The 57,671-nt window shown below is 45.6% G+C and carries 41 protein-coding genes (1 of these 41 running past the window's edge); 20 read left to right on the top strand and 21 right to left on the bottom strand.

Going from position 1 to position 57,671, the window contains the following annotated elements; genetic code table 11:
• Positions 1 to 428, bottom strand: partial view of an ATP phosphoribosyltransferase gene (hisG, locus tag T538_RS0105940; protein WP_031532658.1) — the 5' portion only. Its footprint begins 424 nt before the window's first position; only the first 428 of its 852 coding nucleotides appear in the window; the start codon lies at positions 426 to 428; its stop codon lies off the left edge, out of view.
• A 438-nt stretch (positions 429 to 866) separates the two neighbouring features.
• On the opposite strand from hisG, the gene T538_RS0105930 reads away from it, so the two are divergent.
• Both T538_RS0105930 and T538_RS0105925 read left to right on the top strand, forming a co-directional pair.
• The gene (locus T538_RS0105930; RefSeq protein ID WP_051655909.1) at positions 867 to 1,967 is read left to right on the top strand and encodes an MltF family protein; all 1,101 of its coding nucleotides are present in this window, start codon (positions 867 to 869) and stop codon (positions 1,965 to 1,967) included.
• Between the two features lie 6 nt (positions 1,968 to 1,973).
• Positions 1,974 to 3,434 (top strand): MltF family protein, encoded by a 1,461-nt coding sequence (locus T538_RS0105925; RefSeq protein WP_155993021.1) that lies wholly within the window; start codon positions 1,974 to 1,976, stop codon positions 3,432 to 3,434.
• A gap of 69 nt (positions 3,435 to 3,503) precedes the next feature.
• Here T538_RS0105925 and T538_RS0105920 read toward each other — a convergent pair whose 3' ends face one another.
• The 9 genes from T538_RS0105920 to recR form a co-directional block, all read right to left on the bottom strand.
• A complete protein-coding gene (locus T538_RS0105920; protein WP_197025752.1) occupies positions 3,504 to 4,802 on the bottom strand; it encodes a DUF3078 domain-containing protein in 1,299 nt (432 codons plus the stop codon).
• A 260-nt stretch (positions 4,803 to 5,062) separates the two neighbouring features.
• On the bottom strand, positions 5,063 to 6,637 hold the full coding sequence (locus tag T538_RS0105915) for a leucine-rich repeat domain-containing protein (RefSeq protein ID WP_155993019.1): 1,575 nt from the start codon (positions 6,635 to 6,637) through the stop codon (positions 5,063 to 5,065).
• Positions 6,594 to 7,334: a hypothetical protein gene (locus tag T538_RS0105910; protein ID WP_031532653.1), complete on the bottom strand. Its 741-nt coding sequence runs from the start codon at positions 7,332 to 7,334 to the stop codon at positions 6,594 to 6,596. The genes T538_RS0105915 and T538_RS0105910 overlap by 44 nt, the downstream gene beginning before the upstream one ends.
• A 70-nt stretch (positions 7,335 to 7,404) precedes the next feature.
• The gene (gene aspS / locus T538_RS0105905) at positions 7,405 to 9,168 is read right to left on the bottom strand and encodes an aspartate--tRNA ligase (RefSeq protein ID WP_031532652.1); all 1,764 of its coding nucleotides are present in this window, start codon (positions 9,166 to 9,168) and stop codon (positions 7,405 to 7,407) included.
• 26 nt (positions 9,169 to 9,194) lie between these two features.
• The gene (locus T538_RS0105900) at positions 9,195 to 10,964 is read right to left on the bottom strand and encodes a hypothetical protein (RefSeq protein WP_031532651.1); all 1,770 of its coding nucleotides are present in this window, start codon (positions 10,962 to 10,964) and stop codon (positions 9,195 to 9,197) included.
• Positions 10,965 to 10,968: 4 nt separating this feature from the next.
• Entirely contained in the window at positions 10,969 to 11,157 is a 189-nt protein-coding gene (locus T538_RS0105895) for a hypothetical protein (RefSeq protein WP_031540900.1), read from the bottom strand.
• An 80-nt stretch (positions 11,158 to 11,237) separates the two neighbouring features.
• The gene (locus T538_RS17630) at positions 11,238 to 11,768 is read right to left on the bottom strand and encodes a GNAT family N-acetyltransferase (protein WP_031532650.1); all 531 of its coding nucleotides are present in this window, start codon (positions 11,766 to 11,768) and stop codon (positions 11,238 to 11,240) included.
• Between the two features lie 414 nt (positions 11,769 to 12,182).
• Positions 12,183 to 12,608, bottom strand: a complete 426-nt coding sequence (locus T538_RS0105880; protein WP_031532648.1) for a hypothetical protein — start codon at positions 12,606 to 12,608, stop codon at positions 12,183 to 12,185.
• 13 nt (positions 12,609 to 12,621) lie between these two features.
• Positions 12,622 to 13,239 carry a recombination mediator RecR gene (recR, locus tag T538_RS0105875; RefSeq protein ID WP_031532647.1) on the bottom strand — a complete coding sequence of 206 codons (618 nt, stop codon included), beginning with the start codon at positions 13,237 to 13,239 and terminating at the stop codon, positions 12,622 to 12,624.
• 486 nt (positions 13,240 to 13,725) lie between these two features.
• Here recR and T538_RS0105870 point away from each other — a divergent pair, with 486 nt between their 5' ends.
• The 8 genes from T538_RS0105870 to T538_RS0105835 are packed head-to-tail and all read left to right on the top strand — an operon-like array spanning position 13,726 to position 21,907.
• A complete protein-coding gene (locus T538_RS0105870; RefSeq protein ID WP_031532646.1) occupies positions 13,726 to 15,189 on the top strand; it encodes a sodium:solute symporter in 1,464 nt (487 codons plus the stop codon).
• Positions 15,190 to 15,236: 47 nt separating this feature from the next.
• Positions 15,237 to 15,845 carry a ribosome biogenesis GTP-binding protein YihA/YsxC gene (yihA, locus tag T538_RS0105865; RefSeq protein ID WP_031532645.1) on the top strand — a complete coding sequence of 203 codons (609 nt, stop codon included), beginning with the start codon at positions 15,237 to 15,239 and terminating at the stop codon, positions 15,843 to 15,845.
• A 5-nt stretch (positions 15,846 to 15,850) separates the two neighbouring features.
• Positions 15,851 to 16,270: a PaaI family thioesterase gene (locus T538_RS0105860; RefSeq protein WP_034538909.1), complete on the top strand. Its 420-nt coding sequence runs from the start codon at positions 15,851 to 15,853 to the stop codon at positions 16,268 to 16,270.
• A complete protein-coding gene (locus tag T538_RS0105855) occupies positions 16,267 to 17,301 on the top strand; it encodes an isochorismate synthase (RefSeq protein WP_051655907.1) in 1,035 nt (344 codons plus the stop codon). The genes T538_RS0105860 and T538_RS0105855 overlap by 4 nt, the downstream gene beginning before the upstream one ends.
• 2 nt (positions 17,302 to 17,303) lie before the next feature.
• Entirely contained in the window at positions 17,304 to 19,007 is a 1,704-nt protein-coding gene (gene menD, locus T538_RS0105850) for a 2-succinyl-5-enolpyruvyl-6-hydroxy-3-cyclohexene-1-carboxylic-acid synthase (protein ID WP_051655906.1), read from the top strand.
• A 4-nt stretch (positions 19,008 to 19,011) separates the two neighbouring features.
• A complete protein-coding gene (gene menB / locus T538_RS0105845) occupies positions 19,012 to 19,872 on the top strand; it encodes a 1,4-dihydroxy-2-naphthoyl-CoA synthase (protein ID WP_031532641.1) in 861 nt (286 codons plus the stop codon).
• Positions 19,872 to 20,930 carry an o-succinylbenzoate synthase gene (locus T538_RS0105840; protein WP_031532640.1) on the top strand — a complete coding sequence of 353 codons (1,059 nt, stop codon included), beginning with the start codon at positions 19,872 to 19,874 and terminating at the stop codon, positions 20,928 to 20,930. Before menB ends, T538_RS0105840 begins: the two co-directional genes overlap by 1 nt.
• Entirely contained in the window at positions 20,927 to 21,907 is a 981-nt protein-coding gene (locus tag T538_RS0105835; RefSeq protein ID WP_031532639.1) for an AMP-binding protein, read from the top strand. Before T538_RS0105840 ends, T538_RS0105835 begins: the two co-directional genes overlap by 4 nt.
• Here T538_RS0105835 and T538_RS0105830 read toward each other — a convergent pair.
• The 4 genes from T538_RS0105830 to T538_RS0105815 all read right to left on the bottom strand — a co-directional run bounded on the left by T538_RS0105830 (position 21,904) and on the right by T538_RS0105815 (position 27,475).
• The gene (locus tag T538_RS0105830) at positions 21,904 to 22,512 is read right to left on the bottom strand and encodes an SH3 domain-containing protein (protein WP_031532638.1); all 609 of its coding nucleotides are present in this window, start codon (positions 22,510 to 22,512) and stop codon (positions 21,904 to 21,906) included. The genes T538_RS0105835 and T538_RS0105830 overlap by 4 nt on opposite strands.
• 78 nt (positions 22,513 to 22,590) lie before the next feature.
• Positions 22,591 to 23,484: a 4-hydroxy-tetrahydrodipicolinate synthase gene (dapA, locus tag T538_RS0105825; protein ID WP_031532637.1), complete on the bottom strand. Its 894-nt coding sequence runs from the start codon at positions 23,482 to 23,484 to the stop codon at positions 22,591 to 22,593.
• Between the two features lie 70 nt (positions 23,485 to 23,554).
• Entirely contained in the window at positions 23,555 to 25,555 is a 2,001-nt protein-coding gene (ligA, locus tag T538_RS0105820) for an NAD-dependent DNA ligase LigA (RefSeq protein WP_031532636.1), read from the bottom strand.
• A 78-nt stretch (positions 25,556 to 25,633) separates the two neighbouring features.
• Positions 25,634 to 27,475 (bottom strand): right-handed parallel beta-helix repeat-containing protein, encoded by a 1,842-nt coding sequence (locus T538_RS0105815; protein ID WP_031532635.1) that lies wholly within the window; start codon positions 27,473 to 27,475, stop codon positions 25,634 to 25,636.
• A 125-nt stretch (positions 27,476 to 27,600) separates the two neighbouring features.
• Here T538_RS0105815 and T538_RS0105810 point away from each other — a divergent pair, with 125 nt between their 5' ends.
• The 3 genes from T538_RS0105810 to T538_RS0105800 all read left to right on the top strand — a co-directional run bounded on the left by T538_RS0105810 (position 27,601) and on the right by T538_RS0105800 (position 32,952).
• Positions 27,601 to 29,682, top strand: a complete 2,082-nt coding sequence (locus T538_RS0105810) for a putative porin (RefSeq protein ID WP_051655905.1) — start codon at positions 27,601 to 27,603, stop codon at positions 29,680 to 29,682.
• Positions 29,675 to 30,526 carry a transporter substrate-binding domain-containing protein gene (locus T538_RS0105805; RefSeq protein ID WP_031532633.1) on the top strand — a complete coding sequence of 284 codons (852 nt, stop codon included), beginning with the start codon at positions 29,675 to 29,677 and terminating at the stop codon, positions 30,524 to 30,526. Before T538_RS0105810 ends, T538_RS0105805 begins: the two co-directional genes overlap by 8 nt.
• 155 nt (positions 30,527 to 30,681) lie before the next feature.
• Positions 30,682 to 32,952, top strand: a complete 2,271-nt coding sequence (locus tag T538_RS0105800) for a TonB-dependent receptor (RefSeq protein WP_081834880.1) — start codon at positions 30,682 to 30,684, stop codon at positions 32,950 to 32,952.
• Between the two features lie 59 nt (positions 32,953 to 33,011).
• Here T538_RS0105800 and T538_RS0105795 read toward each other — a convergent pair whose 3' ends face one another.
• From T538_RS0105795 to gyrA, 4 genes are all read right to left on the bottom strand, one after another.
• Positions 33,012 to 36,107 (bottom strand): glucosidase family protein, encoded by a 3,096-nt coding sequence (locus T538_RS0105795; RefSeq protein WP_155993017.1) that lies wholly within the window; start codon positions 36,105 to 36,107, stop codon positions 33,012 to 33,014.
• A gap of 7 nt (positions 36,108 to 36,114) precedes the next feature.
• On the bottom strand, positions 36,115 to 37,011 hold the full coding sequence (locus tag T538_RS0105790; protein WP_031532630.1) for an AraC family transcriptional regulator: 897 nt from the start codon (positions 37,009 to 37,011) through the stop codon (positions 36,115 to 36,117).
• Positions 37,012 to 37,150: 139 nt separating this feature from the next.
• The gene (locus T538_RS0105785; protein ID WP_031532629.1) at positions 37,151 to 38,350 is read right to left on the bottom strand and encodes a tetratricopeptide repeat protein; all 1,200 of its coding nucleotides are present in this window, start codon (positions 38,348 to 38,350) and stop codon (positions 37,151 to 37,153) included.
• 85 nt (positions 38,351 to 38,435) lie between these two features.
• The gene (gene gyrA / locus T538_RS0105780; RefSeq protein WP_031532628.1) at positions 38,436 to 40,988 is read right to left on the bottom strand and encodes a DNA gyrase subunit A; all 2,553 of its coding nucleotides are present in this window, start codon (positions 40,986 to 40,988) and stop codon (positions 38,436 to 38,438) included.
• Between the two features lie 843 nt (positions 40,989 to 41,831).
• Between gyrA and T538_RS0105765 the strand changes: the two genes are divergently transcribed.
• The 3 genes from T538_RS0105765 to T538_RS0105750 all read left to right on the top strand — a co-directional run bounded on the left by T538_RS0105765 (position 41,832) and on the right by T538_RS0105750 (position 46,083).
• Positions 41,832 to 44,453: an ATP-dependent Clp protease ATP-binding subunit gene (locus T538_RS0105765; protein WP_081834877.1), complete on the top strand. Its 2,622-nt coding sequence runs from the start codon at positions 41,832 to 41,834 to the stop codon at positions 44,451 to 44,453.
• 386 nt (positions 44,454 to 44,839) lie between these two features.
• The gene (locus T538_RS0105755) at positions 44,840 to 45,553 is read left to right on the top strand and encodes a glycoside hydrolase family 25 protein (protein ID WP_031532626.1); all 714 of its coding nucleotides are present in this window, start codon (positions 44,840 to 44,842) and stop codon (positions 45,551 to 45,553) included.
• A 137-nt stretch (positions 45,554 to 45,690) separates the two neighbouring features.
• Positions 45,691 to 46,083: an energy transducer TonB gene (locus tag T538_RS0105750; RefSeq protein ID WP_031532625.1), complete on the top strand. Its 393-nt coding sequence runs from the start codon at positions 45,691 to 45,693 to the stop codon at positions 46,081 to 46,083.
• 70 nt (positions 46,084 to 46,153) lie between these two features.
• On the opposite strand, the gene T538_RS0105745 is transcribed toward T538_RS0105750, so the two are convergent.
• A complete protein-coding gene (locus T538_RS0105745) occupies positions 46,154 to 47,212 on the bottom strand; it encodes a diacylglycerol/lipid kinase family protein (protein WP_031532624.1) in 1,059 nt (352 codons plus the stop codon).
• Positions 47,213 to 47,421: 209 nt separating this feature from the next.
• Here T538_RS0105745 and T538_RS0105740 point away from each other — a divergent pair, with 209 nt between their 5' ends.
• Entirely contained in the window at positions 47,422 to 48,612 is a 1,191-nt protein-coding gene (locus T538_RS0105740) for a serine palmitoyltransferase (protein WP_031532623.1), read from the top strand.
• Between the two features lie 166 nt (positions 48,613 to 48,778).
• Here T538_RS0105740 and T538_RS0105735 read toward each other — a convergent pair whose 3' ends face one another.
• The gene (locus T538_RS0105735; protein ID WP_031532622.1) at positions 48,779 to 51,742 is read right to left on the bottom strand and encodes a PEP/pyruvate-binding domain-containing protein; all 2,964 of its coding nucleotides are present in this window, start codon (positions 51,740 to 51,742) and stop codon (positions 48,779 to 48,781) included.
• Positions 51,743 to 51,865: 123 nt separating this feature from the next.
• Here T538_RS0105735 and T538_RS0105730 point away from each other — a divergent pair, with 123 nt between their 5' ends.
• Genes T538_RS0105730 through T538_RS0105720 form a run of 3 tightly spaced genes read left to right on the top strand, consistent with a single transcriptional unit; the run spans position 51,866 to position 55,773 of the window.
• Positions 51,866 to 52,351: a DUF3237 domain-containing protein gene (locus T538_RS0105730; RefSeq protein WP_031532621.1), complete on the top strand. Its 486-nt coding sequence runs from the start codon at positions 51,866 to 51,868 to the stop codon at positions 52,349 to 52,351.
• 26 nt (positions 52,352 to 52,377) lie between these two features.
• The gene (locus tag T538_RS0105725; RefSeq protein ID WP_231497067.1) at positions 52,378 to 54,300 is read left to right on the top strand and encodes a family 43 glycosylhydrolase; all 1,923 of its coding nucleotides are present in this window, start codon (positions 52,378 to 52,380) and stop codon (positions 54,298 to 54,300) included.
• A gap of 6 nt (positions 54,301 to 54,306) precedes the next feature.
• The gene (locus T538_RS0105720; RefSeq protein WP_031532619.1) at positions 54,307 to 55,773 is read left to right on the top strand and encodes a family 43 glycosylhydrolase; all 1,467 of its coding nucleotides are present in this window, start codon (positions 54,307 to 54,309) and stop codon (positions 55,771 to 55,773) included.
• A 62-nt stretch (positions 55,774 to 55,835) separates the two neighbouring features.
• Here the strand turns inward: T538_RS0105720 and T538_RS0105715 are convergent, their stop codons facing one another.
• Positions 55,836 to 57,371, bottom strand: a complete 1,536-nt coding sequence (locus T538_RS0105715; RefSeq protein ID WP_031532618.1) for a TlpA family protein disulfide reductase — start codon at positions 57,369 to 57,371, stop codon at positions 55,836 to 55,838.
• Positions 57,372 to 57,671 lie beyond the last annotated feature (300 nt).

Here is a 57,671-nt window from a genome sequence, read left to right as displayed (position 1 = left end):
ATCTCTACCGAACCTGTTATTACGTGAACCTCGGCCTTTATGTTGTTCTTCTTCAGAAAATCGTTAAGGATTCCGGGATATGATGTGGCAATCTTCTTGCCGTTGAACCATTCAACGCCCTTGTAGTCGATTGCTTTAGGAATTGCAAGTGAGATGCGGCACTTGCTGAAGCCCAGACGACGGATGATTTCGGCATCCTCGGCACGTTCAACAAACTCGTTCTCGCCTACTATACCAAGGTCGGCAACGCCGCTTGCAACGCTCTGCGGAATATCATCGTCGCGCAGAAAGAGAACCTCTATTGGGAAGTTTGGCGACTGCACCAGAAGTGTGCGCTTAGACGAACTTACTTTGATGTCTGCTTCGGCAAGTAGTGCCATTGTGTCTTCATAAAGACGACCTTTTGATTGTACGGCTATTCTTAACATTTTGATATTTGTTTTTTGTTGTTTTACTTGGTTGATTTAACTATATAAAAAAAGACTCACCAATAAAAATCGGCAAGCCTTGATTCAAATCTCTCTGTATGTATACGACAAACAGCCCACCGATTACCCGTTGGTTCCATGATGGAAATGATGGTGTGCTGTAAATGTCATTTTTCTTTTATACTTTGTTTTAATTCGGTTGCAAAAGTAGTGATTATTTTTAAATCTGCAACAAAAAAGACTAAATATTTTTAAAAATCATAATCTTAGACATTGTTTTGTGCAATCAGATGATAAAAGAAATACCGAATCTTACAATCCGTAAGTTTGTCATTATCATTTTCTTCCGAAATTTACAAAATGACAAAATTGCTTGATATTCTGAAAAATCCAGTCTGTTTTAGACTGATTTTCTGCTTATTTATATATTTTTGCATCATGTATCACAAAATTGCAATAATAATTCTTGTGGCACTTTCTTGTTCATGCGCCAGAAACAGCGGAGACGAACAGCAGAAAAGTGCCTTTTTCGATAAAAAAGAAACTACGGATGATGTTCAGAACGAACATTTCGACCTTGACAAGATACAGGAAAGCGGCGAGTTGATTGTTGCCTCGCTCTACGGTCCTTACGATTATTTCAGTTTCCGCGGAATGGAGTTCGGTTATCAGTTCGAGATGGCTGCGCTTTATGCCAACAGCATTGGTGCACGAATCCGCGTTCAGGTGGCAGACACGATGCCCGAACTGAAGAAGATGCTCGAAAACGGCGAGGCTGACATGATAATCTCACATTCCTCGGGCGGAAAGCGCGATTCGCTGGTGTGGACGGTCGGTAAGAACGCTCCTCTGCTCCGCCAGTCGGTAAACGAGTGGTGCGCTCAGGCTGGCACGATGCCCGAGTCGAAGATGCTTCACCGCAAATATTTCGAGGGATTGCTGTTCCGCCCCGTTCATCGTGGCAAGCCGGCGGCTCAGATGCTTAACATGAAGGCTGGAATCATAAGCAAGTACGATGCGCTGTTCAAGCGGTATGCCGGAACGATAGACTGGGACTGGCGTCTTCTCGCCTCGCTCGCCTATCAGGAAAGCAGTTTCAACCCGAGTGCTGTGTCGTGGGCTGGAGCGCAGGGACTGATGCAGATGATGCCAGCAACGGCGGCTTCGGTTGGCATCTCCGAAGGCGACTTGATGAATCCAGAATCGAGCATCGCCGGGGCAACGCGCTACCTGCGCAAACTCGACAGAACGTTCAGCGACATTCACGACCGCAACGAGCGTCTGAATTTCGTTTTGGCTTCGTACAACGGCGGAAGTCATCATATCAGAGACGCTATGGCTCTGGCTCAGAAACATGGCAAAAATCCGCACGTCTGGCAGGGAAACGTAGACCAGTATGTTCTTCTGCTCAGCAAGCCGATGTATTATAATGATGCTTCAGTAAAATATGGTTATATGCGTGGAAGTGAGACATTTAATTATGTTAAGCAAATCCGAAGTCGACATAACTTCTACAGAATGCATGCAAAAAGAAACTAATTGTTTATGAAAAATATTTTTAGGCGCATAATCGAATTTCTGAAAAGGTTCGTAGCGATTGCAAAGACTCTCGACAAGCGGCTTCTTCCTGTGGCGGTGGCTGCCATCGCCGTGGTTACGGTGGTTTATTACTATCGCAAGGACGGCTCTCAGAACGAGAAGGTTGAACTGAAAAAAACGCTCGACCTGCCCGACATTCAAAAGCGTGGCGAGTTGAGGGTTCTGACTATGAGCGGTCCTGCAAGTTATTTCAACTATCGCGAGGAGATAATGGGTTTTCAGTACGAACTGGCTAAAAGTTTCGCCAAGTCGCTCAATCTGAAACTGAAAATTATTGTGGCGAGCAACGAGAACGAGATGGTTCAGAAACTGCTCGACAAGCAGGCTGATATCATCGTTTACAATCTGCCTGTTACGAAGCAATACCGCCGCTATCTCACCTATTGCGGACAGCGTAACGTAACGCATCAGGTGCTGGTTCAGCGCAAAGACAGCAACACGATTAAAGATGTTACTCAGCTTGTTGGAAAAAAGGTGTATGCCAAGAGCGAGAAGTATCTCACGCGCCTCTACAACCTTAATCAGGAGTTGGGCGGAAATGCCATCGATGTTCAGCCCGTCTACAACGAGGAAGTGAGCGTGGAGGATTTGTGTCAGCAGGTGGCAGAAGGCAAAATAGACTACACAATCTGCGACAACGACCTTGCGCGCATCAATGCTCAGTTCAACACTAAACTCGATGTGAATATGGAAATCAGCCTTAACCAGAATGCTGCGTGGGCAACCCGAAGGGATACTCCGTTGCTTGCCGAGGCTGCCGACAAGTGGCACAAGGCGAACATCAACACTAAGGAATATCAGATTAGCATACATAAATACTTTGAGTTTGCACAGATAAACCAAATGTATAATCCGATTATGGATATCACCACCGGTCATATCTCGAAATACGATATGTACTTCAAACTTTATGCTGAAGATATAAAATGGGACTGGCGAATGTTGGCGTCGCTCGCCTATCAGGAGTCTAAGTTTAATCCCGATGTGGTGTCGTGGGCTGGTGCTCGCGGAATTATGCAGTTAATGCCAAGAACGGCGCGCGCAATGGGCATTCCTGCGGATAAACTTAATGATGTTGAGTATAGCGTGAAGGGCGCGGTTCGCTACATCGCCACGCTTGACAAGACTTTCAAGGATGTGAAAAACCGAAAGGAGCGCATCAAGTTCATTCTGGCGGCATATAATGCCGGATACACGCACATCCGCGATGCTCAGGCTTTGGCAAAGAAGCACGGAAAAGACCCTCAGTTGTGGGAAGACGTTGGTCATTTCGTTCTGCTGAAATCGCAACGCAAATACTTCTCGGACCCTGTTTGCAAAGCCGGATATCTGCGAGGCGGCGAAACGTACAATTTCGTTAAGGAGATAAATCTGAGATACGAGTTTTATTGCAGAAGAATTCATTAGGCAGCAAACAAGAATCGGTCAAATCCACAGAATTGGACTTGACCGATTTTTTGTTATCTGAAAATATTTTTATAGCGTGTAGTTCAGACCGAAACTTAGCATTTCCTTCATCTGCCAGTAGTTGTAGCCCTCTACGCGCGTGCGATTGTCGTCGAATCGTGGATAGAAGTACAGTTTTGTAGAAAGCCATTTTCCGACTTGGAAGTTGAATGTGTGCTCCAACTCACCCTCGAGTTTGTGGTAGTTAGAGAATACGTAGAATCTTCCTTCCATCGAAATCTGCTTGCAGAATACGTACTTGTATGTTACCTGAACCTTGTAACCGAAGTCGTGCAGAATCTTGTTGCCTTCTTTCAGACCGTAACTTGTTTCGTCAACAAGCGAGTCGGTTACGCAAGTAAAGTTGTATGTAGCCGGTGACAAGAGGACGGAAACCTCGCCTTTCTTTCCAGTCTTCTTGTAGTCGATACCGAGAGAGAACGCCAGTTTTCCCGGAGACAGAAAACTTGAGTATCGTTTCAAATCGTTGGTCTTGTAACCCGAACAGAACTGAGAGTAAGCCTCGAGTTGGAGAGTGTAGTACCAATCGCTCTTTTCGGCTGTCTTGTAACCGAGTTTCGATGTCAGACGGAACTGGTCGGAATTTGTCTTGTACTTGTGAATCGTGTCACCTTCCTGCTGAATGAATCCGAGTTTAAGTTCGAGCGCGTTGTCGAATGAGATTCGCTGCTGGTCGTCGTAAACCGCCGTTGCCTTGAAGTTAGAGAGCATCGAGTTTGAACTTGTACCACCCTGATACCAGTTTCCCGAGATGTAACTCTGCGTGAACTGCAACGACACGTTGCCAGTATATTTCCAGAAGTTAGGCTTCTTTACCAGAGCATTGTCCTTGCCCACATCGCTCGAAGCATCGCTGTCGATAAGTTTGCTAACCTTTATGTTGCGTTTTTTTACCTCGCCCAAGTTCACCTTTACGTCCTTCAGTTCGTTTTCGGTTGTAGCGAAGTTGTCGGGAAAGTGCATGTATGTGTTAAGCAAATGCTTGTTGGCAAACGCCATAACCTGCGTGTGCTTCTCGTTGCCAGAATCGGAATTCAGCGACATTTGCTGAGTTACCGGCGACTTGTAGAAAGTGTATGGAACAAACATCTTGTATCCGTACGGATTCATTCGAGTGTTGAACGCATCGCTATCACTTCCAGTTCTGAACTTGTAGATTGTACTCGAAAGTGAATCTTGGTAGTTTTTCAGCACCGACTGAATTTGCTCTGAGGCAGAAACGCGTGTTTCCTGAACATTTTGTTCCTCCTGCTCTGTCTGCTGACCGACTTCGTTTTGTGCAAACATCGGCGCGCAAACTGTAAGCATTGCTGCTGAGATAAAAAACAATTTTCTTTTCATGAAAACAAATAAATTACTTTGTGGTGGCAAAGATAATATAAAACCATCGAATCACAAAAGACTTATCCTACGAAAATGAAAAGATTATTGTGCGGAATAGACAAGGATTACTTGCCGTTTTGCCATCCTACTATGCTGATTGTTTGTTAGTTTGTCGAAACTTTTATCTTGTTTTGAATGCAAGTGACTTCCTTCGGGTTTGTTTCGGGATTCCTTCGGGATTGTCATTATTTTTCAACAATAAGATAGTGGTATTTTCTTTCTATAAGTTTTTCAAACTTCTGCCGTGAACCTTTCGGAATTACGATTCTTTTCAGATTTTTGCACGAATACTTAAATTCGCAATCTATTTTTGTAACTTCGCGAGGTAAAAATATTGTTTCCAAACTATCGCAGTTCCTAAAAACAGAATGTATGATTTTTATTTTGCGAGGAAAACTGAACCCCTTCAGGTTTGTACATTCAGCGAAGGCATCAGATTCTATATCTTTTACATTGTCTGGAATCTCGATGTGTGTAAGCATTTTACATCCTTCGAATGCCGATGGCGCGATAGATTCAACATCGTTTGGGATAATTGTGTTTGCACAGCCGCTTATCAGACTGTTGTTTTTCTTACATATAATTGCATTACAGTTGTTCCTCGAATCGTAAAACGGATTTTTTTCGTCTACTGTTATCGATTTAAGCGCAACGCATCCAATAAAATGGTTTCCACAAATATCGACCAAACTGGCTGGTATGTTTATCGATTTCAAATTGGTTCGATTTTCAAATGCCAACATACCGAGCGACTTTATGCCTTCTGGAATTTTCGTTAGCCCGCCTCCAACTTCCAAACGGTTGTCTTTTGTTCGTATTATAGCATTGCAATTTTCTCGTGAGTCAAAAAACGGATTGGCTTTATCTACAGATATCGACGTTAGTGTGTTGCAACGCATAAAAGCATCTTCGTGTAGTTCTTCAACGCTGGCAGGAATAAATATGGATTGCAAGTTGCAACATCCGTCAAACGCTCTTGGGCCTATTTTTTTAAGATCTTCTGTCAATTCAATTTCCTTCAGATTTGTGCACTCGAAAAAAGCCGCTTCTTCAATATATAGAACGTTCTCCGGAATTTTTATGTTTTTCAGCTCCTTGCATGTAGAGAATGCGGCGACTCCTATGCCTTTTACGCTTTTGGGAATCGTTGAATTGCAGCATCCTTTTATCAGACAATTGTCTTTGGTTCTGATTATCGCATTACAATCCTCTCGCGAGTCGTATGTTGGATTGTTCTCATCGACAGATATGGATGTCAGAAAATCAGAATCGAAAGCCAAAACGCCAATGTACTTCACACCTGACGGAATGTATATTTGCTTTAGGCTTTTACAGCCATAAAATGCAAATTCGTCGATGTGCGTTATACTTTTGGGAATTTCGATGTCGGTAAGTGTTTTGCAATTTGAAAAAGCATGTGAATCTATAACTGTTGTTTTGTATACTGTTCCGTGATAGTTTAACGCAGAAATAAAACGTGCTTTTCCCTCAAATCTTTTATCGCATCCCGTAATTTCGAGATGATTATTATTTAGCGAATAGATTACATTGTCAATCTTAAATGTTTGGCTATCAATGAGCTCAAATGAGTTGCAACCGAAAGCCTTTTCATTGCTGTCGATTGTAACAACTCGTTCTGTGTCTTCTGTAAAAACGCACGAAGTGATAACAGCAAGAATCATCAATATGTATATCGGTTTTATCATGTCAGTCATGTTAGTTTTGAGGCTCTGGATATGCAATTCTTCTATATTCTTCAATTATTTCGTTTGTATCAGTCAGTTTGAATTTTAGATTTTTACTAAATGGAATGTCAATCCAATAGCAATAATCTTCTTCATCAAAAATAGAATAAGGAATTGGACGGATAAGGATTTTTCCAGAATCAATGCAGAATCCATATTCTATACTTTCTGCCCAATATCTTGCACGGCAGTTCTCATCAAAACGTAATACTGCTCTTTCTACAATTTTTTTAAGTTCTGGCGTAACAACCAGCGTAACTTCGTATACTTTATTGCCTAAAACAATATAAGTGTAACAAATCTCATCGTATTGTCGATGGAAACTCCATGATGTGCATGTATATAAGAAACTTATAAATTCGTTACGTTTGTAATAGTTTACAGATATTTCTTCGACATATTCCCAATCCTTGTAGTTGGAGCACGTCGCCGCTTTATGATTTGCTTCCGATACCAAGTTGAGTTTGTTAAGAAGAAAACTGCCGTCCTTTTTGAATGTCAAAAATTGTGATGTTTTGTAGGATATTGTGTCAAGTTTAATTTCGGAACTTTTGTGAGTTTTACTCCAGTCAACAAAGGCTTCTATCTTTGATGATAGGGATTCTGTCTTTTGGGGAGCAGAAACCGTTCTGTCAACATCTTTTATGCTTCTGTTTCTGCAACTTATCAGTAAAAGTGCAATCGTAAGAATGTATAAATAGTTTATTCTCATAAATGAATATTTTCGAAGAAATCAAAAGAATCTCCCAACAAAAGGATGTCGGGAGATTCCTGATATTTTATTACTCGTTCTTCAGATTTAGAGCAAGCTGAAGTTCGTCGAGTTGCTTCTGGTCGATGAAGCCCGGAGCATCGAGCATAACATCGCGTCCGCTGTTGTTCTTAGGGAATGCGATGCAGTCGCGGATGCTGTCGAGACCTGCGAAGATGCTCACCCAACGATCGAGACCGTAAGCCAGACCGCCGTGAGGAGGCGCACCAAACTTGAATGCGTTCATCAAGAAGCCAAACTGCTCCTGAGCCTTTTCTGGAGTGAAGCCGAGAATCTCGAACATCTTAGCCTGCAATTCTTGGTCGTGGATACGGATTGAGCCACCGCCAACCTCGATACCGTTGCAGACCATATCGTACGCATCGGCACGAACAGCAGCAGGGTCTGTGTCGAGCAACGGAATGTCCTCGTCCTTTGGATGAGTGAATGGGTGGTGCATAGCCATCAAGCGGTTTTCCTCCTCGCTCCACTCGAACATTGGGAAGTCAACAACCCAAAGAAGAGCAAACTTGTTCTTGTCGCGAAGACCAAGGCGCTCACCCATCTCAAGACGAAGTTCGCAGAGTTGCTTGCGTACCTTCATTGTATCGTCGCCCGAAAGGATGAGAATCAAGTCACCCGGCTGAGCGTTCATCTGCTCCTTCAGTCCAGCAAGAACCTCTGGAGTATAGAACTTGTCTACCGATGACTTAACGCTGCCGTCTTCCTGAACGCGAGCGTAAACCAGACCCTTTGCGCCAATCTGAGGACGCTTAACGAAGTCGGTAAGCTGGTCGAGTTGCTTACGTGTGTAAGAAGCGCAGCCTGTTGCACAGATACCACCGATGTAAGCAGCGTCGTTGAACACGGCAAAGTCGCCCTTTCCTGCGAAGAAATCCTTCAACTCGACAAATTCCATGCCAAAACGCATATCTGGCTTGTCGCTACCGAAACGCTTCATAGCCTCTGCCCAAGGCATGCGCAAGAACGGCTCTGTAAGCTCAACGCCTCTGATAGTCTTGAACAAGTGCTTTGCCATTCCCTCGAACAGGTTGATGATGTCGTCCTGCTCAACAAAGCTCATCTCGCAGTCAATCTGAGTAAACTCAGGCTGACGGTCGGCACGAAGGTCCTCATCGCGGAAGCACTTTACAATCTGGAAGTAGCGGTCCATACCAGCAACCATCAAAAGTTGCTTCAATGTCTGAGGGCTCTGTGGAAGTGCGTAGAACTGTCCCGGATTCATGCGTGAAGGCACTACGAAGTCGCGTGCGCCCTCTGGCGTGCTGCCGATAAGCATTGGAGTCTCAATCTCAAGGAAGCCCTTGCTGTCGAGATAACGGCGTACTTCCATCGTCATCTTGTGACGGAGTTCTATATTTGCGCGTACATTTGAGCGACGAAGGTCAAGATAGCGGTACTTCATTCTGATATCGTCGCCGCCGTCCGAGTTCTCCTCGATAGTGAATGGAGGAGTGAGCGACTCGTTCAGAACATTCAGCTCTGATGCGATAATCTCTATCTCGCCTGTTGGAATCTTTGTGTTCTTGCTCTCACGTTCGTTTACTGTTCCTGAAATCTGAATAACGTATTCGCGACCAAGCTTGTTAGCCTTTTCGCACAACTCGGCATTCTTCTCCTCGTTGAACACGAGCTGAGTGATGCCGTAGCGGTCGCGTAGGTCAACAAACGTCATTCCTCCCATCTTGCGGGTTCTCTGCACCCAGCCCGCCAAGGTTACTGTTTTACCTGCGTCAGAGAGACGAAGCTCTCCACAAGTATGTGTTCTATACATCTTTTATATATTTAGTTTTTTTATTCCTACTTTGATAGAATAGCGCGCGCATGATAACTTGGCGCCTGTCCGAACCACTTTAGGTTGCGGTATGCAAGCGTTGTGCTGTAATTGTTTGGGTTATAGAAGAACGCGCGTCCTTTGTTTGATGCTGTCGATGTCCAATAGTTGTAATACTCGTGCTTTGTTCCGTTTTCGCTATAGCCGAATAACGTTGCATCCGACAAAGCCTGAAGTGAGTACGAGAGGTCGGAGATTACATCCTTAGTCATGCAGCTCAACTCTCCCACCGATGGCAGATACCATTGTCCCTTATCCTGTGGACGGTCTTTCGGAGCGTAGTTGTGAGCCAAGCAAGCCTGCTCGTATATTGTGTAATCGCCCATCTGCTTGCAATAGTTAAACAGACTCTCGGTGTTGTCTCGTCCGCATATATCGGTTGTAGTACCTACAACATTATCGAGTTCTTCAGCCACGTCGTTTTCGCTTCCGCACCAAAGGAATTCTGTGTTGCCGCTGGCATTTGCAAGGTCTTCGAGCGCAATGATTCGGCAATGAGGACCGTATGTAAGCGTTGGGTCGATAGGACCGTCCTTAGTCATTGAAAGTGCATAGACGATGCCTACCGGATAGTGCGCCTCTTCGGATATTGAGCCGTCGCGGTTGTAGAAATATCCCACTTTGTAGCGAGGCTGCTGCTTCATTTTAACCTTTGCCCAGCCGTCGGATGTTCCGATAAACTTGCCCGCCAGGCGGATGTTTGAACTTTCGGCATAAGAGCCTTCGTAGAACTGTACATCCTCGGTTCCCGGATTGTTCATTAGCAGAAAGTCGATTGATTTTCTGTCCATATCTGGGAAGAAAACGATGTCTACGTCACCGTAGTTTGTGTTGGCATCATCGGCACCATTGGTTGTGAAAATCAAATCCTTCGTTTCGGTATATTCCATTTCAGGATTCGAAGCTCCCGACGATGGATTAACATCAATCGGATCTTCGTCCATGTTGTAGAGAGCCTTAACCTTCTGATTCAGAACCGTAACCTGTGCATTCTTTAGGTTGATGCGCTTATTGTTCGAATCGTAGAAACGGAATGTTCCGATAGATACCAGCGGATAGAAACGGTCGTCGGAATTGTTCGGGTCGAGTTTCTGCAACTTGCCCGTTATTTTGTTGTATCTTCCAAGATAATACTGGCCGTACCAATCATCGTAAACGACGCTGTATCTCAGCGAACGCATATACATCAGTTCGTTGGTGAACTTTCCGTCCTTGCTGAACGAACCGTTCTGTCCCGAAATATCGAGTTTCAGAATTGTCTGGTGAGCCGTGTTGATAGCCTCGTAGTCGTTTTCGCGGCCTGCGGCAAGCATGTCGCCATATTTGTTACGGCACTTGAAATCGTGAGGATAGAACATTCTCACCTCGTCGTTCACCTTGGCATGAACATATCCGCTGCAATGCGCATACTTGTCGTTCTGCGGATTGTTGTCGATTACGAGCGTATCGTGCGAATATCCGTAGTAGCGATGGTCGTACGACACATCCTTGACCATTATGCGGTTGCCTCTCTCCCAATAGAAGTCTGGCTTTTTCGCCTTGATTCCGTACATAAGTCCAATACGCGTGTCTTTCACATCCTCCTCTTCCGAGCCGCCGAAACTCATATCGAGGAAAATCTTGTCAAGACCATTCTGCTGGTTTTCGTTTTTCTGTTCGGTATCAATGTCGAGTTGCGAGCACGACTGAGTCATGATGCAACATGCAGCAAGGGCATAAACAAAAAATTTCTTCATGATTCTAAAAACCAATTCGTTTTGGAGTTGAGGGTTTTGAGTTAAAAATCTTATCGCCGGAAATGCCCGGAACATTTCCGTTAATAGGGTTGCTTGGTAGGTTTCCAGCATAGCCGTCGCTTGCAGCCATAAGCTTAGCCTCTGTTATAAGGCACAATGTGCAGCAAGTTGGTTTGGTATATTTTTTTTTCATTTGCAAATTCTTAGTACTTCTAACCTATAGATTCACTTAAATACTGATTGCAAAGGTAGTAAATGTTTAGTAATTGAGCACTATTTGTCAATAATTTTTTGCATCAGAATTACATTTTCGTAAGTTTTATCTACTCTGAACCAGTCTTTTAATAGTCCGCTCTGCTCAAAACCGCATCTACTGAACAGTCGTCTGCTCGCGTCGTTGCTCTCGAGGCAATAGGCATAAAGTTGATGAATGTTCAGGCGGACTTCTGCATATTCTGCGAGAAGCATAATTGATTTATATCCAAAGTTTTGAGCTCTGTTATCTGGAGAAACGAATATGCCTACTTCTGCCTTGTTGCTGTATCGGTCGTAACTCGAAAGACTGCACATTCCGATGATTTTTTTTGTCTGCAGATTCTCGATGGCGAGCTTCACTTCTCCGTCTGAATAGAAATCGCCGTTGTTGTTCATTATGTAGTCGATGATGCTCTGTCGCGATACAGGCACCGTCATGTCCGACGAATGCCACTCGGTGCTGTCGTTGCACCAGTTGTAGTACTCGTCGATGTCGGACAACTCGAGTGCTCTCAGTCTTATTGTATCGTCTTGGAGAAGTTTTTTCATTTAGTTGTTAATTGTTTGTTAAATGATTTTTCCGTAGGCCAAATCAGAAGATAAAGTAATACTGTAAATAAAACACATAAATGTATTGATTGCGAAAGAGATACGTAATAAACAAACGTGGCAATTGCAAAGGTAAAGTATAATATTAAGAATCGGCATCTCATGTATTTTTGCAGAGATTTCTCGTTCTTTATTTTGTTGCGGACAAACTTCAGACTGAAAAATCTATAGCAAATGTACAATGATACTATCGTGAGCACGACTGTAGCAATTTGCACAGCGTTCACAAATGCCGAATCTGAAACGTAAAGAGGTTTGGAAACAGCAATTGTGGCTATGCCGATTAGCAGAATAACGCTCCACGCAATTCGGAGTTTCCTCACGTTTTCTTTGCAATCAACCATAGCAGTATTTTTACTTTTCTACTTTGTCAAAATCCTTTTCTGTAGGCCAGATTGTCAGAGAGAACAAAAGTAAAATTCCGATGCAGAAAAGAGATGACTGCGAACGTGTCATTAAATAAAATTGTGTGTTCGTTAAGACTGCAAAGAACAGTATGCCCATACGAATTAGTAAATAGGCGTAAATTGTAGGAACTTTTACATCCTTTCTCTCCATTGCTTTACGTGCAAACTTCAAATCGAAAAATTTGTAGCAAATAGGAATTGCTGCAATAGTTACGACTACACCTATGACTTGTAGGACATATTCTGCAGTTGCATTGTCTAAATATAGACTTTTATTTCCGAATAGCAAAAGAATTGCAGGAACTATCCAAAATACGAGCCATTGTGTTCTCAACATTTTTAATGTTTTTTTTTTGTACTCTAAATCGTTCATATTATAATTATTTTTAAGTGTTTCCTGTAAATGTTGTTCGGTTTATGATAGAACGGCCGAGCGTAACTTCGTCGGTATATTCAAGCTCGTCGCCGATGCTTATTCCGCGTGCAAGAACGCTGATTTTCACTCCCGTGTCGGCAAGTTTGCGGAAGATATAGAAGTTTGTCGTGTCGCCCTCCATCGTTGAACTTAGGGCGAGAATCACCTCGCTCACTCCGCCAGCCTTTACGCGCTCAACAAGCGAGTCAATTTCAAGGTCGCTCGGTCCGATGCCGTCGATTGGCGAGATGACGCCTCCCAAAACGTGGTACAATCCGTGGAACTGCTGTGTGTTTTCGATACTCATTACGTTGCGTATATTTTCCACAACGCAGATGAGCGACTTGTCCCGACGGCTGTCTGAACAAATCTGGCACACATCGGTATCTGAAATGTTGTGGCACACTTTGCAGTATTTCACTTCGTGCTTCAGCGTTACGAGCGCGTTTGCAAAGTTGTCTACCGACTCGTTCTCTTGCCTTAGCATGTGCAAGACAAGTCGCAGAGCCGTTTTTCGGCCTATGCCGGGAAGACGCGAGAACTCGCCCACTGCCTTCTCCAAAAGTATTGACGGATATTGTTGTTCCACTTTGTTATTTGCTGTTTCGGTTTGCAAAAATAGTAATAAATATGTCAGTTCGGCATAAATTCAATAATATTCTTACTTTTGTAGCGGACTGCATGCTGATTTTAAGGATTCTATTCTGTCTGTTGATTTGTATGTGTGGCTTATTTGCGGCTTGGATGTTGCAATGCAGAAGCTACCTTCCGGCTTGCATTAGTATACGCATCTCGAACCTTTCTCGAACCTTTCCCGAACCTTTCGGCTTGCTTTCCCGTACCTTTCCCGTAGCTACTCCGTTCCTACCCCGTAGCTACCACGTACCTTGAACGTTGCTTTTGGGGCTATTCTTTGTATAATGATTCATTGTTTTGTATATTGTTGCAGAATGTTCTTTATGCCAAATTCGCATAAATAATTAAATGAATATTTTTTTGAGTTGCCAGAAAAGAAAGGCTTTTTCGGACGAAAATAAAATAAAAGAACTATCTTTGCACCTAAAAATGTAAAAAAATGAATGGCTTGTATATTCTACTTACAGTTTTGATTTATTTTGGCATCCTTCTTTTGATTTCGACATTCACCAAAGGAAAGTCGGGCAATGCCGATTTCTTCAGAGGCGGCAAGCAGTCGCCTTGGTATTTGGTTGCATTCGGAATGATTGGCGCATCGCTGTCGGGCGTGTCACTCGTGTCGTGCCCCGGATGGGTTCAGAGCATCGACATGACCTACATGCAGATGGTGTTTGGCTATTTTCCGGGCTATCTGATAGTTGCCTTCGTTCTTCTGCCAGTTTACTACAAGTTGAATCTGACAAGTATTTACACATACCTCGAACGGCGATTCGGTGCGGTTTCGTATGCTACGGGCTCGGTTTTCTTTCTGCTTTCGAAAATGCTTGGAGCTGCTGCCCGACTCTACCTCGTCTGCCTTATATTGCAGATGTACGTTTTCGAGCAGTTCGGTATTCCGTATGCTGCGACGGTGGTGGCAACGGTTCTGCTCATCTGGCTTTACACGCGGCACAGCGGCATCAAGACAATCGTCTGGACGGACACTTTGCAGACTTTTTGTCTGATTGCGGCAACGTGCATCATTATCTTTCAGACTATAAATCAACTTGATATGAGTCTTGGTGAGGCGATTACGGCTATTGCCGAAGATTCTCATAGCCGAATGTTCGAATTTTTCGACTGGAGCAGCAAACAGCATTTTGTGAAGCAGTTTCTGAGCGGAATTTTCATCGTAGTGGTGATGACAGGACTCGACCAAGACATGATGCAGAAAAACCTCACCTGCAAGAACTTGAGAGATGCGCAGAAGGATATGAGCGCGTACGGATTTTTCTTCATCCCGATGAATCTTTTGTTTCTTTCGCTCGGCGTTCTGCTCATCATTCTTGCACAGAAAAACGGCATCGACCTGCCCGAAAAAGGCGACCAACTTCTGCCGCAGTTTGTGGTGAATGGAATGTTGGGCACATCGGCAATCATATTCTTCTCTATCGGAATAATTTCGGCGGCATTCAGCAGCGCAGATTCTGCCCTTACCGCGCTGACGACGAGCTTCTGTGTGGACATTCTTGGAAAGGGCGACGACACTCCGCAGAACAATGTTGTTCGAAAGCGCGTGCACATGGTGATGATGGCCGTTTTCTGCGGTTTCGTCCTGCTCTTCAAGGTGATAGACAACGAAAGCGTTATCGACACGATTTATCTGCTTGCCTCGTACACATACGGTCCGCTTCTCGGAATGTTCTCGTTCGGACTTTTCACGAAGAGGAATCCGAAGGAGAATCTCGTGCCTTTCATTGCCGTGGCATCGCCCGTTCTGTGCTATATCATCGACATAACGGTAAATAATGCCTTCGGATATAAATTCGGCTACGAGATGCTGATGATAAACGGTTTGATTACATTCGCAGGGCTGTTTTTGGTATCGAAGACAGAAAAACAAGACAAATCGGAGGTGGCATAGGCAAAATCTGCTTTATTTTTGTTAGTTTTGCAATCTAAAATATTGACATGGAAATAAAATCTGCAGAATTTGTAATCAGTAATGCTGATGTGAAAAAATGTCCGGCCGACGGAAAGGTTGAATACGCCTTCATCGGACGCTCAAATGTTGGTAAGAGCAGTCTTATCAATATGCTTACGCGCAACAAGAAACTTGCAATGACATCGGCAACTCCGGGAAAGACATTGCTGATAAACCATTTCCTGATAAACAAAAGTTGGTATCTCGTCGACCTTCCGGGCTACGGATTTGCACAGCGCAACAAGAAAACTCAGGAGAAAATCACGAAGATAATAGAGGATTATATTCTCACGCGCGAGCAGATGGCAAACCTTTTTCTGCTCATCGACATCAGACTTGAACCGCAGAAAATCGACCTCGAATTTATGGAATGGCTCGGCGAGAACGGCATACCGTTTGCCATAGTATTTACTAAGGCTGACAAACTGACAAACGGCAAGAACAAGAGCAATGTTCAGAAATATCTGGCAAAGATAAAGCAGAGTTGGGAGGAACTGCCGCCTTACTTCATCACGTCGAGCGAATCTCGCCTTGGACGCGACGAACTGCTTGATTATATAGACCAGATAAACAAATCAATCTCAGAAGAAAAATAGAAAAGATGCTTACACAGGAATTTTGCGATGATGTAAACGAAAGGCTGAAAAATACGATGCTCGGGGCAATGGGCATCAGATTTCTGCCTACCGATGAGGATATAATTCTTGCAGAAATGCCGATTTGCGATGCCACCCGACAGTATTTTGGCATTCTGCACGGCGGAGCGTCGCTGGCGATGGCCGAATCTGTTGCCGGACTTGGCTCGCTCTATCTTGTAAACGACGAGAAAATTGTGTGTGGAGCGCAGGTTACGGGCAATCACATAGCAATGTCGGCAACCGAAGGAAAGGTTTACGCTCGCGCCACTTGTCTGCACGCTGGCAGAACGAGTCATGTGTGGAACGTGGACATCGTTGGCGAGGACGGCAAACTTATTTCTACCGAGCGTGTTACGAATTATATTCTGCCTAAAAAGCAATGACCAAAGAGCAAAGAAACATAGCCGAACTGTTTGTGGCAGAAGAGTCGATTGCGCTCTATCGGCTGCCGTTTTCCGATGAATTTACGGTAGTGATTCAAGACCGTCGTAAGGCTACTTCGGAAACAGACGGATTTGTGATGATGCCGTTTGCCGAATCCGAAGCGCATCCAACCGTCGTGATTTCGCCCGACAGAGTTATAAACTGCAAATTTCGCGTCGAAGACAATCTGTATCATACTGAAAAAGAGATAGAAAACGTGGTTCTACCAGACGAATGCTACAACTCAGCATTCGAAAAATTCAGCAAGGCTTTGAACGATGGAATTTTCGAGAAACTCGTTCTTTCGCGATGCGAGAAAATTCATTCTGAAAACATTGATGCTTTCGGCTCGTTTCTGAAAGTGTGCGTAGCCTATCCGCGGATGATGGTCTATCTTGCCAAGACTCCCGCTACGGGAATATGGCTCGGCTGCACTCCCGAGATTCTGCTTTCGGGCGAAAAATCGCACTATCGGACTGTGGCTCTTGCCGGAACGATGGCGGCAGATGGCAATGACATCCGCAACCTTGTTTGGAGCGAGAAAAACAAAGAAGAACAGGCAGTTGTTGCAAGTTATATCCGCTCGCGCTTGAATGTGCTGGCAACGGTCATCGAGGAAGAAGGACCGTACACATCTAAAGCTGGAAATCTGGTGCATCTGAAAAGCGAATTTCACTTCTCGCCAAAGCCATCGTGTTCTCTTGCCGACATAATCGGCAACCTCCATCCCACTCCGGCTGTGTGTGGATTGCCAAAGGACGAGGCTCTCGCCTTCATCTTGAAGAATGAGGGTTACGACCGTTCGTACTATTCTGGCATCGTTGGAATGCTCGATTCTTCGGGAACGACGAATCTTTACGTTAATCTTCGCTGCGCTAACCTCTCCGAAGGCATCGCCTACGCTGGCGGCGGATTGCTGCGCCAGTCTGATGTTCGGAGCGAGTGGAACGAGACCGAGGAAAAACTGAAAACGATAAAAAAAATACTTTAAATATGTATTGCAACAAGAGGAACACTCTGCAACTTACGGCTCTTATGCTTAAGGCTGGCATAACCGATGTTGTTATTTGCCCAGGAAGCCGAAATTCGCCGTTGGCAAACAACTTCAGCGTGGCTGGAATGAATTGCATTCCGGTTACCGACGAGCGATGCGCAGGTTTCGTAGCCATCGGGCTTGGCCAGGCTCTTCGTCGTGCCGTGGCTGTGTGTGTAACGTCGGGCAGCGCGGTGCTGAATCTTGCGCCTGCGGTTGCCGAGGCTTTCTATCAGAAACTGCCGTTGCTCGTCATCACGGCCGACCGCCCGGAACGATGGCTCGACCAGATGGATGGGCAGACTCTTCCACAGCCGGGAGCGTTTGACAGAATGGTTCACAAGTGCGTTCAACTTCCCGAACCTAATTGGGACGATTCGCCTGAGAATAACGAGATTGCGTGGGCTTGTAACCGTCTGATAAACGAGGCTTTCATCGAGATGAACCGCAAGAATGGCCCCGTTCAGATAAATGTTCCGATTACTGAACCTTTCTTCGATTTCAGCATCGAAAATTTGCCTGATGAAAGGCTGATTTCTTATTCCGAGACTGATTTTTCGTCTGTAAAAGTTGACTTTTCTGTCGGAAAATCGACTAAGGCGATGGTGATAATTGGTCAATTAAGTGCCGAGAAAGCAGACGGATGTCATTCTGCGCTCAAATCGCTTGTCGAAAAGCACAAAAATATCGTAGTCTGTGCCGAATATCTGTCGAATATCGGTTACGACTGCCCCAACGTTTTGCGCAATTTCGACGAGGTTCTGAGTGCCCATTCTGCCGACGATACGCTGATGCCTGATGTGGTCTTCGTTCTCGGCGGACATGTTGTTTCCAAGAGACTGAAGAATTTCATTCGCAACGCATCGCCTGAGCGCCTTGTTCAGTTTGTTCTCGACGATTATTCGCTGCCCGATACCTACAAATGTGTTACGCATTTTGTTAGAACATCTGCTGATAACGCTCTTAAAATCATTGAGCATCAGTTAATTGAAGCCGATAAAGATTTCTTTGAGTGCTGGAAAAATCTTTCAGAAAATCTGAAGAAAAAAGCTGATAAATATTCGTTCTCGTCGTTCTGCGACCTTTCTGCGCTGAAGTTTATTTCTGAAAATATCGACAGAAAATCTGCCGTTCATGTGGCAAACAGCAGTATGGTCAGAAACATTCAGATGTTCGATGCTTCGTATTCCGAAGTACTTTGCAATCGTGGTGTAAACGGCATTGAAGGCTGCGTTTCTGCTGCTCAAGGCTTCAGACTTGGCGGAAGAGACACGCTGCTTTTGGTTGGCGACCTCGCCTTCTTTTACGACAGCAATGCCCTTTGGATTGAGGACAGTATGAATATGCAAAAGTCGTGCAACAAATTGCGAATCGTTGTATTCAACAATCATCTCGGTCAGATTTTCAGAAATCTGAAAGGGCTTGATAAAGCTTCGTCTTATCAGGAATACATTGCAGGAAAACATTCTGCCGGCGCGGAGCATATTGCCAAGGCATTCAACGCCCGATATTTTTGTGCGGAGAATCTTTCGGAACTAAAAGATGTTTTCCGCAAGTTTATGGACGACGTAGATTCTCACACCTCGATTCTCGAACTTTTTATCGACAGCGAGGCGAGCAAAAACGAATTCAGCAAATATTTTGAACATATCTCTAAACAATAAAAATATGGAACGAAATTGGAAGACAATCAAACAATACGAAGAAATTCTTTTTGAGTTCTTCGAGGGAATTGCAAAGATAACTATCAACCGACCACGATACAGAAATGCTTTCACACCGCGAACAACGTGGGAAATTAGCGATGCGCTATATTATTGTCGCGAGGCGAAAGATGTCCGCGTAGTTGTTCTGACAGGTGCTCACAGTCCTCTGAAGGAAGGTCAGACCGAAGAAGAACGGCTGAAGACCGAGGCATTTTGCAGCGGCGGCGATATGCACGTTAAAGGTCGTGGCGGATACGTCGGCACAGACGGAATTCCGCGTCTGAACGTACTTGATGTGCAGAAGCAGATTCGCTCAATTCCAAAGCCGGTCATTGCAATGGTAAACGGTTTTGCGGTTGGTGGCGGACACGTTCTGCACGTTGTGTGCGACCTCACGATTGCAAGCGAGAATGCAAAATTCGGTCAGACAGGTCCAAAGGTCGGCAGTTTCGATGCCGGATTCGGTTCGTCATATCTTGCACGCATCGTAGGCCAGAAGAAGGCACGCGAAATTTGGTATCTCTGCAAACTCTACACCGCTCAAGAGGCTCTTGAAATGGGGCTTGTAAATAAAGTTGTTCCGTTCGACAAACTCGAGGACGAGGTTGTTGATTGGGCAAAGACAATAATGAAGCGCAGCCCTATCGCCATCAGAATGATAAAGGCTGGACTGAATGCTGAACTCGACGGGCAGGCTGGTATTCAAGAACTTGCAGGCGATGCAACCATGCTTTATTACTTCAGCGACGAGGCTCAGGAGGGCGGAAAAGCGTTCTTGGAGAAGCGCGACCCTGATTTCGACCAATATCCATACATTCCGTAATGAGAGTTACTGTCAGACCATATACGCTCAACTTCAAGCAGCCGGCTGGAACATCGCGAGGCATTTACACCGTCAGAAAGGTGTGGTATGTCGAGGTTCGCGATGGCGAAAGACTGCTTGGCATTGGCGAATGTGCACCGCTTCCAAAACTGAGTTGCGACGATATTGCTGATTATGAGGACGTTCTTCGTGCTTTTGCTCAAAGATTTGAATCGGAAATCAACACTCAAAATACAGATTTCAGTCTCAGCAATGAGTTGAAGGAAGAGATGCGTCCGTATCCGTCCATGCTTTTCGGCTTCGAATCTGCCGTGATGCAGATGAGCGCTGGCGGAAGCACAGCTCTTTCATCGACTGCTTTTTCGCGCGGCGAAAGAGGCATCACTATCAACGGCTTGATTTGGATGGGCACGTTCGACGAGATGAGGCATCGCATCGAAGAAAAAATGCGCCTCGGCTTCCGCTGCATCAAACTGAAAATTGGTGCGATAGATTTCGACAATGAACTCTCGCTAATCAGAATGATTCGCGAAAACTTCTCGGCCGAACAGATAGAGATTCGCGTCGATGCCAACGGTGCATTTGACGATGATGCCATGCTGAAACTTCAACTTCTTGCAGAAAACCATCTTCATTCAATAGAGCAACCTATTAGGGCTGGCCAATGGCAGAAAATGGCTGGACTTTGTGCCGCTACTCCCCTTCCGATTGCTCTCGACGAGGAACTTATCGGTATCAACACGCGGAGCGAGAAAATCGAACTTCTCGACACCATCAGACCGCAATATATCATTCTGAAACCGTCGCTTCACGGCGGATTTTGCGGTGCTGAAGAATGGATTCGCCTTGCCGAAGAACGAGACATCGGCTGGTGGGCAACATCGGCTCTCGAAAGCAACGTGGGACTGAACGCCATCGCCCATTGGTGCGCAGGCCTGCAAGAGTCGTGCCCTGATAAAACGCCTATGCCACAAGGACTTGGCACAGGAATGTTGTTTACAAATAATATTGACTATCCGTTACACATCGAGGGCGAAAGACTTTATTACAAACCATGACATTATCAGACTTTTACAGCGAATGGAACGACGACAATGCGTTTATTAAGGTGCGTACATCGGGCTCTACTGGCAAACCGAAAGAGATGCTTGTCGAAAAGAAACGAATGCTTGCAAGTGCCCGTATAACATGCGATTTTCTTGGATTGAAGTCGGGCGATTCGGCGTTGCTTTGTATGTCGCTCGATTACATCGCAGGGAAAATGGTCGTTGTGCGCAGCATAGAGCGCGGACTTCGCCTAATTGATGTCGAACCGTCGTCTCATCCGCTTCGCGATGTTGCTGAAATTCCGACGTTTGCAGCGATGGTTCCGATGCAAGTTATTAAAAGTCTGCAAGTTCCCGAGGAGGCTGAAAAACTTAGGCGGATAAAGCAGTTAATCATCGGCGGCGGAGCGATTGATTCAAATCTTGCTGAGACTCTGAAATCTTTTCCCAACAACGTTTGGAGCACTTACGGAATGACTGAAACGCTGTCGCACATCGCTCTCCGAAGATTGAACGGCGATTATTCCTCGCTTTGGTACACGCCGTTTCCGAGCGTAAAAATCAGCATCAGCAAGGAAGGAACGCTTGTGATTGATGCTCCGTCCGTCTGCTCCGAAGAGTTGATAACCAACGACATAGCCGAGATTAACGAGCGCGGTCAGTTCCGAATCATCGGACGAAGGGATAACACAATAAATACTGGTGGCGTAAAGGTTCAGATTGAGGAAGTTGAGCGACTTCTGACCGAAGAATCGGGTTTGAAAGATTGTTTCAGAATAAGTTGGCGCGAGCATCAAGTGCTTGGGCAAGAAGTCGTTATGCTTGTTGACGCGAGCGTGACAGAACAGAAAATGGCACTTTTGAAAAATGCCATTTCAACGTTGCCTAAATATTGGCAGCCAAAAGATATTGTTGCGGTCGATACCCTTCCGATGACTGAAACAGGAAAACCAGACAGAGCAAAGACTCGCCTTCTTCTTGAAAACTAAGGATTTACAGCCTTCAATGTGTACGAATGTCCGTTGTATAAAAGGCATCCCTGAACGTACCAGAAAAGTTTGTGCGTTTTTTGTGCAGAGCCGTTTGCTGTCAATTTCTCCTCGCAAAGTAAAACGCAGGAATTCAGCATCTTTCCTCTGAAAACGGCTTGGTCGGCAAGTCTACCGTTTGTTGTTTTCTTATAGTTTACAATCACGACGTTTGCGTTATTCGCTGTCGAATCGGCTTTCAGCGTCCACGCAATTTCGATTTTTGCGCGCCTTCTTCCAACGCCTTCAACAAGATTTTTTGTGTATGTTCCTTCGGGAATCTGAATGCTGTCGCCGCGTACATCGAGCGATGCAACTTGAGATTTGCTAACATAATATCGGCAGTTTGTGTAGAATTCTTCTACCAAATACCAGCCGTCAAGTTTTTCTTTTATTCTGAATGGTGTGTAGCGTGGTGCTCTTGTTATCAGTTCGCCATTTTCGCTCGGTGTCAGGCGAAGAGCCGCGTTGTCTTCCGTAACGAAGACCGATTCGATCTTCTGCGCCAGCATAGAGTTGCAGCCCAAAAGCATTGCCAAGGTTATTTTTATTGCATATTTAGTCATAATCAATCTTATTGACAAAAACTCCGATACCTTTGCTGATACCGGAGCCTACTCATAAAAATAAAAATGTTAAAAAAATCAGCACTTAATGTGCAATTCCCTTACTATTTTGCTTATTGCCGCCATTGTTGTGATTCTTGTCGGAACAAGTGGCAGACGCAAAACGTTTTCAATCATTCCCATGCTGTTAAGCATAGCCTTTACACCTGCCGGATTTCCGTCGACAAACAGAAGACTGAACAATTCTGTAAAGCGATGATGTATGGTTCGTGCGCTGTCGTAGTCGCCGTTGAGCGCAAGTCTCACCATTCGGCTGAACTCTTTTGGAAGAGCGTTTCCTATAACGCTTATCACGCCTGTTGCTCCGAGTGTAATGAGTGGGAATGTTATTCCGTCATCTCCAGAGAGAACGTCAAAGTCGGCAGGTTTGTTTTTTATAATATCGTCAATTTGGGTGAAGTTTCCTGAGGCTTCCTTTATCGCCACAATGTTCTCGCAGTCGCGTGCCAGTCTGAGTGTTGTTTCGGCTGCAAGATTGATGCCTGTGCGTCCCGGTACGTTGTAGAGAACAACTGGAAGGTTTGTGGCTGCCGCGATAGTCTTGAAGTGCTGGTACAAACCCTCTTGCGATGGCTTATTGTAGTATGGACAAACAGACAGAACTCCGTCTATGCCTTTGAAATCGCCGTTCTTCAGTTCCTCAACAACCGCCATTGTGTTGTTTCCGCCGCAGCCCATCAGAATAGGAATGCGTCCGGCAACCTTTTCAACAATCAGGTTCTTAACTTTTGACTTCTCTTCGGCAGAGAGACAAGGCGTTTCGCCTGTTGTTGCAAGGATGCACAAAAAATCTGCACCTTCGTTAATAAGATAGTCGAGCAAACGGTCAAGCGACTCATAATCAACACTAAAGTCTGCCTTAAAAGGAGTAATCAAGGCTACGCCCATACCCCTGAATATATTTTTAACCATACCTTGAAGTTACACTTTGTTATAAATTCGACGACAAAAGTAATATATTTTTTTGTTATAGCCTATATAACTACTCAATTAAATTCAAAAAATCGTCTTCCGACATCATTTGAATACCTAATTTCTTTGCTTTCTCGAGTTTCGAAGGTCCCATGTTTTCGCCGCACAGAATGAAACTTGTCTTAGACGAGATGCTTCCGACATTCTTTCCGCCGTGAAGTTCAATCATCTGTTTGTATTCGTCGCGCGAATGTTTTGCAAAAACGCCGCTGATTACGATGCTTTTGCCCTCGAGTTTGTTAGATGCGCCTTCCTGCGCCTGAGTTGAGATTTCCATCTGAACGCCGTACATTCTCAGACGCTCGATAATCTCGATATTGCGCTGGTCGCGGAAATATCTGATTACACTTTCGGCTATGGCAACGCCGATGCCTTCGATGTCTGTAAGTTCTTCGAGAGTGGCTTTCTGAAGTGCGTCGATGCTCTTGAAATGCCGTGCAAGAATCTTGGCTATGCTCTCTCCCACAAATCTGATGCCCAAGGCGAACAATACTCGTTCGAAAGGAACGTTGCAACTCTCGCGGATGCTTCTTACAATCTTGTTTGCACTTCGGATTTTGTTGCCGTCGAAGCCCATAATCTGCTTCACCTCTATTAGATACAGATCGGCAACATTGTGGATTAGTCCGCGCTTGTAGTAATCGTCCACGGTTTCAGGACCGAGACTGTCGATATTCATAGCCTTTCGGCTTATGTAATGCTCTATCCTACCCTTAATCTGAGGCGGACAAACCACGTCGTTTGGGCAATAGTGAGCCGCTTCGCCCTCGTATCTCACAAGTTCCGCGCCACATTCGGGGCATCGGGTTATGAATTTTATCGGGTTGCTTTCGGGTTCTCTTCGGGTTTCATCAACGCCAACGACCTTCGGAATAATCTCACCGCCCTTCTCAACATAGACATAGTCGTGCTCGTGCAATCCGAGTTCTGCTATGACGTCGGCATTGTGGAGCGATGCCCGCTGAACGGTCGTTCCTGCAAGTTGAACCGGTTCCATCACGGCAACCGGAGTTATCGCGCCTGTGCGTCCCACCTGATAGATGACATCTTTCAGCAGAGTACATTCGCGTTCGGCCTTGAATTTGTATGCTATTGCCCATCTTGGCGACTTTGCAGTCATGCCCAGATGACGTTGTTGTCTTGTTGAATTGACTTTCAGAACGATGCCGTCGGTTGCAACCGGAAGGTTCTTTCGCTCTTCGTCCCAATAGTTTATAAAGTCAAAAACCTCTTCGATGGTCTTTACTTTCTTCATTCCCTTCGAGATTTTGAATCCCCATTTTGCGGCTTCGGCCAGATTCTCGAAATGTCCGTCTGCCGGGATTTCTTCGCCGAGAAGATAATAGAGATAAGCATCGAGTCTGCGCGATGCCACGAGTGCCGAATTGAGCGATTTAAGCGTGCCCGAAGCGGCGTTTCGCGGATTAGCAAAGAGTTGTTCGCCGTTTTTCTCGCGCTCGGCATTAAGTTCGTCGAACACCTTCCACGGCATGAGAATCTCGCCCCTTATTTCAAACTCGTGCGGATAGCCGCCGTTTGTGAGTTGCAAAGGTATGCTCTTGATAGTCTTCACGTTGCTCGTAACATCATCGCCCTGCGTTCCGTCGCCTCGCGTAACGGCTCTTACAAGTCTGCCATCAACATAGGTAAGCGAGATTGAAAGTCCGTCGTACTTCATCTCGCAGCAGATTTCAAAGTCCTCGCCTTCGAGTCCGCTCTTTACTCGGGCAAACCATTCTGCCACCTCCTGCTGATTGTAGGTGTTGGCAAGCGAAAGCATCGGATATTTGTGAGTTACCTGAGTGAACTCGGTGTTGATGTCGCTTCCTACCCTTTGCGTAGGTGAGTTTGGGTCGAAAAATTCGGGATGAAGGTTCTCCAAATCCTGAAGTTCGCGCATCAGATGGTCAAATTCCTCATCGCCAATTACAGGTGCATTGAGCACATAATAGTTATAGTTATGCTGGTGCAACTCTCTTCGGAGTTGCTCAATTCTTTCTTTTGCTTCCATAGTGCAAAGATAATAAATATTGACAAACAGAAATGTTTTTTTTAAATATTTACTTTCTTGCCTCGTTGCTTTCTACAACTATTGCGCTTCTACCGGCAGAATGTCTTTCTTGCCGTTGTTGCGCCATTTCATGTTCTTGCCGTTCTGATTGGTGCCGAATTTCTCCTCAGGACAATAATTGTTTTCGATAACGAAGCCGTTTGTCGCCTCGTCGCAATAGATGTAGAAGACTCTGTCGTTTGTGGCATAAGGCGCAGCTCCGTAATCTTTTATTATATTGTTGCTGATGACCGAGTTTGGCTGATTACTAAGCGTGTAGATTCCGCCGGCATCGTGCAACTGTTCGGCAAACAGTTTTATGATGTTATTGGTGATGCGGTTGTTCTTCATGTCCGATTTCAGAGCCGTCCAGCCCCAGCCCACACAGATTCCGCTCCAGTTGCAATGGTTTATTGTGTTGCTGTCTATGCTGATGTCAGAAACGTAACCGGCATTTATCGCCGCGCATCCCCAATCCTCACCAGTTGCGCTGACTATCAGATTGTTTTTTATCGTTATTCCCGAGCAGATTTCACCGGTGTTTGCGGCTTTGTACGGAACGTGAGTTTCGAATCCGCCCGACGGAAATGCTCCGACCATGATTGCCGTTCCGCCGATGCTTTCGAAGATGCAATTTTGGACGGTGGAATTCTTGCATCCCCACTCAAAGTCGATGGCGGTAGAGGCCATATAGTTGAAGTTGCAATTGCTGAATGTCACGTTGTTTGCCCCTCTCACCGAGATTGCGGTTCCCGGACGGCAAATCCACGCTTGGTTTTCGAGCGATGCTTTTTCCGGCAATCCCGGGACTTCGAGTTTGTAGGCATCAACAATCGGGAATCCACCTTGCAGAGTAACGTTTCCGAAGTAACTTGGACGAAGCCATGCCGTATGGGCAAACGTCACGTTTTTGAAGACGATGTTGCAGACTTGACGAGAAAGCGTTCCGTCGATTTTTATAAGCGTCTGCAACGCTGGAGCGACAAGCCCCTCGGGACATACATCTGCGCTCTCGCTCGTCTTTTTGAACAGTTTTTTTCCGAAGAAAGGTTCGGCGCAATAGTAAATTTTGTGAGTCGAAAGGTCCTGATACCACTCGCCCGGCTCATCGACCATGCACAAACCGTTGTTCAGACTAAAGGCAGAACTTCCGTTCTCTCCGTCTACAACCGGTTGCGGCCACGGATGTTCAAATTCAATTCTGCTTTCTGGCTCATGAAATGTTACGCGAGTCTTCTCACCCTCGACAATCATGTCTTTTATGCGAAGAGTTGCTGACGCCCATCGCTGAACGATGTGCATCTCTATCTGCTTTTCTTTATTTAACTCTTCGATATTTGCCGGAGTCGGAATCACGATTTCACGCTTCTCCTTGTCAAAATCGATAATTCTGTCGTACGTTCCGTCGTTCTGAATGTTTGATGCCCGGTTTATTCCCAGTCTGGCGTAGTAAAGTTGCCTTATCTCGAGCGGATGGGTGCCTACAATCGGGGCATCAAACTCGTAGATATTCCCTTTTCTTTCGCCTTTTTTCAACTCAATTCCGCCGCTAATCCACGAGCCATCTCCGTCTACTATTGTGGGTGAATTTTGTGTGCCGCTGTCTTCTGGACGTATAAACAACGGTTCTGAAAGATAATGTATTCCCTTGCGCAGATGAATGGTTATGCCGTTGTTTGCCTCCGGCAACTTCAGCCTGCGCCATTCTCTTGCAATCCTAAATGCTTGTGCCAATGATTTTACTGGCTCATTAAAAGTGCCGTTGGCTTTGTCGTTTCCGTTGTTTGCATCAACATAAATATCTCCGGCGGAAATGGAATTAAAAGAGATAAACAGACAACAAATCGATACGAATATACGTTTTAAATGAAGCCTTTTCATAATTTTACAAGTATTTGATTTACAAATATAATTATTTTGCACTATCTTTGCACAGAAATATGAAGAATTTTTTTTATATATGTTTTTTTTGTGCCCTTGCGCCAGTCTCTGCAGCGGCACAAAGTTTGTTGAATAGTGACGGAACAGTCGTCACAGATCAGTATGGTGAACGTGTTGACAACGGAGACAGCCTTCGTCACGACGATGACAAAGTTGTTCCTGTTGATGTGAGGCAGTGGACTATCGACCGACGTTTTGGCGACAGAACAGCTGTCGATGCCGACACAGCCCGAATAAACTTCTACAATACGGTCTTCCCCGAGGGGATGACGGGACACTACAACCATATCGGAACGCTCGGTTCTCCGCGCATTTCGCGCATCTACATGGAACGAGAGCATAACACTAACATGTTCTTCACCGACCCGCTCGACTTCTTCATGACAAAGCCGACAAACTATTTGTTTTCTGATACGAAATCGCCATATACCAATATAACCTATCATAGCGCAGGCGATAAGAACGACGGCGACGACTGGCTCACGATAAAGTTTGCCACAAGCGCAAACAAGTATTGGGGCGGCGGATTCAAGTTCGATTATCTGTACTCGCGAGGATTCTATGTAAGTCAGTCATCATCATATATGAATGGTTCTTTGCATCTCTATCATCTTGGCGACAAATATCAGATGCAGTTTCTTTACAGTCATAATCACATGAAGATGGCTGAAAATGGCGGACTTACCGACGATTATTACATCATCGACCCTTCGCGTTTTTCAAGGTCGTACAATAGTACTGATATTCCTACATATTTGGAACGAAACTTGTGGCAGAGAAATGATAACAATCTGATTTTCCTGACTCATCGATACAACCTTGGATTTCATCGCGAGGTTGGCGATTCGGTAAACAAAAAACTTGAGTTCGTGCCTGTTACGAGTTTTATTCACACGCTTGACATTCAGAATAACGACCACGTTTTGATTGGCGGCAATATTCCTGCAAACTTCATAGACAGCATTTATAATCCGAGCAAACTTTTAGGCGATGACATCAACGATAAGGCAAAGACTCTGCTCGTTAAGAATACGTTTGCCATCAGTCTTCTCGAAGGATTCAATAAATATGCCGTGGCAGGAATAAAGGCTTTCATCTCACACGAGTTCCGCAGGTTCGGCTATCAGACTTGGCGACAGACGAAAAGCGTTGAATATCTGTTCTCTGACTATACGGCAAATCATGTGTACGAGTCGTACATCGACCCAACAATGAAATACGATACCCAGAACGACGTTAGAATCGGCGGACAGTTGGTACGTGCACATGGTGAGCACGTAAACTACAATGTTACAGGCGAATATGCCATTACAGGCGATAACTTCGGCGAGTATAACCTCAATGGAAATGCCGATTTGAACGTGAAGGTTCTGAACGATACGCTCGGACTTCATGTCAGCGGACTTATCGATAACTTTGCGCCGTCGTATTACATGACGACGTTCAGCTCGCGCCTGAAATCTTGGGGAACAAGCAGAGATGCCAAGTTCTCGCTTGATAATATGACGAGAATGCGTTTGCAGGGAACTTTGTCGTCTGAACGCACTCGCACCCGTCTGACAGCCGCTGTTGAGAACATCAAAAACTATGCTTATTTCTACAACGACAGCAATACGCAGCGCGACAACAATGGTCTGATTACCGCCTACAACAACAGCGTTGCCGTTGGACAGTACGACAAAAACATTCAGATTGTGAGTGCAAAACTCGAACAGAATTTCAAGCTCGGAGTGTTCCATCTCGACAACGAAGTAACGTATCAGTACACAAAAGACTACAATATTATTCCGCTGCCATCGTGGAATTTCTACCATAATTTTTATGTTGATGTAGCCTTGTCGCACAAGGTTCTGAAGTTGCAGATGGGCGTCGACTTGAAGTATTTCACGAAGTATTATGCTCCTGAATATTCGCCAATCGTCGGCCAGTATATGAACCAGAGCCAGAACGAGGCAGACAGGGTTGAAATCGGCGGATTTCCGTTTGCAAACGCCTACATGAACTTCTTCCTGAAGCGTCTGCGCTTCTATGTAACATACACCAACCTCTTCGAAGGTTCAGGCAACTCGATGAACTTCACCGTTCCTCACTACGCCATGAACCCAAGCATGCTGAGGTTCGGTCTTTCTTGGAACTTCTATGATTGATATCGAAAAAATCCGAAAGCACAAGAAGGCGATAAAGATTGCGCTGCTCTGTGCCGTTGTCCTTGCCTTTGCAGGAGTATTCCTTTTTGTGCAGAGAATTGCGCTGAACCGTGATTATGCACGCATTCAGAGAGCCGGCACGCTGAAAGTAACGTGCGAGTATGCCGACGGAGTTTTCTTTTCTGGCGAGAACGGCGAATCGGGTTTTCACTACGAGTTGATAAAGGAATTTGCCGAAAGTCACGGTCTTGCGCTGAGCATCAATGCCTCGAGTTCGTACGAGCAGATGTACAAGCAACTGAAAGAAGGTGCATGCGACCTCATCGCATCGCCTATCCCGATGGTCGAGACATCCGAGAAAGATTCGATTTTCGTGCTTACAAATTCGGTGTGCATAAACAGTCTTGTGCTGGTTCAGAGAGCTTTCAATCCTGACGATTCGACAAAATACATTAAAAGCGCGATGGAACTAGAAAACAGAACGCTCTACATTCCGAAAAGTTCGCCCTACATAATGCGACTCGAAAATCTGCAAGATGAAATCGGGGCAAACGTAAATATCGGCAGAATAAACAAATACGGAACGGAACAACTTCTTGCCCTTGTGGCCCACGATGATATCGACTACACCGTTTGCGATGCGAATATCGCCCGGCAATATTCAGCCGACTATCCTCAACTTGATTTTAGCAAAAAGCTGAGTTTTAATCAGTTCTATTCGTGGGCAGTACATAAGTCGAGCACGGGCTTGCTGAGAGAACTTAACGAATGGCTCGACAAATACAAAAAGACTGACGAGTACCGGGAACTTCTGAAAAAATACGGCTTCACGGTTGTGGAATAAGACATTTTTTAAAGGGTTACGCTTCTTTTTTTAGCCGTAACCTTTTATTTTGACCGGAAAATAAAGCACATAGAGATATGCCACCTAATTATAATTGAGTTTTTTTTAGTAACTTTGCGCGCTCTTAAAAAGACAAAACACAATACACTTATTATATGAGATTTATTTTTTTGATTATTACCTCCCTCATGGCGATGACTGTGTTTGGTCAGGATGCACACATTTTAGGTCATGTGTCAGACGAGCAGGGAGAATGTATGCGTTACGTCACCGTTAAATTGAAGGGGACATCAATCGGCACAATATCAGACGAAACAGGACACTATTTTCTGAAAGATATTCCCGTAGGACAGCAGACCGTTGTATTTTCGTACATGGGCTACATTACCGAAGAGCGTACCGTGAACCTGAAGAAAGACCAGATGCTTGAACTGAATATAAAAATGCGCGAGGAATCTTTCTTGGTAGACAACGTTGTTGTTACGGCAAACAAATATCAGACTAAAAGCAAGGAGGCTGCAAGCATCGTAAACGTGGTATCGCCTGTTCTCTTCGAGATGACCAATGCGCATAGCATGGCTGACGTTCTGAACTATCAGACTGGCTTGAGAGTTGAACAGACTTGCTCGAACTGCGGATTGCCACAACTCCGCATCAACGGTCTTGAGGGGCAGTATTCGCAGATTCTGATGGATTCGCGTCCGATCTTCTCGTCGCTTGCATCGGTCTACGGACTTGAGCAGATTCCGGCAGGAATGGTTGACCGCGTTGAGATTATCCGCGGAGGCGGTTCGGCTCTTTACGGCGCAAATGCCATCGGCGGCGTTGTAAACATCATTACGAAAGAGCCTACGCGCAACTTCGTAAACGTGCAACACAACTCGTCGCTTGTGGGCAAAGACAGTTACGACATCAATACCGCTTTCAATGCATCGGTAATTACCGACAACAGCAATATGGGGCTGTTTGTGTTCGGTGTTCAGCGCAATCGCAAGCAGTACGACCATAACGGCGACGGATTCTCGAATATTCCGTTGCTTAACAGCACTACGGCAGGACTCAGAAGTTTCTTCAAGACATCTGATTATGCAAAAATCACAGCCGAATATCATCATGTCGGCGAATATCGAAGAGGCGGATGCAACATCGACCTTCCCGCTCATGAGGCAGACCTTGCCGAGCAGTTGCGACACAATATCGATGCTGGCTCGCTGCGATGGGACTATTATTCGCCAGACGACCGCCATTACCTGTCTCTCTATAGTAGCCTTCAGCATATAGGTCGCGAAAGTTACTTCGGAACAAACAAAAATCTTGACGCCTACGGAAGCACGCAAGACTTCACGGCAGTTGGCGGAACTCAATACCGATATTCGTATCCTTTTGTAAAAGAACTAAAGGGCGATATCAGCGCAGGACTCGAATACACTTTCAATCACCTGCACGACCGTATTCTTGGCTACGGACGCGATATGAGGCAGGATGTAAAGATTGCAGGTGGATATCTCCAGAATGAATGGAAAAACCAGCAGATAAGCATCCTTGTGGGTGCGCGAATAGAGAAGCACAACATGCTTCATAACGTGGTGCTATCGCCAAGAGCCAACGTCAGATATACTCCTGTCGAAGATATGATTTTCCGCGTTTCGTACGCAAGCGGATACAGAGCACCACAGGCATACGACGAGGATTTGCACGTCGGAGCCGTGGGCGGAGAGGTTTCTCTCATCAGCATCGACCCAAATCTGAAGCCTGAATATTCGCATAGTATCAGCGGTAGCGCAGACCTTTATCATCACTTCGGGAAGTGGGACACAAACCTTACTATTGAGGGTTTCTACACCCGTCTGAACGATGTCTTTGCCTTGACTGAAAACGGTCACGACGAGAAGGGAAATCTGCTGCTCACTCGCGTAAATTCAGCAGGAGCATATGTTGGTGGCATAAACATCGAGGGAAAAGTTGGCTATCGCAAGACTTTCATGCTTCAGGGAGGTGTAACTTTGCAGAGAAGCCGCTATCTTGCCGATTTCACTTGGAGTAACAACCCGAACATAAAGCCGCAGCGCAGAATGTTCCGCACTCCAGACAAATACGGTTATTTCCTTGTCAGATACAGCCCTATTCATCCGCTCTCGTTCACGGTTGACGGAAAGGTTACTGGCGACATGCTTGTGCAGCATATGGCTGGATATATTGCTGAGGACGAAGAAATCCAGTCTGAAAGTTTCTTCGAGATGGGCGCAAAGATTTCATACGAAGTTCATCTTTACAAGCACTACACTCTTGAGTTCAGTACAGGAGTCAAAAACATGTTCAACCAGTATCAGACTGACTTGGACAGAGGCATGGATAAGGATGCTGGATACATCTACGGTCCTGCCCTTCCAAGAACATTCTACCTTGGTTTTAACTTGAAGATTTAAGTCTTATTCAGAAATAAAAAAGTCGGATTCCAAAAAATAAAGGAACCCGACTTTTTTGTTTATCGTTGCAACGTGATGCCCATTAAACCGGCAACCACGTTATTGCTAAGTGTTCGTAATCTGATGTATTTCAGTCGCTTCGATTTGTCCAGCGGAACATCGAGGATGATTCCCGCGCCGCCGTCAATCATAACCTGAGCACCTTTTGCGCCAAATTCGTTTTGCAGATTGTTGCTAACTTTTCCACTCTTCAGACAGAGGCGGTATTGTGACTCAGCATTTCGGTTGAACGCCAGTCCGTCCTCGTAGAACGCCTGCTCTATCGGAGCCCAGTTTACAGGGCTGTAGAGTGGATATTTCTGTATCGTCCCATCGGTATAAAGAAACTCCACAACGGCATTGTTAATGTTACATTGCATCGGATTTGTAGAGCCTGCCATCATCAGATATGCGTGCGATGCGCTTCCGCCGACACTAATCAGCGCTTCGTCGGGATAATTATCGAACAACGAGGTGTAGACAATATTGTTTCCTTCCTTCGGAGAAAGCCATTTTATGCCGTTTGGCGCAGTAAATATACTGTCTTTTATCGCCTTGCGCAGACCGCTGTCGTCGATGTTTACAGTATCTTTTGGGTGACACCATTCCGAATATCCGTGGATTGGAATCGTAAGCGTGGTATAAGGCGAGCGAGGCGATTCGTACCTGTTTCTGAATATGTCGGTTACCTTTGCGTTGAAGTACTTGCTGATGTCGATAGGCTCGAGCGCATCGACGTTGATGTCGCTGAACTGACCGGCAACAAGCGACGATTTGTCCCGCTCGCTCTCGTCGAGCGCGGTAGAAATCCACCATGCTCTGTTTTCCTGCTGAAGAAGAGCCAAGCCCGTGTTCACTCTCACGACTTTTGCCTTGCTCTTGCTAATCTTGCTGCCATTGCCTTTCAACTCGATGCTTACCTTCTGTCCTGCTTTTGCCAGCAGTTTGAATATTACGTGAGGCATGTCGAAACTCTCGTTGTCGCACCGGTAATCAAGAATCTGACAGCCATTTTTGATGTCGAACTTTGTGTATCTTGCAGGAATTCTTAGCGTTACGGTATCGACATTTGCAAAGTTATGCTTTATCTCGTACTTGTCCGATGTTCCCTCGCGTTTGAAATTGTAGAAGATGTCGGGCGTGGTGATGTCGGCATTTGCCCAGTCTTTCGGAAAGCCCGGATTTATGGTTAGTCTGCGATGCAAGGCATCTGGCTTTATGCCGAAAAGTCCCTGAATAACCAAGCGCGATGCTACTCCTACAGGGTCGCCGAAATCGCGGTAGCACTCGCCTCGGGCGGCGTCGTAATGGCTTATCTGACCGATGTTTCCGGGACTGCAGCCCATGTACATTCCGTCGAGAATGCAGCTCTTCATCAGTTTGAAGCCAGCCTCTTTGTTGCCTGCCTGAAAGAATGCGAGCGCGGTGTGCATAACCTCGGCAAAAGCCACATTATTTACGCTCCAATCGTATGGCATCCAATTAGACGACGAGATTGTGGCATAATCGCCGGCGTTAATCATCTCATCATCCTTCGTAATTCCGTTCGATTTTATTGGAATATGCGGAATGTTGTTTGTTACATATTCGGTTGCACGATAAGCCTGATGCGGCGTTGCGATGTCGCTGTCTATGGCGTGATAAACTGTCCAGACAGCAGGCGCGTCATGCTGACGTTTCAAGCCCATGTTGTCGTTGTATTCTGCCCATACGCCGCGGTCGTTCATCCATAGTTTGCTGTTTATCGCCTTCAGAATTTCCTCTGCCTCGGTACGGTATGGAGTCGCGTCCTCACCTATTAGTTCGGCAATTTCGGCTGCCATCTTGTTGGCTCGATAATTATATGCTGTTGAGTGAGTTACGTCACCACTATCGTAATAGAGACCGTCGCTTGCCCAGATGCACGCGTATGCGTCATAAAGATGATTGTTATCGGGGTCGAAGTTACGTTTTTCCCATGCCAGATGCAGCTTAAGTTTTTGCCACATCTCTCGCGCAAAATCGAGGTCGCCAGTCCAGTTTAGATGCCACAGAAGTTCGTCTATGTAGCACAGATTCATGTCGTAGTGATTCATGTTGTCTGCCTTGTTCGGATAGCGGCAGATGTAGCCGTTGCTATACATAGGCGAACCCCACTTTTTCTCGGCACGCGCGGAATTCAAGGTAGCATCCTGCATCGGATGACTGAATTTTTGCTCAACATTTGTAACCATGCTTTCGGCATAGTTGCTGAAATGCGTTCTTGCGCGGTCGTGCCAGCCAAGAAAGTCGCCCGAGTAACCCGCTCTCCACCCCGGAAGTTGAACACGCCATCCCACAGCCCCGTGCAACCACACTTTTTCATCCCATATACCGTCGGCAGCAGATGTAAGGACGCCGCCAAGAGTGTTAAGAAATTTATCTGGAGTATTTATAACTACTTGATTGGCAAGATGGTTGCTTTGTAACTGAGTAACGGCAAAGAGCATTTTCCCATCGTTAAGAGGCATCTTTGCAACCGAACCATCGTTATATCTTATATATATTTCCTTTTCTGGCTTTATCTCGGTTGTCATTAGCGGTTCGTGCTCCTTCGAAGCCTCAAAAAAGTTGGGCGTGGTTTCTACGCCCATGTCGCCATTTCGGTAAAGATGTTTCGCCTCAATCATCGAAACGACACAGCTTATATACGAGCCTTCGGGCATTTTGTTGCAGACAATCCGCCAGATAGCCTCGTCGTTGTCGTAACAGCACATAGCCGTCATGTCAATATCGATTCCGAGCGATGAGTTTCTTATGTAATATTTTCTCTGTCCAGGAAAGTAGTATGCTGTACAAAGTTCCAGTTCGTCGAAGTTCAGCCTCTTGCCGTCTGCCAGATGCAGAAAGAACTGGATGTTTCTTTTTTCTTTTTTTGTGAAGGTGGCAAACACAGGCCGGTCGCTTGTCTCGAGTCTGAAATCGGAGTGTCCGCCATATAGAGCGCGAGTGTATCTGTTTTTTCCGTTATAAGAGGCAAATCCTCTGCCTTCTGGAAAATACTGAAGACTACGCTCAGCCCTTTGTGCATATATGTCAGATGATGACGCTAAAGTTAATAAGAATGTTAGTGTGTATCCAAATCTGTTTATCCTCATGTACTTTTTAATGTTTACTGTTCTTAAAATCCGTTGGCGTCTGCCCGGTAAACCGCTTGAAGTTACTCAAAAACAGTTCGGGAGACGGGAATCCCAACTCATAAGCCACCTCCTTTGCCGTAAGTCTTTCTTCTGCAAGCAGTTTTTGGGCTTTTTTAATCTTCAAGGCGGCGAAATATTTGGCAGGCGATTCGCCGGTAATCAGTTTAAATTCCTTTCTGAACCACGAATAACTTACGCCAAGTTCTCTCGAAAGCACGTCCCAGTCTATCATTTCAGAGATGTGCTCGTTCATGTAAATCTTGCTCTGCTCAATTTTCTGCTTTGTCGAGAAACTAACGTCGTCGGTATTGTCGGCTGCGATGAACAGCAATCCGAAGATGTGGAACGTAATTCCCACAAGACAGTCCTGAAAATGCGAGAACTTGTTCTCTGCCATCGACAAGGCATTCAGAAACAACTGAATTATTTCAGAATTCAGACCAATGTTGAAGCAGCAGTTCTTCTGCTCCGGATATGTTCTTTTTATCAGATTGAAGAAGAAATCGCCCTCGAATCCGATGAAATATTCCTTCCATCCGGTTTTCTGAAGCGGATAATAGGTATGCCGCTGTCCGGGATAAAGCAGGATGATTGTACCTTTCTTAATGTGTATCTCCTCGCAATCGGGGTCGTCGAGATTTGGAATAAAGATGCCCTCTCCGTCGGTTATGTACACAAGCTGATACTCGTTGAGCACTCTGCCCTTCTTCACGCTGAACAGATAACTTGCGGGATGTTCGCTAACCGGATAGTTGCTTCCGGCAGGAATCTCCTGAAAGCCGACGGTATTTATCCATGCACCAAGTCTCTTCTCATCGTCGTGGTTTGTCAGATAAAAATAATTCGATTTAATAGTACACATTATAGTTAGCAGTACAAGTTTTTAATGATATAGAGTGCCACAAAGATACGAATTGTTTTGAATAAAAACAAGAAAACAAAAGAAAAAGGCAGACGTTATGCGCGTCTGCCCTATGAATAATACTGTTGTTAAACAAATATTAGTTGTTGATAAGAGCCTCGTACTCCTTAGTCTTAGCCTCGTTGTCTGTGTTGTAGTAAACACGATAGAGAGCCTGAATAAGAGTCTTGTCTTCTGGATTCAAAGCGCGAGCCTGCTCGTAGAATGGCTGAGCCTTGATGAAGAACTCCTTGAACTCCTTTCTGTCATACTTGTTTGTTGGAGTCTTGTCGCCATACTCCTGAGCCAAGAACTCGTAGCAGTTACCGATGCAAGTGTAGGCTGTACCGAAGTCGTCCTTAGCGTCGATAGACTTCTTGTAGTAAGAGATAGCCTCCTCGTACTTCTTGTTTGACTGCAACAGGTAACCCTTGATGAACAAGTTGTAGTAGTCGTTAGGGTTAGAAGCAAGCATGTCGTCGGCAAGCTTCATAGCCTTCTCCGGCTGGTTCTTTGAGTTGTAGTAGTCGACCATGCTACCGAAGAAGAACTGAGCCTCCTTAGGGAATGCCTTCATACCCTCGATAAGAGTCTCGGTATACTTAGCCTCGTCTTCCTTCTGCTTGTATGACTCAGCCTTGAACTGGATACTGTTCTTAGCCTCGTCTGCATTCTTTGACTTTGCACCATAAGCGGCATACTTGATAGCAGCATCGTAGTCCTTGTTGTTCATTGCTGCCATAGTAGCGTAGTAGCCGATAGTTGCAAGAAGTGTATCGGTTGCTGCAAGATTGTCCTTCTCGAACATCTTTAAGTTAACCTCGTCAACGTATGCGCCGAAGAACTTCTGTGCCTCTGGATACTTGTGAGCGTTGAAATAGTGGATACCACCGTTGATAAGGTTACCACGGTCTGCCTTCATGCGGGCTGCGTTGTCCTTTCTGTGCTTGAACTTAACCTTTCCCTTTGCATCTGGAACAGCCTCAAGTTCGTCGCACTTAGACCAGAACTCATACATCTTTACAACGCTGTTGTAGAACTTAGTTGTGTCGTAAGGCTTGCGAAGATACATCTTCTGGTTTTCCTCGTCGTTGATTTTTGACTGAACATAGCCAGCAATGTGCCATGCTTCTGCATTACTCTTAGTTTCAGGGCTGTTTGTTGCATCGAGGATAAGAGATTCTGCCTTGGCAAAGTTCTTGCCGTCGGCTTCTGCCTTAGCCTGCTTGATATTTGCAACCTGTGCGAAAGATACACCAGCAAGCATCATTAGAGATGCTGACAATAATACTTTCTTCATTTTTAGATTTATTAAATTAAACGTTTTTTCTATTATGTCAAGCGGCAGGCGGCATGTCTCAACCGCCTTTCGCCTGTTTCTTAATTTATTCTTCGATGTTCTCTGTTGTTGTATCCTGAGAAGTCTCGTTCTGAGCGTTGTCGTCGGCAATCTCATTTGGGTCGATGCCTTCCTCGAGTTCTTCCTCCTCGTCGGCAGCAGAAACCTTGCAGATGCTGCTGATGTGGTCGTTACGCTTCAAGAGGTCGATGAGTTTGACACCCTGAGTTGCGCGTCCCATGATGCGCACGTCGGCAACCTTCAGACGGATTGTTACGCCGCTCTTGTTGATAATCATCAAGTCGTTGTCGTTAGTAACCGCCTTGATAGCCACAACCTTGCCTGTCTTATCTGTGATGTTCAGAGTCTTCACGCCCTTTGCGCCACGGTTGGTAATGCGGTAATCCTCAATCTCGCTTCTCTTTCCGAATCCCTTCTCGCTCACAACCATAACGGTCTGATTCTGAGGATCGTCAAGACAAATCATTCCTACAACTTCGTCCTCGCCGTCCTCGTCAAGAACGATACCCTTAACACCTGTTGAGACACGACCGAGCGAGCGGCATGTATTCTCGTTGAATCTGATTGTTCTACCGTTGCGGTTTGCAATCATCAACTCGTTGTCGCCGTTTGTCAGAACAACATCAACAACGCGGTCGTCTTCGCGGATATTGATTGCTATCACACCATTTGCACGCGGACGAGAGTACTGCTCAAGGCTTGTCTTCTTTATGATACCGTTCTTTGTACAGAATACCAAGTTGTGGCTCTTTACATATTCGGTATCGTTAAGGTTCTTGACGTTGATGAATGCGTTTACGGCATCATCAGCCTCGATGTTGAGCATATTCTGGATGGCGCGTCCCATTGATGTGCGGTTGCCCTCCGGAATCTCCCAGACCTTAAGCCAGTAGCAGCGTCCCTTCTTGGTGAAGAACATCATCGTGTTGTGGGTTGTAGCCTGATAGATGTACTCTATGAAGTCGCTGTTGCGCGTTGTGCTTGCCTTGGCACCTACACCGCCGCGAGCCTGCGATCTGAACTCGGCAAGCGGAGTACGCTTGATGTAGCCGAGGTGTGATATTGTGATGACCATATCGTCATCTGCGTAGAAGTCTTCTGGGTTGAACTCATCGGCAGAAAGAACGATTTCTGAACGGCGGCTGTCGCCATACTTGTCCTTAACCTCAAGAAGTTCGTCCTTGATAACCTTCATACACAAGTCGTTGTCCGAAAGAATCTGCTGATAGTAAGCAATCATCTTCAACAACTCTTCATACTCAGCGTGTAACTGCTCCATCTGCAAACCTGTGAGCTGGCGCAGACGCATCTCGACGATTGCCTTAGCCTGAATCTCATCGAGTTCGTAACGGCTCATCAAGCCTGATACGGCTGCCGCTGCATCGCGCGATGCACGGATTATGTGAACAACCTCGTCGATATTGTCGCAGGCGATAATCAAGCCTTCCAAGATGTGCGCTCTTTCCTGAGCCTTGCGCAAATCGTACTGAGTGCGGCGGATAACCACATCGTGACGATGTTCAACGAAGTTGCTGATGCACTCTTTCAAAGAAAGCAGGCGTGGACGGCCGTGAACAAGGGCGATGCAGTTTACGCTGAAACTACTCTGCAAAGCAGTCATCTTGAACAACTTGTTCAGGACAACATTTGCGTTTGCGTCGCGCTTAACGTCTACTACGATACGCATACCCTCGCGGTCAGACTCATCGTTTACGTTGCTGATGCCGTCGATGCGCTTGTCTATAACCATCTCGGCAATATTCTTGATGAGCTCAGCCTTGTTTACTCCGTAAGGAATCTCTGTTACCACGATTTTATCGTGAGCAACATCGCTCTCTATCTCAGCCTTGGCGCGCATTACCACGCGACCTCTACCAGTCTCGTAGGCATCGCGAACGCCGCCCATACCATATATATATCCTCCTGTTGGGAAGTCTGGAGCCTTGATGTACTGCATCAAACCGTCAACGTCGATGTCGCGGTTGTCGATGAACGCAACGCATCCGTCAATAACCTCGCAGAGGTTGTGTGTAGGGATGTTTGTAGCCATACCCACGGCAATACCGTTAGCACCGTTTACCAGAAGGTTCGGAATGCGTGTCGGCATTACTGTCGGCTCTTTCAATGTATCATCGAAGTTTGGAGCCATGTCTACAGTCTCTTTCTCAAGATCCTGCATCATTGCCTCGCCAAGTTCAGACAGACGCGCCTCGGTGTAACGCATTGCTGCTGCGCCGTCGCCGTCTACCGAACCAAAGTTACCCTGACCGTCAACAAGAGTGTATCTCATGTTCCAGTTCTGAGCCATACGCACCAGCGCACCATAAACAGAAGAGTCGCCGTGTGGATGGTACTTACCGAGTACCTCACCTACGATACGCGCACTTTTCTTGTATGGTTTGTCATGTGTGTTGCCCAACTCGCCCATTCCGTAGAGGATACGGCGATGAACAGGTTTGAATCCGTCTCTTACATCCGGCAATGCTCGCGCTACGATTACCGACATAGAGTAGTCGATGTAAGAGGACTTCATCTCCTCCTCAATGTTGACTTTTCTAATTCTGTCTACTTCAGCCATTTATTATTTCGTTTTTAGTATTTTTAATGCCTTAAAAACCGTAAAATCCGTTTTAAGCGGCTTTTCGGCTCGTTTTTAGCGTCCAAAGATATTTATTTTGCGCGAATCAAAGTGTTAAAAAATGTAAAGAAATGTTAATTTGATGTTAAATTTTGCTTAATCTATGGCTTCAGAAACTCTTTTTTGTTTTGCTCTTCAGCCAAAATCGATGCAAATGTAACCCATAAGGTTTATTTAGCCAAATATATTTGTCTGTATTTAATTAGGTGTAACATTTTTTAACTTTCGCGCTATGGGCTTGGCTGTTTGTGCCCCCAAAAAGCCGAAGAGTGACTTTTGCCAAAACAATCTTTTGAAAAGTTGTTTCGATTTCGATTTTTGTTGTACCTTTACATGGCATTTCTCCCGAACGAAACCCGAAGGAATCCCGAACAAGGTTTGAACGATTCTTAATGGCAGAGTTTGCAAATTCTCCAAGCGAGTATAATCTAAAAAACAAGAAAATGAACAATTACAAGAAGGCAATAGAACGAAATGAAGTCAGGGATTTTTTCTTTGGCTATGGTGAGTATTATCACCATGATCGCGATTGGGGAACTCATGTACAGAATTACTAATTGTATTACGGTTTTACACACAAAAAAATATTTGTGTCGAATTTGCGCATTAAACAAATAAATACAAGCCTGCAAACAAAGTCCAAACAAAATATCTGAATTAAACTAAACAAACACATCATCCAACGTCCGCAATCAAAAATAAGTTGAACAAATACGGCAAAATTTTCACATCTAAAATAATAGTGCTATCTTTGCAGTTCACAAAATTACAAAGCGAAATAAAATGGAAGCAAAATATACTCCAGAGTGTATAACTCTGCTCGAACAAAGCAAGGAAACTGCAAAGACTTTTGGTGGTGGTGGAATAAAGCCGGAACACATTTTCTACACGCTTCTGACGATGAAAAATCAGTATATCAACAGTATACTCGAGTCGTTCGGCGTTAATATCCCAGATGTGATTAGCAACATGGAGAGCCATCTGCACACGTCAAACGTGCTTGAGGTTGGCAACAGCGGCGAGGAAGGAGTTCTCACGTCAGAGTCTATGCGATACATCTCTGCTGCCGAGGACGAGGCTTACGTTCTTGGCGATGAGTTTACTGACCTCATACATGTCCTTCTGGCATCGCTCAAATTCACGATGTTCATCGGCACATTCTTGCTTAGCAAATATAATCTGACATACGAGTCCCTGTCTACTTTCATCGAAAATGAGGGTACAGAAGATGAGATGCACCTGTCCGATGATTCGTCTTACGACTACGAAGAAGATGATATTGACGACGAGGACGAACTCTTCGACGACAACGACGACACCTTCTCGAAGAACGCTGGGCAGCCGATGTTTGGAAACGGCTCTGCCCCTGTGCAGAAAAGCGTGAAGCAGGCAAAGGCAACCCCTACCCTAAACAAGTATGCCGTTAATCTGTCGCAAAAGGCAGCCGAAGGCAAACTCGACAACGTTATAGGTCGCGAGAAGGAGATTGAACGCGTCATTCAGATTCTGTGCCGCCGAAAGAAGAACAATCCAATACTCATAGGCGAGGCCGGCGTTGGCAAAAGCGCTATCGTTGAAGGTCTGGCGCAGAAGATAGCATCAAAGCACATCGTTCCACAGTTGCTCGACAAGAAAATCTACACGCTCGACCTCTCGCTCGTGGTTGCTGGAACAAAGTATCGCGGTCAGTTTGAGGAGCGTATGCAAGCCATAATGAAGGAGATGAAGCAGAATACAGACATCATCCTCTTCATCGACGAGATTCATACGCTTGTAGGCTCGGGCGCAGGCGGCGGAAGCATGGATGGAGCAAACATTCTGAAGCCGGCTCTTGCTCGCGGAGAGATTCGCTGCATCGGCGCAACCACCACAAAGGAGTACAAGCTGAGCATCGAGAAAGACGGCGCTCTGGAACGTCGTTTCCAGAAGGTGATGGTAGAGCCAACGAGCATCGAGGAGACAATAGAGATTCTGAACAAGACAAAGGAATATTACGAGAAGCATCATAACGTTAAATATACCGATGCTGCCATAGAGGCGTGCGTAAAACTGACTGAGCGGTACATCACAAACCGATGTCTGCCCGACAAGGCAATCGACGCCCTCGACGAGGCAGGCTCACGCCTTCAGATTCATATCGACGACATCCCAAGTTCTATAAAGAAGAAGGAGGAGGAATTGGTGCAGGTTATGAAGATGAAGAATAATGCCGCAGAGGAACAGAATTTCGAACTTGCAGCAAGTTTCCGCGACCGTGGCATAATGCTCGAAAACGAGATTCAGCAAGAGAAAAACAGATGGAAGGAAAATCTGTCTAAAAAACGCATGACGGTAGACGCAGACACCATAGCCGAAACCGTTTCGCTTATGAGCGGAATTCCAATCCAGCGACTTGCAAAGGACGAGAGCGTACGCATTAAGGATATGCGCCAGACGCTGAAATCGCATGTCATAGCGCAAGATACAGCCATCGACAATCTGGTCAACGCAATCCAGCGCAGCCGCGTGGGACTGAAAGACCCTAACCGACCTATCGGCTCGTTCCTCTTCATTGGTCCTACTGGTATCGGAAAGACTTATCTTGCCAAAGAACTTGCAAAATGTATGTTCGGCACGGAAGATGCGCTAATCCGCATAGACATGAGCGAATACATGGACAAATATAACGTTAGCCGAATGGTTGGCGCGGCTCCGGGATATGTTGGCTATGAAGAGGGCGGACAGCTGACCGAGAAAGTTCGTCGTCATCCCTACTCTATCGTGCTTTTCGACGAGATTGAGAAAGCGCATCCCGACATCTTCAACATTCTTCTTCAGGTGATGGACGACGGCCGTCTGACCGACAGCGAAGGCCGTACGGTAAACTTCAAGAATACCGTAATCATCATGACGTCGAACGTAGGAACACGCAAGCTGAAGGACTTCAGTCATCAACTCGGATTCTCGTTCAACTACGGCGAACTGAACAAGGAACAGGCCGACGAGGTCATCAAAAAGGCGGTAAACAAACAGTTCTCGCCTGAATTCATCAACCGAATAGACAAGATTATCCAGTTCCAGCAACTCGACGAGGCTGCAATTCTGAAGATTGTAGACCTTGAATTGTCTAAACTCCATAAGCGCATCTTCGATATGAAGTTTGCCCTGCGTGTGTCTGATGCGGCAAAGAAATTCATAGCAAAGAAGGGCTACGACGTTCAGTTCGGAGCGCGTCCGTTACGTCGCGCCATCGAAAACTACATCGAAGACGACGTTGCAGACTTGCTTGTAAACAACAATCTGCCTGAGTGGTCTGTCATCTTTGCAGACTACAGCGAAGGCGACGAACGACTGACCATCAAAGTTGAAAATGAAAAAAGCAAAGATGAACAGGACGCATCTGCGCAGCAAACAAATTTAAATTGATTTAAATCAATAAATACTAAATATTATGCTAAAAAACATTGTTTTGTTTGCATAAAAAGCACAGATGTCATATCTTTGCACCAACAAAAAGAGATAAAGGTAAAGATTGTATACAAAAAAAGGATAATATTACTGGTGTTACAAAGGTTAAAGATTGTAAGGATAATTAAAAAGGAAAGTTTAGTTTTAATTGAAGAGGTTAAAGATTGAACAGAAAAGATTCAAAGGGTAACAGAGAATAAAGATTGAATGAATAATTTTCGAGAAAGAACAAATTACTTGAGTAATGAGAAAAAGAGTCGCTTATTGTAAGTGGCTCTTTTTTCGTTATTTATTTGGTGATAACTGCGCTTTTTGCTATATTTGCACGAATTTTTTATACGAGCATGAGATTCAGAATTGCAAAATATATTTTCACCGTTATACTTTGTCTGCTTTCATTCCTGTCGCTTAGTGCACAAAAAAGAACGAAAAACAAACTAACAGCTCCTATTCCGAGCAGCAATTACAGCGGAATAGATGTATCGCACCACAATGGCAAAATTGACTGGAATAAAGTAAAGAAAAACCGCAGGATAAAATTCGTTTACATAAAGGCAACAGAGGGCGCAGACTTCGTAGACCCTGAATACAACCGCAACCTGAAAGGCGCGCGCAAGGCTGGTTTCAAAGTTGGAAGTTACCACTACTTTCACATGACATCATCGCCTGAATGGCAGTTCAAGAACTTCATAAAACATGCTCCGAAGAAAAAGCAAGACCTTGTGCCGATGGTCGACTTTGAGACGTGCGACGGCTATAGCATAAAGCGCACACGCAAGGCTCTGAAAAAATTCGTGTCTCTGCTCGAAAAATATTACGGTAAGAAACCTATTATATATAGTACGATGTCGCATTACAACGACATCCTCGCCCCCGAATTCAACAGATACCACCTGTACATAGGCAGATACAGCGACTGTCCGCCTGTGATTAGAGGAAAGGGCACGTACACGATTTGGCAGTATAGCGAAACAGGAAGAGTTAAGGGCATAAAACGCTACGTCGACCTTGCCAGATTCCATGACAAGCACAATCTGAAGGAACTTTATCTGCGCTAAAACATAGAATCGACCAATAAAATACCTTAATGGCACAATATTTTCTTTAAAAAGATAACATTTTTTTTAATTTATTTGTATATTTGCACCGAATAGTAAAAGTTGAGTTTTATTAAAAACTTTAATCTTGATCAAAAATGAAATTTAAAGTAATAGCATTACTTCTTGCAGGCCTTTTTTCTTGCACTTCTGTGTCGTTGGCACAGACAGATGACAAGGTCTACCAGATTGTAGACATTCCAGCTACATTTCCGGGAGGGACTGAAAGTTGTATGAAATATATAGCATCACACCTTGAATACCCACAGAAAGCATTGGAGAAAGGAGTTCAGGGTAAAGTAACCGTCGGTTTCACGGTTGAGATTGACGGTTCAATTACAGATATTGGCGTTGTAAAATCGGTAGACCCTGATCTTGACGCAGAGGCTATGCGTATCTTTTCAAAAATGCCAAACTGGCAGCCGGGCGAGTTGAACGGACAAAAGGTAAGATGCGAATGTTATTTCCCTGTGATTTTCAAGTTAAGATAATACAGATAATACAGAATGTTAGCATAACAAAAAAGGCGGAATCTTTATTTGATTCCGCCTTTTTTGTTTATTACTGCTTATTCTGCTGTTTCGTAAGTTTTCTGAGAATGTCTCGGTTAAGAATGAGAATCTTACGGTTTGTCCTGACAATCTCCGACCTTACCTTGTCGATAACTTCGGTATGAAAAGCGTCGAGATTGACATATTCGAAGAATGTCTTCACAAAGTTGAAAACCATCGGTTTTGCTTCGGTATTTACAACAACCTTGAGTCCGCCGCTAATCATCTCGACCTCAACATCGGCATCACTCATTACAGGGTCTCCGTCGTAATGGATAACGCCAGGTTTGCTGCGATGGATAGTCAACTTCTTGCATCTGAACGACTTGATGCAGCTGTTCTTCTCTATCGTCTTTGTAAACAACTGAAGGGCAATAGCCGTTGCCTCCAGCATATTGAATGGCTCCATTACCGTAACATCCATAAGTCCGTCGCTCATAGATGCATTTGGGGCGATGTAAGCATTATTTCCGTATTGAGAAGCGTTGGCGCAGGCAATCAGAAATGCCTTGTACTTGTGTGTTCCTGCCTCGTCTTCAATCTCGTAAGTCTCGGGCTTGTATCTTACACCCTCGCGAAGCGTGTTCTCGAGATAAGTCAGAGGTCCTCGCTTTCCTGCCTGAGCAAACTTTGCGCTGATAAAGGCATCGAAACCTACTCCGCATGTGCAGAAGAACGGCAGTCCATTAATCTTACCATAATCAACACTTTCAACCACACCTTTATTTATGATGTCGATGGCTTTCTTTGCCTCCATCGAAATCTGCAAGTGCCTTGCCAGTCCGTTTCCCGAACCGCACGGAATAATGCCGAGCGCCGTATTGGTGTGCGTAAGCGAGCGTGCAACCTCGTTTACTGTTCCGTCTCCGCCAATGGCAACGACAATATCAATGCCGTCTTTCGCTGCCTGCTCGGCAAGTATCGCCGCATGTCCTGCGTATTCAGTCTTCTTAATCTCGTATGTGTACTTGTTCTTGTCGAGTGATGACTCAATCTGTTTCAGGATTGCTTCCTTGCCTTTTGTTCCGGATATAGGATTGACAATAAAGACTACCTTTTTTATAATCATATATGAGTTGATATCTTTTTGAGGTGACAAAATTATAACAAAATAAGTGAATAGACGAAAAAAGGGGCTGACTTTTAGTCGCTATTGTATTTTTTTCTACATTTTTATTCGACAAGTCAGATTTCTTACTATCTTTGCACAGTTTTTTGTGTTCGTAAAAATGTACACAGCGGAAAAACAACGGGTTTGTCCCGACAGAAAATTGATTTATGGGTTTATTACAAGAAAAATTAAGTAAATATACCGAGCCTCAAAAATATAAGGATTTAGGTATATATCCATACTTCCGCGAAATTGATAGTCCACAGGACACGGAAGTTAACATGGACGGTCATAAGGTTCTTATGTTTGGTTCAAACTCATACATGGGCTTGACATACGACCAGAGAATTATCAACGCTTCAATCGAAGCAACAAAGAAGTACGGAACAGGTTGCGCCGGTTCAAGATTTCTGAACGGAACACTTGACATCCACGTTTCTCTTGAGAAAGAGTTTGCAGAGTTCCTTCACAAGGACGAGGCAATGGTATTCTCAACAGGTTTTTCAGTAAACGCTGGTGTCATCTCTGCCATCGGTAGAGACCGCCACGCTACTTTAATCTGTGATGACCGCGACCACGCTTCTATCGTTGACGGTTGTTCAAACTCGTTTGCCAAGACACTCAAGTACAAGCACAACGACATGGATGCTCTTGAGAGATTGCTTGCTAACTTGCCAGAAGACCAGATTAAGCTCATCATCGTTGATGGTGTCTTCTCTATGGAAGGTGACCTTGCTCCGCTCGACAAGATTGTTGAGTTGAAGAAGAAGTACAACGCCAGTCTGATGGTTGATGAGGCTCACGGCTTCGGTGTATTCGGTAAGCAAGGTAGAGGTGTTTGCGACCACTTTGGCGTTACCGACGATGTTGATATCATTATGGGTACATTCTCGAAGTCGCTCGCTTCAATCGGTGGTTTCTGTGCTGCGGACAAGTACACAATGAACTATTTGCGTCACACAACTCGTACGTACATCTTTACAGCAAGTGCAACTCCGGGTGCTACGGCAGCGGCTCGCGAGGCTCTTCACATTATTCAGAACGAGCCTGAGCGTCAGCAGCACTTGTGGGAGGTTACAAACTACGCTTTGAAGCGTTTCCGCGAGGAAGGTTTCGAGATTGGCGAAACAGAGTCTCCTATCATCCCATTGTACGTTCGCGACCCTATAAAGACTTTCGAGGTAACAAAGATGGCTTTCGAAGAAGGTGTGTTCATTAACCCTGTTGTTCCGCCAGCATGTGCTCCTCAGGATACTTTGGTTCGCTTCGCGCTTATGGCTACTCACACAAAAGAGCAGGTTGACCTTGGCGTTGACCGCCTGAAGAAGTGTTTCAAGGCACTTGAGATTATTAAGTAAAAAAGAATTTTCTTGATATAAGAAAGTCCGTAATCGCTGATGATTACGGACTTTTTCATTTTCTGCCGTTGAAGATTGTGCCATCGGATGATTTTCCAGATGCACAAACTTTGAAAAATACTCCGATTCGCCTTTTATTCAAACGAATCGGAGTGTCTATTTATTGTCAATCTTTCTCTGGAAGCATCACTACGCCCTCGCTATGCAGACCGTCCATCTTGATAACGGCAGGTTTGCTGAAGTGAACATGGCGGAGATACTGGGTTTCTTCGACGGCAGGCAGACTGTCGAGGTACTTCTGATTGTACACTCCGTCGCCAAGATAGTCGTTTATCGTGAAGTAGCCCACGCCGAGCGATGTCAGATTCTGGAAGAAATGCGTTCCCTGACTCGGGTCAATTCGATAGTCGGTCAGACCTGCTTCGACTATGACTTTTGCACCCGAAATGTGTGGCCATTTAACAGGAATCCCGAGCCAGTCGTCGCTGCTGCCCCATCGTCCCGGACCGACAAGAACATAGTGTGTATCGCTCTCAAGGAACTTGCGGTTCATTTTCTCAATATCGTAGGCAATAAGTTGATTGTTAGATGGATTGTAACCTTCGGTCTTGACGTAAACAACATCGAAAACATCATCGATGATGCCGTGACCGAGCGACTTGTGCGAACGCAGCAGCACATCTCCGTCGCTTATCTTTGTCAAATCTTCTTTCAACTCCTTCTTTGCATCGACAATCGGGCGCACCTGAAGAAGGTAGAATGTGCCGGTCTTGTCGGGATTCAGTTTTACTGCAAACTCTATTTCAACCGGACGGCGCATCTCGCTCTGGCAATATTCCTGCGCAAGTTGGAGAAGTTTCGGCAACGGGAATACATCGTATTTCAGCACACCGCTGAACGATACAATCTTTCGTCCGCCTTCATAGAATCCGTCGCGAATAACTTGGTCGTATGGGTCGAAAGTGCTTGTAATGTAGTTGAGCGAGCCGTCTTTTTCTGCCTCTCTGACAAGTATTCGCTTGATGTTGAAGCCATCGTTCACTTTGAAATCCTTGGCAACATCGTTCATGTCGAGGGCATAGAACGATGTCTGAGTCTCGCGAAGCGCAAATTCAGTCTCGCTGAGTTGCATTATATGGTCGGGATGATAAGCGTTAACTCTGAGCGTCATTCCGCCGTCTACAATATATTTTCCAAGACCGAGAGCAAGGCTCACAACGCCTTCCTCGGGCTTCTCGTCGTCGATTGTATAGTAGTTAAGCGAGCGAGCCACGCCCGAGATGTGCGGATAGAAGAGGTTTCCGAACTGAGTTCCGACAACTTCCTGAAGAATTACCGCCATCTTTTCTTGGTCGATGACGTTTCGGGTAGCGGTCATGTAGTCCTTGCTGTCCTGATAGTAGACCGATGCGTAGACACTCTTGACGGCATCGCTCAACATTCGCACCATCTCGTACTTGTCGTTTACATAGGGAATCATGTAGGTTGAATAGATTCCGGCAAACGGTTGATAATGTGAATCTTCCAAAAGACTTGACGAACGAATGGCGATTGGCGACTTAACGACATCGATGAAGGCGAACAAATCGTCGAGGAGTTTCTGCGGAAGTTTTCCGCGAAGGAAATGAGCCAGAATATTCTCGTCGGAAGTGTCGCTCAAGGCAATCTGATACAGATTGTTGCTCTCCATGAACTCATCGAAAATATCGGTACAGAGAACCACCGTCTTAGGAATGGCAACCTGAGCATTATCGAAACTCTGGAACTCCTCGTGGCGTATAACCATATTGTCGATGAACGCCAAGCCACGTCCCTTTCCGCCCAGCGAACCGTCGCCGATGCGCGCAAAGTTCGAGAAACGGTCGAAACGGTCGCTCTTGAACTCGGCAACAACTCCCCTGTTTCGCATCTTGCGGTATTTAACGATGGCATCGTAGATAATCTGACGATGCGCATCCACATCCTGAAGGCTCTTCCAAGTGATGTGCTTCAGAAATTCAGAAATCGGGAAAAGGGCTCGCGAGCAAAGCCAGCGTGAGACGTTGTTCCTCGAAATATGATAGAGAAGCGACTCTTTTGGAAGGGTGAAAATATTATCCTGAAGTTCCTTCAGATTGTGGATTCGGGCAACTTCCTCCATCGTTTCGGGATTGCGAAGAACGAGGTCGCCAAAGCCGAAACGACGGGAAATGATGCGTTGCAAATCCTGAGCCATCGCCTTTGAGTTCTTGTCCACAAAATCGATGTTCTTGCTGTAGGCAATATCAACATTCTTGCTCTCGCTGCTCTGCAAGATGCGCGGAATGTACTCGTCCTGACTGTGGACGTATTCGAGAAATTCGAAGCCTGCCTCGGGATCTTCAACTCCGTCGTGAGGGAATCGCGCATCGGAGATTACTCCGAGAGTGCAATCCTTGTACTCGTCGAAAATCTCCTTCGCCTCCTCGTAGTTTCGGGCAAGCACGATTTTTGGTCTGCCTCGCATTCGCAACGTGGCCTGATGCGCGTTCAGAGCCTCGGTTGCGAAGTTCTGGCTCTGTTTCAGAATAAATTTGTACAGGTTTGGCAAAACAGACGAATAGAAGCGAATGCTGTCCTCGACGAGCAGAATCATCTGTACGCCGCCAACCTCGGTATCGTGCTTCAGGTTCTGCTTATCCTCTATAAGTTTGATGATTGAGAGCAGAAGGTCGGTATTGCCGAGCCAGCAGAATACGTAGTCGAACATGCTGAGGTCCTCGTCCTGCATACGTCGTGTGATGCCGTGTGAGAACGGCGTGAGCACCACCAGCGTGATGTCGGGAAACTGCTGTTTGATTGGTCGTGCAATATCGAACGCATCATTATTGTCAGTTCCCGGCATACATATTACAAGGTCGAACGAGATTGTCTCGAGCACCTTTTTGGCTTCCTCGGCAGTAGAAACCTGCGTGAACCGAGGCGGATATCTTAGTCCAAGTTCGGAATATTCTATGAAAATCTTCTCGTCTATTCGCCCGTCGTCTTCGAGCATGAAGGCATCATAAGGATTGGCGATGAGAAGGATATTGAAGATGCGCTTGTTCATCAGATTGACGAACGACACATCTTTGAGATAGAATTGATTAAATTCCAGTTTATTTTCCGGCATTATATTGGTTGTTTAACATTAGTAGAGCAAAATTAGTTTTTTTATTTGACAGAACCAAAGTTTTTTGTACTTTTGCGCCGACATAAGAAAATACAAATACTAAATAACAGCAGAGAAATACCAATGAAAAATTACATTCTGTTAATTGTGCTGATGCTCATTTGCTCGGCACCGACGAATGCGCAGAAAAGTTCTCCGAAGCTCGAATTTGCCTTCGAACTGAAGGTTACTTGCAGCGCGCCCTACTCCGTTGGGCAGACATCGCACGGCGAACGCGTGGTGATTCCGATTACAGGAGGAACATTCGAAGGACCTTCGATTAAAGGGAAGGTGATTGGCGGAGGGGCTGACTATCAACTTGTAGACCGCAAGAACGGACGCACCGAATTGGAGGCAATTTACAGCATTCAGACTGATGACGGTGTGTTTATCCACGTCCGCAACGTAGGAATTCTTATCGGAAGGCAGAACGAATTTTACTTCCGTACCGTTCCGAAGTTCGAGGCTCCGCAAGACAGCAAGTACAACTGGCTCAACGATGCCATTTTCATCTGCGAACCGCAGGTTACGAAAGACTACATCTCCCTGAAAATCTGGAAAGTTAACTAACCCAAAATAAAATAATACCTATCAGCATGAAAAAAAATCTGATACCCGTATTGGCTGTGCTGGCTTCAACCGCGGCCATAGCACAAAATCCAATCATCACGAATCAGTTTACTGCCGACCCAACAGCACGAGTGTTTAACGGTAGGCTGTATCTGTTTCCGTCGCACGACATTATCAGTCCGGTTGAGCCAAAGAAAAAATGGTTCAGCATGGCTGATTATCACATGTTTTCATCTACCGACCTTACGGAATGGACCGACCACGGCGTAATCCTTTCGCAAGAGCAAGTGCCTTGGGGCAAGCCCGACGGCTACTCGATGTGGGCGCCCGACTGCGTTGAGAAGGACGGAAAATACTATTTCTTCTTTCCCGATGCTCCGAAGGAAGGACGCGGATTTAACATCGGCGTGGCTATTGCCAACAACCTTTTCTGGCCTAAGTTCGAGCCGCAGCAAAAGCCTATCGAGGGCGTGATGGGCATCGACCCGTGCGTTTTGCAGACGAGCAAGGGCGAGAACTATCTGTTCTGGGGCGGAGGCGGTCTTGTTGTCGCAAAGATGTCAGACAACCTTCTGAGCATCGAAGGCAAGCCGCAACGCATAGCCAACCTGCCAGAAGGCTTCAAAGAAGGGCCTTTCGCCTTTGAGCGTAACGGAAAATTCTATCTAACCTATCCTTGGGTGCGCGAGAAGGAAGGCACAGAGTGTCTGGCATACGCCATGAGCGACAATCCGATGGGACCTTACGAATACAAGGGAATCATCATGAAAGAGTCGAAAACCGGATGCTGGACAAACCATCATTCAATCGTCGAGTTCAACAACCAATGGTATCTGTTCTATCATCACAACGACTATTCGCCATCGTTCGACAAGAACCGCTCGGTATGCGTCGATTCGCTATTCTTCAACGCCGACGGAACAATTCAGGAAGTTATTCCAACCTTGCGCGGCGTGGGCGTGAGCGATGCCCGAAAGCCTGTTCAGATTGACCGCTATTCTGAAATCGGCGGTGGAGCAAGCATCGACTATCTCGACAAGAAGAACCTTTTCCTTGGCTGGAAGACCCAGTTCCCATCTGCTGGCGCTTGGGTTCGATACAATAAGGTTAACATGAAGAGTTCGTGCGCAAAAAACGTATGTCTGCGCATGAAATCATCTGGAAAGGCTGTCTTTACGCTAACCCTCGGCGATTTCAAGACCGATTTGGCGGTAGAAAGCACGGGCAACAAGTGGGAAGATGTGAACATCGAAACCCGAACGCTTCCCGAAGGCATCTCGGACATAACGCTTACGTTGAAGTCGAGTGATGCACCTGTTGAGGTCGATTGGCTGTCGCTTACCAACGACCCTCGCCCTATTTATTTCAAGAAGCCGGCAGAAGCTAAATCTGCGCCAGATGCCGATGGATTTATTCGCCGATGGAGCATTCTTGAGCCTGAGAAGATGGACATCCGCAGCAACATTGTCTTTACCGACAGTTATCTGAAGGAGACATTCGCAAAGCACATCGTGCCTATGAAGAAACTGCCAGCCGACAAGCAGACAACGGTCGTATCGGGTCAGAAACTGATGTGGCATCACCTCGAGAGCAACAGTTACAACGCAAAACTGTTCCGCTTCTCAACGATGCTTGGAAAGCCCGAATACGGCGTATTCTTCAACGTGATAACGGTAATCAACTGCACCGAAGATATTGACAACGTGCGCCTTGCCGTTGGCTCTAACGGAGCGTCGCAATGGCTGCTGAACAATTCTGAAATCCTCACTCTTACGGGCGACCGCCGAATGGTTAAGGACGACGGCACGTCAAAGCGCATCTCGCTAAAGAAGGGTGCGAACATTCTTCGCGGAATGATTATCAACGGTCCGGGAATGAGCGACTTCTGCGTCCGCTTCATCGACGAAAGCGGCAAACCTATCACAAACTTTACAATATCTAACAAATAGACGGAAATGAACCTTTATAAAATATCATTAGCAGCATTATTGCTTGCTTCGGCAGCAAGCATAAACAAGGCATTTGCACAGGCTGGACAGCCATACATTCACGACCCATCGACCATTGCCGAGAGTAACGGAAAATACTTTACCTTCGGAACTGGCGGAGGCGGATTGATTTCGGAAGACGGATGGTCGTGGCACGGCGGAGCAGAGCGTCCCGGAGGCGGAGCAGCACCCGATGTTATTAAGATTGGCGACCGCTATCTGGTAATCTACGGAGCAACAGGCGGCGGACTTGGCGGCGGACACAACGGAAGAATCCTGACGATGTGGAACAAATCGCTCGACCCGAAATCGCCCGACTTTAAATATACCGAGCCTATCGAGGTGGCTTCGTCAGACGGTCTTGAAGACTGCGACGCCATCGATCCCGGCGTTCTTCTCGACCCAACCGACGGCAGAATGTGGCTGTCATACGGCACATACTTCGGAAACATCCGCCTAATCGAGCTCGACCCTAAGACCGGCGAGCGCGTAAAAGGCAACAAGGAACTCGACATTGCCATAGACTGCGAGGCTACCGACCTCATCTATCGCGACGGATATTACTATCTGCTTGGAACTCACGGCACTTGCTGCGACGGCGTAAACTCTACCTACAACATTGTTTGCGGACGTAGCAAGAAGGTTACAGGTCCTTACATCGACAATGTTGGTCGCGACATGAAGAACGGCGGCGGAAAGATGGTTATTGCTGCCGGAAAGAGAGTCTGCGGTCCGGGACACTTTGGCAGAACCGTAATAGATGAAGGCGTTGAGATTATGTCGTGCCATTTCGAGGCTGATTTCGACCGCAGCGGACGAAGCGTGCTTGGAATCCGTCCTCTGCTATGGCGCAACGGCTGGCCTGTGGCTGGCGAGAGTTTTAAGGAAGGAACATATCAGATTTCGTCGGAAAGACGCGGCTATAGCCTCGAACTTGCCGTCGATTTCGTTAGAATGAATCAGGAACGCGCGGCTTGGCATCACATCGACCTTAACGAGCCGCTGAAGCAGATTCCAAACCAGACACTCGACGAGGTTAAGCAAACTTGGGGCTCGGGCAACATCGACGTGCGCGCAGGCGACTACATGTATCGCCCTCACCAGCATTGGACTATCGTTGCCGTTCCTGAGGCTGGCGGATATCTGTCTAACCCTTATTTCGCCATTAAGATAAGCGGAACAGACAGAGCGTTGGCTTCGACCAAGGACATGGAGGTTACAACCGAGGAAAAGTTTACAGGCGCAGACAATCAGCTTTGGCGCATAGAACAACTTACCGACGGCACTTTCAGAATAATGCCTAAGGTTATTCCGGGGCGCGAGGGCACGAACACCGAATATTGCCTCTATTCGGTAGCCGACAGCACTCCTACCCTTGCAAAATACGACTTTAAGAGCGACAACAGCAAATGGAATTTCATTTCGGCTGAATAACAGATAAAAAAGAGGCACACATCGAAAAATGTATGCCTCTTTTTTTATGCGCTCGCGCGAAGTTATTTCTTCAGTTTATCAAGAATCCGTTTTGTGGCTTCAAAATCGCGGGCATTAACCTTAAGGTCGATAATGTTTCCCTCTGTATCGATAATTCTGTACGATGGAAAACTGCTAATATTCAGGAAAATCTCGATGGCAGACTGCTGGTCGGCTGGCAGATTGTAGTGAACCACGTTGTCGCCCGTAACCTTATATTCGTTTATCACGTTCTTCCAAGCCTTCTCCGGACTTCTGTTTGCAAGATACAGATACACAATGTCATAATCCTTGAATGCCTCGAACTCCTCCTTGCTGTGCGAGAGCGCAGCCTTACATGGACCGCACCATGTGCCCCAAACATCGAGCAGAACAATCTTGCCTTTGTATGGCTCTATTATCTTGCGGAGAATCTTCTCGCCGTCGGTCATGTTTGCAACATTGTCTGCCGACTTGAAGACTGGCAGATTTACTTCATTCTGCTCTAATGCGAGGTATTTTTTGTGCTGCTCCATCAGGAATCTCTTTGCTGAAGGAAGTTCAATTTCCTTATCGACATATTCTTGAATCCACGGATTCAGAGACTTTCGCTGATTAAAGATTGCATCGCCGTAAATATGCTGAGTTCTGCAAATGTCACGAAAAATCTTGTCGCTGCCACAAACAGAATCGATTAAGGCAAAAGCGTTTTTGTAGCACATAATAGAAATCTGTTCGTCGTACTTTTTCAACAGCGAATCTACAACTGCAATCTCTTTCGAAGATTTGTAGAAATTCATCCATTTGTCCTTTTCGGCATCAGTTTTTGCAGTATAGATTTTATCAACAATATTCTTAAAAATCTCGGGGTATTCATCGATTATTCTGTTTTCCTTGTCCGTAAAGGTTACGCCTTCCTCTTTCAAGGATTTAAGCATCGCTGATTTATTGTTACACTTATCGGTTTGATATATTAAGAATGAGTGTATGAATGTATCATAGATACTACCGATAATGTACTTTCTGTTCCACAACTCGTTGGTTACAAAATCGACATACTCTTGTGGCAACGTACTCATGCGAAAGATAAACAACATCAACAAATAACCCTGCTCCGCTTTCATATTTCTGGTATAGTAATTGATATATCGCTGCGAGATGTTTGGATGTTGTTCTGCATATTTCTGAAAATTAGCTAAATCACTCGCTATCAGACTGTCAATTTGATGTTTGTATGCCATTGCACCGTTTTCCGAAGACTCAAAAGAACCATAATGAAGACTTTTTGGAAGAGAATGAAAGATTTTATATCCGGCATCCTCGTTCTGCAATCGTACATCGTCGCCCATAAAGAGCATCTGATTATTCATAAAATCCTTCAGAAAAAAGTAAGTCTTTCCCGGCTCCACCACAGTTGAATGCCAGTCCATATCAACTGTGGTCGTATATACAAGCGGAAACTTCAGAGAGAATCTGCCAAGAGAATCCACTTTTGTATAGAATGTCTCTTGCTCGCTGGTAAAGATGTTATCAAAGCGTATCTTAAACTCCCTTCCTGCATTCCATTCGTGTTGCGGCATATCTTTAAGTCAGCCCACAATTGTAACGCTGTCGCCATCGGCAAAATCGTTATCTACAAAATCCTTGCGGTTGTCTTTCTGCGGATAGTCGGGCAGACTTTTTGTTACAATAGGGCTGCACACAACAGGCTTTCTGCCGTCGATGGCGAAGGTGCGAACGCCTTTCTTCAGCTTTCCTATCTTAACAGTCTTGCCGTCGGTCGTCTTTATCCCAAATCGGTCATTAGGATTTCTCGGTGCTGTATGGCAGAGAGAAAACCTTTAGTTTTTCCCATATCGAGAGGAAGGATCGTCGTGTTT

The organism is Bacteroides sp. Ga6A2 (assembly GCF_000702225.1).
In the GTDB taxonomy this organism is placed as follows: domain Bacteria; phylum Bacteroidota; class Bacteroidia; order Bacteroidales; family Bacteroidaceae; genus Ga6A1.
This window is presented reverse-complemented; position numbering and strand designations above follow the sequence as displayed.

What these genes read in the sequence shown, in the direction of transcription:
- T538_RS0105730 (WP_031532621.1), top strand. Translation starts at nt 51,866, where the DNA reads ATGAAAAATTACATTCTGTTAATTGTGCTGATGCTCATTTGCTCGGCA.
- T538_RS0105720 (WP_031532619.1), top strand. Translation starts at nt 54,307, where the DNA reads ATGAACCTTTATAAAATATCATTAGCAGCATTATTGCTTGCTTCGGCA.
- T538_RS0105785 (WP_031532629.1), bottom strand. Translation starts at nt 38,350, where the DNA reads ATGAAGAAAGTATTATTGTCAGCATCTCTAATGATGCTTGCTGGTGTA.
- T538_RS0105895 (WP_031540900.1), bottom strand. Translation starts at nt 11,157, where the DNA reads ATGAAAAAAAAATATACCAAACCAACTTGCTGCACATTGTGCCTTATA.
- T538_RS0105805 (WP_031532633.1), top strand. Translation starts at nt 29,675, where the DNA reads ATGATTGATATCGAAAAAATCCGAAAGCACAAGAAGGCGATAAAGATT.
- T538_RS0105735 (WP_031532622.1), bottom strand. Translation starts at nt 51,742, where the DNA reads ATGCCGGAAAATAAACTGGAATTTAATCAATTCTATCTCAAAGATGTG.
- T538_RS0105745 (WP_031532624.1), bottom strand. Translation starts at nt 47,212, where the DNA reads ATGATTATAAAAAAGGTAGTCTTTATTGTCAATCCTATATCCGGAACA.
- T538_RS0105725 (WP_231497067.1), top strand. Translation starts at nt 52,378, where the DNA reads ATGAAAAAAAATCTGATACCCGTATTGGCTGTGCTGGCTTCAACCGCG.
- T538_RS0105855 (WP_051655907.1), top strand. Translation starts at nt 16,267, where the DNA reads ATGACCAAAGAGCAAAGAAACATAGCCGAACTGTTTGTGGCAGAAGAG.
- gyrA (WP_031532628.1), bottom strand. Translation starts at nt 40,988, where the DNA reads ATGGCTGAAGTAGACAGAATTAGAAAAGTCAACATTGAGGAGGAGATG.
- T538_RS0105830 (WP_031532638.1), bottom strand. Translation starts at nt 22,512, where the DNA reads ATGACTAAATATGCAATAAAAATAACCTTGGCAATGCTTTTGGGCTGC.
- aspS (WP_031532652.1), bottom strand. Translation starts at nt 9,168, where the DNA reads ATGTATAGAACACATACTTGTGGAGAGCTTCGTCTCTCTGACGCAGGT.
- T538_RS0105715 (WP_031532618.1), bottom strand. Translation starts at nt 57,371, where the DNA reads ATGCCGCAACACGAATGGAATGCAGGAAGGGAGTTTAAGATACGCTTT.
- T538_RS0105860 (WP_034538909.1), top strand. Translation starts at nt 15,851, where the DNA reads ATGCTTACACAGGAATTTTGCGATGATGTAAACGAAAGGCTGAAAAAT.
- T538_RS0105930 (WP_051655909.1), top strand. Translation starts at nt 867, where the DNA reads ATGTATCACAAAATTGCAATAATAATTCTTGTGGCACTTTCTTGTTCA.
- T538_RS17630 (WP_031532650.1), bottom strand. Translation starts at nt 11,768, where the DNA reads ATGAAAAAACTTCTCCAAGACGATACAATAAGACTGAGAGCACTCGAG.
- ligA (WP_031532636.1), bottom strand. Translation starts at nt 25,555, where the DNA reads ATGGAAGCAAAAGAAAGAATTGAGCAACTCCGAAGAGAGTTGCACCAG.
- T538_RS0105925 (WP_155993021.1), top strand. Translation starts at nt 1,974, where the DNA reads ATGAAAAATATTTTTAGGCGCATAATCGAATTTCTGAAAAGGTTCGTA.
- T538_RS0105870 (WP_031532646.1), top strand. Translation starts at nt 13,726, where the DNA reads ATGAATGGCTTGTATATTCTACTTACAGTTTTGATTTATTTTGGCATC.
- T538_RS0105750 (WP_031532625.1), top strand. Translation starts at nt 45,691, where the DNA reads ATGAAATTTAAAGTAATAGCATTACTTCTTGCAGGCCTTTTTTCTTGC.
- T538_RS0105910 (WP_031532653.1), bottom strand. Translation starts at nt 7,334, where the DNA reads ATGAGAATAAACTATTTATACATTCTTACGATTGCACTTTTACTGATA.
- menD (WP_051655906.1), top strand. Translation starts at nt 17,304, where the DNA reads ATGTATTGCAACAAGAGGAACACTCTGCAACTTACGGCTCTTATGCTT.
- T538_RS0105900 (WP_031532651.1), bottom strand. Translation starts at nt 10,964, where the DNA reads ATGAAGAAATTTTTTGTTTATGCCCTTGCTGCATGTTGCATCATGACT.
- T538_RS0105840 (WP_031532640.1), top strand. Translation starts at nt 19,872, where the DNA reads ATGAGAGTTACTGTCAGACCATATACGCTCAACTTCAAGCAGCCGGCT.
- T538_RS0105835 (WP_031532639.1), top strand. Translation starts at nt 20,927, where the DNA reads ATGACATTATCAGACTTTTACAGCGAATGGAACGACGACAATGCGTTT.
- T538_RS0105815 (WP_031532635.1), bottom strand. Translation starts at nt 27,475, where the DNA reads ATGAAAAGGCTTCATTTAAAACGTATATTCGTATCGATTTGTTGTCTG.
- T538_RS0105765 (WP_081834877.1), top strand. Translation starts at nt 41,832, where the DNA reads ATGGAAGCAAAATATACTCCAGAGTGTATAACTCTGCTCGAACAAAGC.
- menB (WP_031532641.1), top strand. Translation starts at nt 19,012, where the DNA reads ATGGAACGAAATTGGAAGACAATCAAACAATACGAAGAAATTCTTTTT.
- T538_RS0105800 (WP_081834880.1), top strand. Translation starts at nt 30,682, where the DNA reads ATGAGATTTATTTTTTTGATTATTACCTCCCTCATGGCGATGACTGTG.
- T538_RS0105880 (WP_031532648.1), bottom strand. Translation starts at nt 12,608, where the DNA reads ATGAACGATTTAGAGTACAAAAAAAAAACATTAAAAATGTTGAGAACA.
- yihA (WP_031532645.1), top strand. Translation starts at nt 15,237, where the DNA reads ATGGAAATAAAATCTGCAGAATTTGTAATCAGTAATGCTGATGTGAAA.
- dapA (WP_031532637.1), bottom strand. Translation starts at nt 23,484, where the DNA reads ATGGTTAAAAATATATTCAGGGGTATGGGCGTAGCCTTGATTACTCCT.
- T538_RS0105790 (WP_031532630.1), bottom strand. Translation starts at nt 37,011, where the DNA reads ATGTGTACTATTAAATCGAATTATTTTTATCTGACAAACCACGACGAT.
- T538_RS0105920 (WP_197025752.1), bottom strand. Translation starts at nt 4,802, where the DNA reads ATGCTTACAGTTTGCGCGCCGATGTTTGCACAAAACGAAGTCGGTCAG.
- T538_RS0105795 (WP_155993017.1), bottom strand. Translation starts at nt 36,107, where the DNA reads ATGAGGATAAACAGATTTGGATACACACTAACATTCTTATTAACTTTA.
- T538_RS0105755 (WP_031532626.1), top strand. Translation starts at nt 44,840, where the DNA reads ATGAGATTCAGAATTGCAAAATATATTTTCACCGTTATACTTTGTCTG.
- T538_RS0105740 (WP_031532623.1), top strand. Translation starts at nt 47,422, where the DNA reads ATGGGTTTATTACAAGAAAAATTAAGTAAATATACCGAGCCTCAAAAA.